The sequence below is a fragment of the Mesorhizobium sp. WSM1343 genome, assembly GCF_055901535.1.
Window position 1 is genome coordinate 1,457,462 of the sequence record NZ_CM148370.1, and the last position, 55,367, is coordinate 1,512,828.

Below are 55,367 nucleotides of genomic sequence, written 5' to 3' on the forward strand. Positions count from 1 at the left end.
CATACATGTCCGGCCAGCCGATATCCTTGCGAATATCCGCCGGCAGCGAGTTCATGAACCGCTGGGTGCGGATCTCGTTGCGCATCGTGCGGATCTTGCCGACATAGTGCTGCATGCCGCGCAGAATGGTGTAACCGTTCATGGCCAGTCTCCTCTCTCTGTATGGAGGTACTATCGCATACCCCTCCTGACAGCAGTCTGTCAGGAGGATGTCAGGCGCGAGACGATAGTTGCGACCAGTGCGCGCGCCGCAGGCAAGGCATCGCTTTTCGCCGCATAGAACGGTGCCGAAGGCAGGTTCGCGACTTCCGATTGTTCATAGCGAGGACGTGCACTGGGCGCCGCTGTTCAGTTTCCGGCGACGGACTGTCGGAATACGAGGCCTTCAGCGGGGTGACCGCAGTTCTGATATGGAGGGAGAAAATTCTTTCCCCAACAGCAGGGAGACGACGATGAGCTTGCAACTGACAGGTATCCACCATCTGACCGCCATCACCGCCAATGCGCCTGGCAATCTTCATTTTTATACGAAGGTGCTGGGTCTGCGGCTGGTCAAGAAGACCGTAAACCAGGACGACACCTCGGCCTACCACCTCTTCTATGCCGACGGCGAAGCGACACCGGGCACCGACCTTACCTTCTTCGACTGGCCGGTCGGCCGCGAGCGGCGCGGCACGCACAGCATCGTGCGGACCAGCCTCAGGGTCGGCAGCCAGGAGAGCCTTGCCTGGTGGAAGCAACACTTGACCGACGAAGGCCTGGCAACAGGAGAGATCGGCGACATCGGCGGTTATGCGTCACTGGACTTCGAAGATCCCGAGGGCCAGCGTCTGCGCCTGGTCAGCGATGGCGGCAAGGGCGGCAGCCATCCCTGGGCGCAAAGCCCGGTACCGGCCGAGCACCAGATCCGCGGGCTCGGGCCGATCGTCATCAGCGTTCCCGACATCACCAACACCGAGGCGGTGGTGACCACGGTGATGAACATGCGCAAGGCGCGCGACTATGCCTCGCCGGAGGGCCAGGTTCACGTCTTCGAAATGGGCGAGGGCGGGCCGGCGGCGGAGCTGCATGTCCTGGTGCAGCCGGGACTGGCGCCGGCACGGCAAGGTGCCGGTGCGGTTCACCATGTTGCCTTCAGGGCGCCGGACCAGGAAACGCTGCATCAATGGACGGCGCGGCTGGCCGAGTTCCGGCTGCCGTCGAGCGGCGAGGTCGAGCGCTATTATTTCCGTTCGCTCTACTTCCGCGAGCCGAACGGCATCCTGTTCGAGATCGCAACCGATGGGCCGGGGTTCACCGCCGACGAGCCGCTGGATACGCTGGGGGAAAGCCTCGCCCTGCCGCCATTCCTCGAACCGAAGCGCGCTTCGATCGAGGCCGGCCTCAAGCCGCTGAAGTAGATCGTTTGCCGGTCAAAGGGCGCCGCGTTCCGGTTCGGGATCTCGGCGTCCGTTCTTTCTCAGGCAATGAACGACGTGCTTTGACAGCCGGGCGCGTTGCTGGTCAAAGGCGGCATGACGAAATTCCTCGCCCTTGTCATCGTCGGTTTCATGGTCATTCAACTGATCAAGCCGCTTGGCTGGCCAGGCCTCAAGCGACGCGGTGATTTCTGGAAGCTGGCACTGCTCGCCATGGCCGCGATTTCACTGGCGGCCGTGCTCGGGCATTTGACGTAGGACGGCACTTGTCGTCGCTGCTCAATGGCCAAGCACCGGGCCGACCAGATGCTCGGCCCAGGCCCGGTAGCCTGCTTCCGAGGCGTGAAAGCCGTCCGAGGCAAAGCCGGCTTCCGGATTGGTGATCGGCAGGCGCGACGCCGGCACCGCGCCGCGCTCCAGGCAAAGGCGTTCGCCCATCCGGTTCATGTCGGTGGCGCGGATCTCAAGGATCTTTCCGAGCAGCGGTGGCATGGCTGGCGCCCGCGTGAACTCCAGCACCGGCGACCACACCACGCGCGCTTGCGGCCATTTGGCGCGCAGGCCGTAGAGCAGGCCACCGAACTCCTTCTTGAAGCGCGGCACGGAGTGAAAATTCTTGGTGTCGTTGGTGCCGATGGCCAGCACGATATGCGTCCACGGATCGGCCGACTGATTGGGCAGCACATGGTCGCGGATCTGGCCGGACGTTGCCGAATTGAAGCCGGCCGCCCGCCAGCGCACGGCGCGGGCCGGTGCTTTGTGAAATCAGTACGGCGAGTTGCGCGGCAAGCCCGTCTTCCGAATTGCCGATGCCGACCGAAGCGGCGGAGGAATCGCCCAGCACCAGAAGCGAGATTGCCGGTGCTGCGCCTGATATTTCGTGCATGACCGGCCCTTGCGCCGGCAGCATGCGCGTGGTGCGGCGTCGCACGCCGAGGCCCTGCCAGATATAGACCGGGAAGGCGAGCCAGGTGAGTAGGGCCGGGAAGCGCATGGCAGTACCGTTAAACGATCAGCGGCAGCCTTAGCGCATGTTTTGGCCGACGGGAACGATCTTCAATCGCAGCAACTTGCCTGCCCCGCCTGCTTGCCCTGATATTCATCGTGCAGCCGCACCCAATCCATCAGGCCGTGATAGGGCCCGTTCTCGTTGCGGCCCTTCGGCGTCATGTCGAGATAGTCGTAGGCGCCGATCTGCGCCTCGCCGCCGCGGGCGCGCGACATGAAGGTGAGGAAGATGTCACCGGCCTCGTCCCGGTAGAAGACGCTGGTGCCGGGAAGCTCCTTCGATGTCCGTGGACGGGTCTCGAAATTGTAGGTGGTGCAGCCGTCGGCGATCTGCTTGTCGGTGAAGGAGACCTGCATGTCGAAGTTGAAATCCGAGGCATAGGACGACACCCAGTCGAACTTCCAGCCCATGCGCTGCTTGTAAGGCAGAAGTTCCGCCAGGGGAGCGCGCGAAACCACGACCAGCGACACGTCGTGATGCCGCAGATGCTGATTGGCGCCGTCGATATGGTCGGCAAGGAATGAGCAGCCCTCGCAATGATGGGTGCAGCCCGGCCCGAACATGAAGTGATAGACGATCAGCTGGCTGTTAGTGCCAAACAGGTCGGTCAGTCTGTTTGGCCCTTGTTCGGTCTCGAAGACATAGTCTTTCCTGATCTTCAGCCAGGGCAGTTCACGCCGTTCCGCGGCGATCCGCTCGCGGAGCCGCGTCAGTTCCTTCTCGCGCGCCAGATGTGCCTTGTGCGCCTGGAACCAGTCTTCGCGCGAAACGATCTTGTTGCGATGCATGAACCTCTCCCTGAATGTCATCCCAAGGACGTTGGGGATGGGCGCAACCCGACATCGCCGGAGAGGAAATAAGGACGGAGAGGCTCCGCCCCAAGCCCTGCAAGTCACAAACAAAAAACCCGGGCGCATCGGCCCGGGTTCGAAGGAGGAAGAAAGGACTGTGATCAGGCGGCCTGTTCCAGGCTCGCCTTCCATTTTCCGAGCGCTGCCAGATGGTTCATGTGGGCGCGATGGGTGAAGGCGGCCTGGCCGGCGGCAACGTTCGAGGCTTTGCCGCTCCAGGCTTTCTGTGGCGCGGCCTGCAGCGCGCGACCATAGGAGAAGGTCAGCTTCCACGGGTGCGGCCCGATGGCGTTGATGGCGTTGAGATTGGCGGTCGCCTCTTCGTCTTCCTGGCCGCCGGAGAGGAAGGCAATGCCCGGCACCGCTGCCGGCACGGTTTCGCGGAACAGTTTTATGGTCTTTTCCGCGACTTCTTCGGGGCTGCTCACCTTGCCCGATTTCCTGCCGGCCAGCACCATGTTCGGTTTCAGGATGGTGCCTTCCAGCATGACGCGCGCCGCATGGAGCTCGTCATAGAGCTTGATCAGCGTTGCCTTCGAAATGTCGTAACAAGTGTCGATGTCGTGGGCGCCGTCCATCAGCACCTCCGGTTCGACGATCGGCACGATGCCGGCTTCCTGGCAGAGGGCGGCATAGCGGGCGAGCGCATGAGCGTTGGAGCCGATCGAGGTCGCCGAAGGGACGCCCTTGGCGATATCGATGTCGATCACCGCGCGCCATTTGGCGAAGCGGGCGCCGAGCTTGTAGTAGTCGGCAAGCCGTTCGCGCAGGCCATCGAGGCCTTCGGTGACGGTGTCGCCGGGAAACCTGGCCAGCGGCTTGGCGCCGGCATCGACCTTGATGCCGGGGATGGCGCCGGCCGCCTTGATGATGTCGACCAGCGGCGTGCCGTCGGCGGCCTTCTGGCGGATCGTCTCGTCATAGAGGATGACGCCGGAGATGTAGCGGGTCATCGCCTCCCTGGTGCGGAACATCATCTCGCGGTAATCGCGGCGGCTGTCGGCGGTCGATTCGACGCCGATGACGTCGAAGCGCTTCTTGATGGTGCCGGAACTTTCGTCGGCGGCCAGCAGGCCCTTGCCATCGGCGACGATCGCAGCGGCAATGTCTTCGAGACGTTCGCTCATTGTTGCTTCTCCTGAAACGGTTATTCCGCGCTTAACGGAAGTCTACCGCCAAAGGAATGGCATCGGAAAGCTCGAATCGATTGAAGCCTCGGGCGGCCTTGTTCGCTCTCCGAGTGTTGATCGCCTCGGAGCCTCAGCGCTTCAACACATCGACGCCGGGCAGCGGCTTGCCTTCCATCCACTCCAGGAAGGCGCCGCCGGCGGTCGAGACATAGGTGAAGTCGTCGGCGACGCCGGCGTGGTTGAGCGCCGCCACCGTATCGCCACCGCCTGCGACCGAGACCAGCTTGCCTTCCTTGGTGCGCGACGCCGCATGCTTGGCCGCCGCCACCGTCGCATGGTCGAAGGGCGCGATCTCGAAGGCGCCGAGCGGGCCGTTCCAGACCAGTGTCGCGGCGCGGTCGATCCATTCGCCGATGGTCGTCACGGTTTTGGCGCCGACATCGAGGATCATCCCGTCGGCCGGCACATCGGAGATGGCGACGGTCTCGCAGGCCGCGCCCGCCTTGAACTCCCTGGCGACGACGCCGTCGACCGGCAGGATGATGGCGCAGCCGGCCTCGGCCGCCTCGATCATGATCTGCTTGGCGGTTGAGGCGAGATCATGCTCGCACAGCGATTTCCCGACATCGGTGCCGCGCGCGGCGAGGAAGGTGTTGGCCATGCCGCCGCCGATGACCAGCGCGTCGACCTTCTTCACCAGGTTCATCAACAGATCGATCTTGGTCGAGACCTTGGCGCCGCCGACAATGGCGACGACCGGACGGACCGGTTTTCCCAGACCTCTCTCCAGCGCCTCAAGCTCGGCTTGCATGGTGCGGCCGGCAAAAGCAGGCAACAGATGCGCCAGTCCCTCGGTCGAAGAATGCGCGCGGTGCGCGGCCGAGAAGGCGTCGTTGACGAAGATATCGCCATTGGCGGCGAGTTTTTCGGTGAAGGCCGGGTCATTCTTTTCTTCGGCCTTGTAGAAGCGAGTGTTTTCGAGCAGCAGCACGTCGCCCTTGTTCATGGCGGCGACAGCGCTTCCGGCCGTGTCGCCGACGCAATCCGAGGCGAAACCGACGGGGCGGCCGAGCACTTCTGCCGTGGCTTTGGCGATCGGCTCCAGCGAGAATTCGGGCGAAGGCCCATCCTTGGGTCGGCCGAAATGGGCGAGCAGGATGACCTTGGCGCCCTTGGCCGATAGCTCGGCGATGGTCGGTGCGATGCGTTCGATGCGGGTGGCGTCGGTGACTTTGCCCTCAGTGACAGGCACGTTGAGGTCGACGCGCACCAGCACGCGCTTGCCGCTGATGTTGCCGATATCGTCGAGTGTCTTGAAGGCGGCCATGCGGGTTCCTTTCGCGAAAAACCGGGGGACCATACCCCGCATCGGCGACGATGCAAGGCTTAGGGCGCGCTCGAACCGAAATTTTGAAGTGGGCACGATCTTGCACTGGCGGGCGGATGAATGGCAGCGCTCAATAGCGGGTTTGTCAGCTTTCGGTTGCTGCCTTTTCCGGCGCTGGCTCCGGGGCCGGTTTCTCGTCCGCCCGCGCCTCGTCCGCCTGCGCCTCGGTCGGCTTGCGCCAATTGCGGATGAAGGCGGAAAGACGGTCGCCGATTTCTCCGGCGCTGAGGAAGACCGGCACCCGCGCCACCGGCGCGGTCGGCTCGAACGACAGGCCGAGGCCTATGATCTTCCCCTTGTCGTCGACGTCGCGGACGATCAGTTCTATCGGGCCGAGCAGCACGCGGTCGGCATATTCGGCATGGCCGCCGAGCCGCGCCGTGACCAGTGCGCCAACGGTGAGCTTTTGCTCCGCTTCGGTTAGACCTGGCGTATAGGCTGCTTCCAGTTCGGCGGCGGGGCGCGCTGGATCGACGGCGAAGGCGCCGAAGAAATCGGCATCTTCGGGATCGACCACGGCACGGCTGGCGAACAGCTTGTCGAGCAGGCGCGGATAGCGATCCGGGACGAAAATGTAGACCTGGTCGCCGGCGGCGAGCCGGCCCATGTCCTGGAAGCGCATCGAACGGCCGTCACGCAGCACCAGCGAGGGTCGCGCCCAGCGTGGGATGCGCTCGCCGCGCGCCACCGGGCTGCCGGGTGCGACGCGATAGGCGAGAAGCTCGTGATGGGCCGAACCCGGCAATTCCAGCTCGACCTTGTCCAGCGGTCCGAGCCGCGCCGGCACGATCAAACCGAGGCGGCGCGCCAGCGGTCCGACCGTCCAGCCCTGGATGACCAGCGACACCAGCACGATGATGAAGGCGGTGTTGAAGATGACACGGCCATTTTCCAGCCCGCCGAGCAGCGGGGTGATGGCAAGCAGGATCGACACCGCGCCGCGCAGGCCGACCCACGAGACAAAGGCGACTTCGGGGCGCGGCATGCGGAACGGGATCAGGCAGAGCCAGACGGCGACCGGCCGCGCCACGAACATCAGGAACAGGCCGAGCAGCACCGCCGGCACCATGATCGCCGGGAATTGCGAGGGCGTCGCGAACAGGCCGAGGATGAGGAACATGATGATCTGTGCCAGCCATGACATGCCGTCCTGGAAGCGCTTGAGGATGGTGACGGCGCGGATATCGGAATTGCCCGAGATGAGGCCGGCGATATAGACCGCCAGGAAGCCCGAGCCGCCAATGGCGCCGGCGGCGGCAAAGACCATCAACGACAAGGTCAGCACGAAGATCGGCAGCAGGCCATGGTCGAGATTGAGCCGGTCGACGAGACGCACGATGGCGAGGCCGCCGAGCACGCCGACGACAGCGCCAAGGCCCATGTTGAGGAGGAAGCCGAGGAAAAGGCTGGTGACCAGGACGTTGGTCTCGGGATTGGCATGAGCGGCGATGATCTCGACCAGCGTGATGGTCAGGAAGATGGCGATGGGGTCATTGGTGCCGGATTCCACCTCGAGCGTCGAGCGCACGCGTTCACGCAGATTGATCTCGCCGGCACGCAGCAGGAAGAACACGGCGGCCGCATCGGTGGAGGCGACTGCGGCGCCGAGCAGGAAGGATTCCAGCCAGGTGAGGTCGAGCAGATAGTGGGCGGCGGCGCCGAACAGGCCGGTGGTCAGAATTACGCCGAAGGTCGCCAGCGACAACGCCGGGCCGGCTGCCTGCCGCAAGGCGTTGAGCGGCGTGCCGAAGCCGGAATCGAACAGGATGACGGCCAGCGCCAGTGAGCCGGCAAAATAGGCGATGCGGGCATTGTCGAACTGGATGCCGAGACCGTCGGTGCCGGTGGCGAGGCCAATGCAGAGGAACAGGAGCAGAAGAGGGGCGCCGAAGCGGAAGGCGATCAGGCTCGAAAACGCGGCGGCGACGACAAGCGCTGTGCCGACCAGCGTAACGAGATAGATCGCATGCTCCATCCTGAAATCAGCCCCTCAAATTCGTCTGTCTCCTGCTTTGCGAGAGAGTGGGGCGAAGACGTGACCAGTGCAAGGCGGCAGGGTGGCTTTTTGGCCTATGCCGCTGATTTTCGGATGTTTTGGCGCCCGGGACACAATTTGGGAAGGCGCAAGCTGCGCTCATGAAAAACGCCCGGGCAAAGCCGGGCGTTCCAAGTCTCGAAAAGAGAGCTTTGTGATCAGGCGATGGTCTTGCCGAAGGCGACCGATGTGTCGCCCATGCGGTTGGAGAAACCCCATTCATTGTCGTACCAGGACAGCACCGATACGAAGTTGCCGTCCATCACCTTGGTCTGGTCGAGCGCCATGATCGAGGAGCGCGGATCGTGGTTGAAGTCGATCGACACGTTCGGGTGATGGGTGACGCCGAGAATGCCCTTGAGCTTGCCGTTGGAGGCGGCGATCACCGCTTCGTTGATCTCCTGCACCGTGGTCGACCGCTTGGCGATGAACTTGAAATCGACGACCGAGACGTTCGGGGTCGGCACGCGGATCGAGATGCCGTCGAGCCTGCCCTTGAGGTCGGGCAGCACCAGGCCGATCGCCTTGGCGGCACCGGTCGAGGTCGGGATCTGCGACAGCGCGGCGGCGCGGGCGCGGTAGAGATCCTTGTGCATGGTGTCCAGCGTCGGCTGGTCGCCGGTGTAGGAGTGGATCGTCGTCATCATGCCTTTTTCGATGCCGACCGTTTCGTGCAGCACGGCTGCCAGCGGCGCCAGGCAGTTGGTGGTGCACGAGGCATTCGAGATTACGATATGATCCTTGGTCAACTGGTCGTGGTTGATGCCGTAGACCACGGTGAGGTCGGCGCCTTCGGCAGGGGCCGAAACGACGACGCGCTTGGCGCCGGCGGTCAGGTGTGCCGCTGCCTTGTCGCGGGCGGTGAAGATGCCGGTGCATTCGAGCGCGATGTCGATGCCGAGTTCCTTCCACGGCAACTGCGTCGGGTCCTTGATCGCGGTGACCTTGAACGTCTCCTTGCCGACGGTGATCTGGTCGCCGGATACCGAGACTTCATGCGGGAAGCGGCCGTGCACGCTGTCATAGCGCAAGAGGTGCGCATTGGTCTCGACTGGGCCGAGGTCGTTGACGGCGACGACGTCGATGTCCTTGCGGCCGGATTCATGGATAGCGCGCAGGATGTTGCGGCCGATGCGGCCAAATCCGTTGATGGCAACTCTGACGGTCATAATTCTCTCCCTGGGAGTTGGAGGGCGGACGAGGGGTCTGCAGTTTCATAGCGGCGGAAGCAGAAAGAATCCAGCCGCACTGGCGTGGATTTAAATCGATTAAGTCGAGCCAGCCCGGCGAAGCCGTTTTCGCGGTTTCGCCGAACTGGCCCGGAATCTTACTTGGCGTGCAGGCGGGCTTCCGCCGCCTTGGCCGCGGCCTCGGCGGTAATGCCGAAATGCGGATAGAGTTGCTCGATCGTGCCCGACGCGCCGAAGCCGGTCATGCCGACGAAGATGCCATCGGAGCCGATCAGATGATCCCATCCCTGGCGGATGCCGGCTTCGATCGCCATCTTGATCGGCGCATTGCCGATCGTCTTCTTGCGGTAGTCGTCGCTCTGCTGGTCGAACAGTTCGAAGCAGGGAACCGAGACCACGCGGGTCGGATGGCCGTGCTTTTCCAACAGCTCGCGCGCGCCAAGTGCGATCTCGACCTCGGAGCCGGTGGCGAAGATCGTTATCGCCGCCTCGCCGCTGGCGGCGGCCAGCTCATAGGCGCCCTGGCTGCTGAGGTTCTTGGCCGTGAATTCGGTGCGCACCGTCGGCAGGTTCTGGCGGGTCAGCGCCAAGGTCGACGGCGTCTTTTCCGACTCCAGGGCGATCTGCCAGCATTCCGCGGTTTCGACCGCGTCGGCCGGGCGGAAGACATTGTGGTTGGGGATCGCGCGCAATGCCGCCAGATGCTCGACCGGCTGGTGGGTCGGGCCGTCTTCGCCCAGACCGATGGAATCATGGGTCATGACGAAGATCGAGCGGATGCCCATCAGCGAAGCAAGACGCATTGACGGGCGGGCATAGTCGGAGAAGCACAGGAAGGTACCGCCATAGGCGATGAGGCCGCCATGCAGCGTCAAGCCATTGATGGCGGCCGCCATGCCATGTTCGCGAATGCCGTAGTGGACATAACGCTGGCCGTAATCGTCGGGCGTGATGTTCTTGGTCTGGCTGGTCTTGGTGTTGTTGGAGCCGGTCAGGTCGGCGGAGCCGCTTATGGTTTCCGGCACGGCGCCGTTGATGACCTCCAGCGCCATTTCCGAGGATTTGCGGGTGGCGACCTTCGGCTTGTCGGCCGACAGCTTCTTCTTGTAGTCGGCGATGACGGCGTCGAAATTCGACGGCAGCTTGCCGGCGAGGCGGCGTTCGAACTCGGCCTTCAACTTGGGCTCAGCCTTGGCCAGACGTCCCTCCCAGTCGGTGCGCGGCTTGGCGCCGGTTTTACCGGCGGCGCGCCATGCGTCAAGGATGTCGGCCGGAATCTCGAAGGGCGGCGAGTCCCAGTTGAAGAATTTGCGCGCACCGGCGATCTCGTCGGCGCCGAGCGGCGAACCGTGCGCCTTGTTGGTGCCGGCCTTGGTTGGAGCGCCGAAGCCGATGGTCGTCTTGCAGGCGATCATCGTCGGCTTGTCGGAGTGACGAGCGGCTTCGATGGCATAGGCGATGGCTTCCGGATCGGTGCCGTCGATGTGGCTGGCGTTCCAGCCCGAGGCCTGGAAGCGGGCGACCTGGTCGGTGTTGTCGGCAAGCGAGACCGGGCCGTCGATCGAGATGTTGTTGTTGTCCCAGAAGACGATCAGCTTGTTGAGCTTGAGATGGCCGGCAAGCGCGATGGCTTCCTGGGAAACACCTTCCATCAGGCAGCCGTCACCGGCCAGTACGTAGGTGTAATGGTCGACGAGGTCGTTGCCGAAGGCTGCGTTCATGATGCGCTCGCCGAGCGCGAAGCCGACCGAATTGGCGAGACCCTGGCCGAGCGGGCCGGTGGTCGTCTCTATGCCGGTGGCATGGCCGTATTCGGGATGGCCGGCGGTCTTCGAGCCCAACTGGCGGAAATGCTTGATCTGGTCGATCGTCATGTCCTCGTAGCCGGTCAGGTGCAGCAGCGAATAGAGCAGCATCGAACCGTGGCCGGCCGACAGGATGAAGCGATCCCGGTCGGGCCAATGGGGGGCCTTCGGATCATATTTCAGGAACTTCGTGAACAGCACCGTGGCGATGTCGGCGCAGCCCATGGGCAGGCCGGGATGGCCGGAGTTTGCCTTCTCGACGGCGTCCATGGAGAGAAAGCGGATCGCATTGGCCATCCGGTCATGTTGTTCACGCGACGTCATGGTTCCTCCAGAAGTGGGGGTTTGGGGGCTTGGGAGAGCCCTTGAAAAGGGTGCGCGACACATAGCAGGCGCGGGCTTTTAGTCAACAAATCGGGTGCACATTTGCCGGTCTTGTGATGCCGGCGGCGGACCTACATTAGCGTTAGCGGGGGACAGTCGCGAGAGCTTTGTTGACGTTGCCTTCACCCGGTGCCTAATGTTTCAGGGATAACGCGTTCTGAACGTGAACGATTCGGTGATGGGCAGGGCACAGGACGAAGGCCATGACCGGGGAAGCCACACTCAAGGAAGTCATCGCGAGGCTGGGCAAGGCCATCGAGGGGCTGGAAAACGCCGTCGCGGCCAAGCTCGAGCATGAACGCGACTACTCCGAAGCCGAGGCCGAGGTGCAGCGGATGAACGCCGATCGCTCGCGGCTGGCGCAGGAACTCGACAATTCCGAAGCGCGCGCCGAACGGCTGGAAGATGCCAACAAGGAAGTCTCGCGACGTTTGGTGACCGCCATGGAAACCATCCGCGCCGTGTTGGACAGATAGGAGCTGGCCCGATGGCACAGGTCACGGTTTCAATCGACGGCAAGCAGTATCGCATGGCCTGCGACGAGGGCCAGGAAGAGCATCTGATAGACCTTGCCGAACGTTTCGACCGCTATGTTTTACACCTGAAGGACTCGTTCGGCGAGATTGGCGATCAGCGGCTGACCGTGATGGCCGGCATCATGGTGATGGATGAACTCTCGGAGTTGCAGAAACGCGTCAAGGGCATGGAAAGCGAAGTGCTGACCTTGCGCAAGACCCGCGACGAGGCTCTGACCAAGGCCGACAAGAGCGATAGCGTGCTGACCAACGCGCTCAGCGCGCTGGCGCAGCGCATGGAAGACCTGACTGTGACAATGGCGGTCAACAAGAGCTGAGGCAGGATCTCTCCTGTCCAGCCCAACAGGCTCTCATCCGCGTGCCGAGCATTCGGCAGCATAAAAATGCTCGCGTGCCGCCGACAAGAGTTTCATATTGTCTTGCAGTCACAATTTTTGCGCTAAGATGCAACGATGCCCGGGCGGGGCAGCTCGATGGCGGCATGGGTTGCCGCTTGTCGTTCCTCGCTGCCGACGGGTTCCGTTTACAGGGGAGATGTACCATGAGCCTTCGTATCAACGACATTGCGCCGGATTTTACCGCCGAGACTACGCAAGGGACGATCAAATTCCATGACTGGATCGGGGACGGATGGGCGATCCTGTTCAGTCATCCCAAGAATTTCACGCCGGTCTGCACGACCGAGCTTGGCACGATGGCGGGGCTCGAAGGCGAATTCAAGAAGCGCAACGTCAAGATCATCGGCATTTCGGTCGATCCGGTCGAAAGCCACGGCAAGTGGCAGGACGACATCAAGACGGCGACCGGCCATTCGGTGAACTACCCGCTGATCGGCGACAAGGACCTCAAGGTCGCCAAGCTCTACGACATGCTGCCGGGCGGTGCCGGCGAGACGTCGGAAGGCCGCACGCCGGCCGACAATGCCACGGTGCGCTCGGTCTATGTCATCGGACCGGACAAGAAGATCAAGCTGGTGCTGACCTACCCGATGACCACGGGCCGCAACTTCGATGAGATCCTGCGTGCGGTCGATTCCATGCAGCTGACCGCCAAGCATCAGGTGGCGACGCCGGCAAACTGGAAGCAGGGCGAGGACGTCATCATCACCGCTGCCGTCTCCAACGAGGACGCGATCAACCGCTTCGGCGCTTATGAGACCATCCTGCCGTATCTGCGGAAGACCAAGCAGCCCTCTGCCTGACCGCTCCTCGGAACAGTTTTTGGCTTTCCTGTCGCCGCGAGCGAAATGATGCTTGACTGGCTCACCCGAGCGGACAACCATGCTCCTCTCGGGTGTCGTTAGAGAAAATCATTCCTGACGACCGAGAGTTGGGGAAGCCAGAATTGGACGTAGCTTTGGCCAGGCCGCAGGTCAGCGGCTTCTACGACAAGCCGACCGGGGCCATCCAGTATGTCGTCGCCGACCAGGCGACGAAACGCTGCGCCATCATCGATCCGATCCTCGATTTCGACGAGAAATCCGGTGCTACGGCAACGACGAATGCCGATATCCTGCTCGACTTCGTCAGCGAGCAGGGGCTGAGGGTCGAATGGATCCTCGACACCCATCCGCACGCCGATCATTTCTCGGCGGCGCACTATCTGAGGGAGAAGACCGGAGCGCCGACAGCGATCGGCGACAGGGTCGTCGACGTCCAGAATTTGTGGAAGGCGATCTACAACTGGCCGGATTTTCCCGCCGACGGTTCGCAGTGGGACAGGCTGTTTGGTGAAGGCGAAACCTTCACGGTCGGCACGCTTCCGGTCAAGGTGCTGTTCTCGCCCGGCCATACGCTGGCGTCGATCACCTATGTGATCGGCGATGCCGCCTTCGTCCACGACACGCTGTTCATGCCCGACAGCGGCACAGCGAGGACGGACTTTCCCGGCGGCAGTGCCGCGCGGCTCTGGCGCTCGATCCAGGACATACTGGCGTTGCCGGACGAGACGCGGCTGTTCGTCGGTCATGACTATCAGGCCGGCGGCCGCGAACCCTTGTGGGAAAGCACGGTCGCCATACAGAAGGCGACCAACACCCATCTTGCCGCCGTCCGCAGCGAGGCCGAGTTCGTCGCCCTGCGCGAAGCGCGCGACAGGACGCTGCCGATGCCGAGGCTGATCCTGCATGCGCTGCAGGTCAACATGAATGGCGGGAGGCTGCCCGAACCCGAGGCGAATGGCCGGCGGTATCTAAAGTTTCCGCTGGATGGGCTTTGAGAGATCGCTGCCGGCGAAGCTGCAATCTCCCCCCTTGCGGGGGAGATCGGATGTCGTCTTCGCTTTCGCCAACCACATAAGAAAAAAGCGGCGCCAGTTTCCTGGCGCCGCCTTTAGATCTTGTGGCCTTTAGCCGGCTTTAGGCTGCGGGCTGCGCCTCAATGGTGCGCAGCGCCTGGGTCTGGCGCTTGGCGGCGGCCTTGACCGCATCCTGCACCTTCTCGAAGGCGCGCACCTCGATCTGGCGCACGCGCTCGCGGCTGATGTCGAATTCGGACGAAAGCTCTTCCAGCGTCAGCGGCTCCTCGGCGAGGCGACGGGCCTCGAAGATGCGCCGCTCGCGCTCGTTGAGCACGGCAAGAGCGCCCGACAGCATGCCGCGCCGGTTTTCCAGCTCATCCTGCTCGATCAGCATCTCTTCCTGGCTTTCGTGGTCGTCGACCAGCCAGTCCTGCCACTCGCCGGACTCCCCTTCGCTCGCCCGGATCGGGGCATTGAGCGAGGCATCGCCCGACAGGCGGCGGTTCATCGACACCACTTCGGCTTCGGAAACGTTCAGCCTGGTGGCGATCTCGGCGATCTGGTCGGGCTTCAAGTCGCCGTCGTCCAGCGCCTGGATCTTGCCCTTCACCTTGCGCAGGTTGAAGAACAGGCGCTTCTGGTTGGCGGTCGTGCCCATCTTGACCAGGCTCCACGAGCGCAGGATGTACTCCTGGATCGAGGCCTTGATCCACCACATGGCATAGGTCGCGAGGCGGAAGCCGCGCTCGGGTTCGAATTTCTTGACGGCCTGCATCAGGCCGACATTGCCTTCCGAGATCACCTCGCCGATCGGCAGGCCATAGCCGCGATAGCCCATGGCGATCTTGGCGACGAGCCTGAGATGGCTGGTGACGAGCTTGTGCGCAGCGGAGGTGTCTTCATGCTCGGCATAACGCTTGGCGAGCATGTACTCTTCCTGCGGCTGCAGCATGGGAAAGCGGCGGATTTCTTCCAGGTAGCGGCTGAGGCCGCCTTCGCCGGAAACGATACTGGGTAGTGACTGGGCCATGATAGCGCCCCCTCTCTATTGGAGTGATGCCCCCGAAACGCGGCGGGCATGTGACGCGAGCACCAAAAGGCTCGCCCGCGACATCGGATCTTATACAGGAACAAAACCAGAAAAGACAGGCATTTGTTCAACACGAAACAGTGTGTCACGGTGAAGTGAACAATGTCAGTCAGGTTTTTTGATGGCTTGTCGGTGACGGGTTCAGAGTTTGCGGAAGCCGCCGACGAGTTCCTCCATGTCCCTCGGTAACGGCGCCTCGAACCTCATCGTTAGATGGGTAGTGGGGTGGCGAAATGCAAGGAGCCAGGCATGCAAAGCTTGCCGGGGAAATGCCTTGACCTGGCTTTTCAGCGGTTCCGGCAGCCGGTTGGCCTTGGTGCGGAAGGCCTGGCCATAATCGGGGTCGCCGATCACCGGATGACCGATATGCGCCATGTGGACACGGATCTGGTGGGTGCGGCCGGTCTCCAGCCGGCATTCGACCATGCTGGCGGTGGCGAACTCCTGTTGGCTCTCGCCGAAGCGCTCCTGCACGGCAAAGTGGGTGACCGCATGGCGGGCGTCGTCGCGTCCTTCCGGCACCACGGCACGGCGCACGCGGTCGGCGGCGCGGCCGAGAGGCGCGTCGACCCTTCCGGTCGGCCTCTGCGGTATGCCCCAGACCAGCGCCAGATAGGCACGTTCGAGATCGCCGGTGAGGCCGTGATCGGCGAAAGCCTCGGAGAGTGACTTGTGGGCGCGGTCAGTCTTGGCGACCACCATGACGCCGCTGGTCTCCTTGTCGAGGCGGTGGACGATGCCTGGCCGCCGCACGCCGCCAATTCCGGAAAGGCTGTCGCCGCAATGATGGATCAGCGCGTTGACCAGCGTACCGATCCAGTTGCCCGCTCCGGGGTGCACGACAAGCCCGGCCGGCTTGTTGATGACAATCAGCTCGTCGTCCTCATAAAGCACATCGAGTGCGATGTTCTCGCCCTGCGGCTCCGCCGGCTCCGGCTCCGGCATGGTAACCGACACGCTTTCGCCCGGCGCCATCTTGCGCTTGGTCTCATCGACAGGCTTGCCGTCGACCGAGACCGCGCCCTGCCTGATCAGCATCTGCACGCGGCTGCGTGACATGTCCGGACCAAGCCTTGCCGCCAGCCACTGGTCGAGGCGCTGACCGGCCGCGTCCGCATCCGCCACCAGCACGGTTGGTACCGCCTCTATCAATTCAGGGGCCTCTTCGTTATGAGCGCTCATTGAAAAACCGTTCCGGAACTGTTTGCCATGGCCAGCCCGATCGCCGAAGAAGACCAGGATAAGCCGCTCGACCCCGAGGTCGAAAAGGTGCGCAGGAAACTCGTCCGCTTCGTCGGGATCAATCTCGGCCTGCTGTTCCTCGCCCTTATGGTGGTGATCGGCGCCCTTGTCTACAAAGCGCGCAATGCACCGCCGGCGAACCCGCCGCTGGCCGGGGATATCCAGACACCCGCCGGCGAACCGGTCAGCGGCGACATCGTGCTGCCGGTCGGGGCCAAGGTGGTCAGCCAGTCGCTGTCCGGCAACCGTGTCTCGATCGACGCCGAGCTTGCCGACGGCAGCCGGACGATCTTCGTCTACGACATCACTGAGCGACGCCTGATCGGCCGCTTTGCGATCCGCAACAAATGACCGAGCCGCAACGATGAACGGCAGCAGGCCCATGAGCAAGCCTCGGGGATGAGCGGGTTCGCCGAACATCGTCGCGTCGCCACGGTCGCCCTGGTCGTCGCCAATTATGACGAGGCGATCGCCTGGTATGTCGAGAGGCTGGGTTTCCTGCTCGTCGAAAATGTCGATCTCGGCGGCGGCAAGCGCTGGGTCACAGTGGCGCCGGCCAACGGGCAGGGCGCCAGGCTGCTGCTGGCCGAGGCTTCCGACGAGGCACAAAGCAAAAGTATCGGCAATCAGACCGGCGGCCGTGTCTTCCTGTTCCTGGAAACCGACGACTTTGCCCGCGACCACGCGGCGATGCTGGAGAAGGGCGTCGAATTCCGCGAAGCACCGCGCTTCGAGCCCTACGGCACGGTGGCGGTTTTCGCCGATCTGCACGGCAATCTCTGGGATCTGATCGAACCGAAACGATAGGCTGACGGCCGGCTTTTCCTCGACCGGGGAAAGCGGCCTAACCCCAGTTGCTTTTTCCCAGCGCTCAGCCTATATCGCCGGTTCTTGAACGCGCCCATCGTCTAGCGGTCAGGACACCGCCCTCTCACGGCGGGAACAGGGGTTCGATTCCCCTTGGGCGTACCAAGCTTTTCGACAACTTTGCAGGATGCCGTCGATTTCGTTTCTGAAGTCGCGGAGCCTCGATACTGTGGCGTCCGGGAAACCCGCTCTGCACAGGTAGCCGCAGCCTTAAAAACTCCCAGTGGCACCAACCAACCCGGCCTTTATTTCATTCGTCTGGCAAATGTTAACGGACGCGAAACCGAGAACCTTAACGTCCCCGCAACTCACTGCGAATATTAGTTTTCGCTTTAGTAGCTGTAGGAGGTTGAAATGCAGAAAATAGCTTGTCGTTTCGCTTGGGACGAGTCTGGCGCGACCGCGATCGAGTATGGCTTGATCGCGGCTCTCATCGCGCTCGCGATCATCACCGGCGCCGGGGCGGTTGGCAATTCGCTCAACGGGATATTCACGACCGTCGGCACTACGGTCAACAGCAGCGGCTCGTAAATCGGTACATCAATTCGGTCGGCTATCGGCCGCATTCGCCGATCTCAGCCTCCAAAAGCGCAGCGCGTACGTGCTTCCGGTGCCGGGCATCGGAAGTGCGGACGGCGCACTTTCCATCGGTCGGCTTTATCCGTTGCGTCACCGCGTTCGTCGCTTCTGGCGCCGCGGAGCTGTTTGCATTAGCATCACATCATGGATCCTGGGGTACGGCTCCAGCGGCGCGCAGAACGCCGCGCAGAACGCCGCGCTGTCCGTAGGGCCAGTTGATCCATGGGGGAGGAAGGCCAATGCAGAAGCTGCAATCGCAGGGCGTCCATCACATCACGCTGGTCGGCGCCGGGCGCCAGACCTCTATCGATTTCTGGGAAGGCGTGCTCGGCATGCCGTTCATCTTCGAACAGCCCAATCTCGACAAGCCGAGGGAAAGCCACCTCTATTTCGATCCCGGCGACGGCCGGCTGATCACTATCTTCACCGACGAGAGCCGGACGCCGGAGAAGCGGCGCACGCCGACCGATCCGGGCTGTGTTCACCACATCGCCTTTTCGGTGTCGCGCGTCACCTTCCTGCAGGCGGTCTCCCGGCTTGACGAGCGCGGCATCAAGCACAGCGGCGTCAAGGATCGCGGTTTCATGGATTCGATCTATTTCGAGGATCCGCTCGGCTTGCTGATCGAGTTGGCGTCCTACCGCTTCGAACCGCCGGCGGGCTTCACCCATGCGGATGTGCTGATGGAAGCGCACAGGTTGCGGGTCGGGCGCGGCGACTACAACATCGCCGAAGTGCATCTCGCCGATGCGATCCAGACGCTCGTAGAGCGTTCCCGTGCCACCCTGTCGGACGATCGGGCGCCGAAGAACCCATACTGAACAGACCAGACCAGAGGGAGGAACAAGATGGCCAAGACAGCGACGAACACTGCCGGGAAATCCGCGGCCAAAGCTGCCGCCAAGCCGGCGGCGAAAGCTGCGGCAAAGCCAAAAGCCAAGGCGGCCGCCAAGCCTGCGGTGAAGGCGACGGCAAATGCCGCGCCCAGGGCCAAGGCCAAGCCGGCCAAGAAGCCGGCGCTGAAGCTCAGCATGCTGAAGCCCAGCGTCAACAACATGACCGTGCGGGTGTTTGCGCGCGCGGCGGGTTTCGACCACGCCGAGACCGATGCCTGGGGCCACACCCGTTCGCCGGAGTTCATGGCGCGAAATCCCGCCCATTTGACACCGATGATCGAGGACAAGGGCCTGCCCAGAGGCGTGCTGTGGGAAAGCTGCGCCATCATGCAGTATCTCGCCAACAAGCACGGGTTGGAGAAATTCTATCCGAAGGCGCCGGCCAAGCGGGCGATGGTCGACAGTGCGATGTTCTACCTGATCGGCACGCTCTACCCCTATGTGGCGCGCGCCACCTATCCGGCGCTCGGCTTCCCGCACTATGCCGGCGAGGTCGGCCACAGCGACGCCCATCCCGACAAGAAGTCCGAAGCCCAGAAGGCGGCGATGACCGCGATCGCCGAGCCGCTCGAAGTGTTTCACAGCTTCTTCAGGGACGGCAAGCCGTTCATCGGCGGCAAGCATCCGTCGATTGCCGATATCCGGCTGGCGGCGACGCTCGAATTTCTGGCCGTCATCGACTATGCCTTGCCCACATGGGCGAAGGACTATGTGGCGGCGATCGAGAAGAAGCTCGGCAAGGCCTATAGCGAGCCGGCCGGCGACGTGCGCGGTTATATCGCCCATGTGAAGTCCCAGGCCAAGGCCTGAGCTTAAGGGTTCGTTAACCAAAGCCCTGTCTACTGCAGGCAATTCGCTTTCGGCCCGCGACCACGGATGTACTGGCGCAGAACGTCGCAGCGATAGGAAAGGTCGGCGCAATGCCGGCCTTTTGCTTTTCGCAGCTTTGTTCGACGCAATTCCCAAGGGAAAAGCGTTATGCGCTTTTCCGGGAAAACCGTTTCACACTTAACCGGCATTGCTTTATCGCCAGGCGCGATCGAGCAGCGATCAGACCGCGCAAGCCCAGTCAGGTGTCGCTTTTTCGGCGTCAAGTTTGCCGAGAGATATTGCCATTGCCGACGTTGGCCCTACCATCCATTGAGCGTCCCAGATGGACCGTGGTCAGGCGTGAGGGCTGGCGATGAAAAGCGTTGCGAGACGGATTGCGGTTGCGGGCGTGATGCTGGCGGGCGCTGTTCATGCGTCAAGTGCAGCTGAACTCAACACGATGGACGATGTCGGGGCCGCGATCCAGGCTTGCTGGACACCGCCGGCGGGAGCGGGAACCGCCAGCGTCACCTTGAGCTTCAGCTTCAAGCGGGACGGCACGCTGATCGGCCCACCGAGGCCGACAGCCATCAAGGTAGAAGGCGATGCCAAGGCGAAGAAGTCCTTTGTCGACGCCGCAACGACCGCCTTGCAGAATTGTCTGCCCCTGACCTTCTCAGCGAAACTGGCGCAAGGCATCGCAGGCAACGTGTTCACGTTGCAATTCGCCTCTCCCAAGTAGGCACCCGCCGCCGGCTCAATGGTGACTGCGCCTTGCCGCGGCATGCCGGGCAAGATCGGGCGTTTCGAAGACGTAGTCGTTCCAGGCCGATTCCGGAACCTGACCGGCCAGATAGCATTCCAGCAACAGGCTTTGTTCGGGATTGAGAGGCCTTGGCGCGCGCTGATCCAGCCCCAGCGAGTGAAACAGGTTTCTTGTCAGGTCCGAGACGGTGAAGTGGATCGACATCTGCGTTCTCCCTTTGGTCCTTCAACGCGGAAGACCGGGCAAAGGTTTCGAACGCCTGGCGATAATGGCGGTCCGTTTCGTTGCAGGTCCGCGGCGAGGGTCGGGCTTGCGCTTTCCTTCGAGGTTCGTCTCAATCTTGAAATAAAAATGTAATATCGAATTTACACGAGATGGCATAATACAATAGACAAAAGCTTACTCGGGCTGAAGTTCTTGAGATAATTAGAGTTTACTCATATAGCCGAAGCTTGTGTAAGTTATGGACTGTAATTCCGGGTTCTCCGCAAAAAGGACCGAGTTGTCCCGATGATCCGTTTCTGGCCTTCCATGATGGTCGCATTGATTTCGCTGGCGGCGGTTTTGTTCGGGACGCTTTCGTCCTACGCGGACAGCTGCGGCGCGATCAGAAGCCAGTTGCTTTCGGGTGGCCGCAGCAACGGGGCGAACCCGGAGCTTGCTCAACTGCGCCGGCAACTTGCAGCCATCCAGACTATCGAGAGACAGCGCCAGTGCACGGCGAAAAGTTCGCTTGGTGGTCTCTTCAACGCTTGCGCCGATCTCGCCAGGAGCCGCTCGGATGTGCAGCGCCGGATCGCTGCCGCCGGGAATTCAGGCCGCGACACGGCGGGTCTGCAAGCGCGCCTCGTGGCGCTCGGCTGCGCGCCTTCGGCAAAGCAACGGTCTGCGCGCGCCGCGCCCGGCACCCAATCGGCGAGCACCACGTTCGGCGGCAATGCGATGCTGTTTTGCGTGCGTCTGTCGGACGGGTATTTCTTCCCGGCGCCAAAGTCGCAATTCGCCGCCAGCGGTGATCTGAAGGAGACGGCCGATCAATGCCGTTACATCTGCGATGACCCCAGCGTCGACCTCTACACGTTGAGCGATGCCAGCCTCGAAACCGACCAGATGGTCGCGCTCGACACGCGCAAGCCTTATACCGAACTGCCGGCAGCCTTCAGATATCGCGATGATGCGAATTTCAAGGCATGCGACGTCAAGCGATACTACCAGCGGGTCACCGAACTGCGAGCCAGGACTGTGACGCCCGCCAACATGCGCAATGCCATTATTCCGCTGCCGACGGCGAAGCCGGATCTCGGCACGGTTGCGGCCGTCCCTGGAATCGATGCCGAAGCGCCAGGTGCCGCCCAGCACCTTTCGATCGAGGCCGGCAAGCGGTCGGTGCGCGTGGTCGGCCCGGCGTTTTTCCCGGCCGAATGATCGCCGGCTTCCCCAATTGGCGATCGCCGGCTGCGGCGTGCCTGCTGCGATGCGGTTGCCTGATCCGGCTGGAACAGAGAGGCGCTCACGGCGTTGTGATCGACATCAGCCGGGAGAAACGCCGTGGCTACGTTCCGGGAAATGCGGGTGCTGGAGATCGTCGAAGATGACTCGCTGACCACCGAACAGAAAATCGCCGAACTGCGCGAGATCGAATCCGAGGCGCGTGGGCTGCAGCGGGCTGCCTCGGAGGGTCCGATGGACGACGATGACGGCTGGCAGGAAGATCTGCGTCAGGTTCGTCTCGCACTCGACAAGCTCGGTGCGAAGGAGCCGAAAAAGGGCGCTGCTTCACTGTGAGGCCGGGTCACCGAAGCTATCCGCGGATCGCGTCCCATCCGAAAACCGGGTCCCCGCTTTTAGGGACCCGCTCCGATCTAATCGCAGACCATGCGAGCTCTCTTGCCAGGCTCGCTGACGTTCCTGCAGGTCAGCGGTTTCGCTGGCGCCGATAGGGAAGCGGACGCAGGCAACCTCGTCTGGTGCCGTCTCGGTGCGGCATGGCTGACCTTGCGCTCGGAAAAACGCCGGTCCGGCTGCGGCGCCACAGGAAAAGCGCCGTTCTCGACCTCGGATTGCCCATAGTCGACATTCGGTGGCGGCCGATCCCAGAATCGCCGGACATCAAGCGGTCTCGGGATGACGACCGTGCCGTCATAACTGCGCGAGCAACCGCCGCCGAAAAGCAGCGCCAGCCCCATGAAAAAAGGCACAATCCGTCCAAGCATCAGCAATACCCCTGCCGTTGCTTATATAGCGGGTTCGACCCCGCCGACAACCGGGCGGAATGAAGCAGACCGCGCCGCGCAATCCTGTCCAACCGACCGTTAAGGTTAGCGGATCCTTAATGCTTCTGGGGCAGATTCCGCCGACGAACCGCGGAGGAGGGTTCGGCCTTGGTTTTCGGGGTGGGGACGGCATGGCGGAAGCGGACGAAACAATCGGCGCGCGCGGCAAGCGCGGGCCTCGCAGATCCACAGTGCATGGCGACGATGCCTCATCGTCCGCCTCTTGCATGGATTCGAACGATGCGCTTCGCCAACTCGTCGAAGCCGGTTCGGATTGGGTCTGGGAAACGGACGCCGAACTGCGCTTCTCCTGGCTTTCGCAAAATTACCAGGCCGCCACCGGCATCGATCCGGCAAACGTGCTTGGCCGGTTCCGCTTCGACTTCCTCAACCAGGTCCTGAACGGCGATCGCAGTGGCGCGGCGCATCTGGAGGATCTGCAGGCGCACCGGCCTTTTCGCGACTTCGTCTATGAGCTCAAGGCTGGCAGCGCCGACTGTCGCTGGGTTTTGACGTCAGGCTTTCCAAAGTTCGACGACGAAGGAAGATTTGCCGGCTATCGCGGCATCGGCCGCAACGTCACGGCTCTGGCCGGCGCCTTCAAAAATCTGGGGCGGGAACCATCGGGTGATGGCGAGCCCGACCAGCATCTGGCCGACCTCGAGCGGACGATGGACGCCATGCATATGGGCGTCGTGCTTCTCGATGCCAGGCTCGACACGCTGATCGTCAACAAGGCCTATCGCGACCTCTCGAAGATTCCGGACGGTGCTGTTGCCGTCGGCGCTCCGTTCAGCCTGTTGATGGAGCTCAACCGCCGCAGCGGCATCTATGGCGACATCGACGAACAGCAATGGCAGCGCTACCTCGCTACTCGCCTCGACGAGATTCGCGCCGGATCCGTCGCGCCGCGCGAATTTGCCCATGCCAACGGCAGGACGATGATGTTTTCGGTGACGGCGTTGTCCGGGGGCAGGCGGCTGCTGACCTACTATGAGGTCACCGAGATCAAGCAGCGCGATGCGGAGATCAAAAACGCCAATGCCAGGAATGCCGAGACCTTCGCCGGTCTCCGCACAATGGTCGACCAGATGCCGATCGGTGTCCTCGTGCTCGACGCCGATATGCGCGCCGAGATCATCAACCGTGCTTTCTATGATTTCTGGCAGATCGACGCCCGGCGCGCCGAGATCGGCTGCAGCTTCCGCGATCTGATGGACGCCAGCCGCGACATCGATCCGTTTGGTGCCGACGATGCGTCATGGCAGCGGCATGTCGCCGAGCGCGAGGCGGAAATCAGGGCCGGGATCGCCGGATCGCGGCAGTTCCCGCGCAATGACGGCCGCACGCTGATATCGTCGATGGCGCCGCTGGCCGGCGGGAAGCGGCTGATCTCCTATGTCGACGTCACCGACATGAAGGACCGGGAGGCCGAACTTGCCGAGGCGCTGGAGAAAGCGCGGCTGGCGGAAGCGGTGATCAACGCCGTCAAGGATCCGATCTTCGTCAAGGACGACCATCTGCGTTTCGTCTTCGTCAACGAGGCGTTCGCCGCTCTGTTTGGCCAGACGCCGCAAGCCATGCTCGGCAAGCCCGGCGGCGATTTCCTCCCAACGAACGCGGTCGCGCTTTTCGAGCAGAGCGAACGTGACGTCCTTGCCACCGGGCGGCCGTACGAAGTGGAAGAGAATTTCGAGGTCGACGGCGCCAGCCGATCGCGCATCGTCAGGAAGAGCCGCGTCGGCATGGCCAGCGGCCGCAACTACGTTGCCGGCTTCCTGTTCGACATTTCCGACATGAAGCGCCGCGAGACGGAGGCGCAGGACGCGCGCAAGCATCTCGCCAACGTGCTGGAATCCTTGCCGGCCGCCGTGATCATCTACGATCGCGACGACAGGTTCGTTTTCGCCAACCGCAAGATCCAGGATACGCTGCCGGCCTTGAAGCCGGCGTGGCAGCCCGGCTGTACATTCCGCGAAGCACTCGTGCTGGGTCATGCGAACGGCTATTTCCGCTGCAGCGGCGATCCGCAAATCGACCAGCTCTACGACAGCGATCATGACCGCTGGCTGGACGCGATCCTCGCCCGCTACCGCTTGCCCAGTTCCTCCTACGAGCGTCACAATCCCGATGGCCGCTGGTATCAGGTCTACGACATGCGGACCGACGACGGCACCTTCATCGGCGTTCGCGTCGACATCTCCGAGATCAAGAGCCGCGAGGCGGCATTGCGCGATTCCATGCGCCAGATCGACCTGTTCCGGCATGTGATGGACGAGTTGCCGGTGGCCGCCTTCATCAAGGCGCAGGACCTGAGCATCGAATTCGTCAACAAGGCCTGGTGCGCGATCACCGGCTTGGCCAAGGAGGATGTCATCGGCCGCACCGACCGGCAGTTGTTCGGCGCGCAGGACGCGGATGGCTACAGCCATGACGACACGCAAGTCGCCGTGACGGGCGTCGTCAAGGAGGTCGAGGAACCCGTCACCCATCGCGACGGCACGGTTCGGCAGTTGATGACCCGCAAGAGCCGCCTGGTGGCGCTGGACGGGTCGGTGCATCTGGTCGGTTCGAGCACTGACATCACCGACGTCAAGGCACGCGAGCGTGCGCTGGAAGAAAGCATGCGCGAGAACGAGGTGTTCCGCAGCCTGATCGACAATGTACCGGTATCGATCTACGCCAAGCGCTCCGATCTCAGGCAGTTCTATGTCAACAAGGGTTGGTGCGATCTGACGGGCTTCAGCAAGGAAGAGGCCATCGGCAAGACCGACATCGAGATTTTCGGGCCGGATGGCGAGGCCTTCGTCAATGGCGACCTCGCCGTGCTGCGCACCGGCGAAACTCAGGAGGTCGAAGAGACGGTGACGCTGGCCGACGGCAGCGTCAGGCATCAATTCGCCCGCAAGGGCGCGATGATCGCCTCCGACGGTTCGCTCTACCTGATCGGCTCGACCACCGACATCACCGAGCTGAAGATGCGGGAGGCCGAACTGCGCGAGGCGCGGCAGCGCGCCGTGCTCGCCGACCGCGCCAAGTCGGAATTCCTCGCCAATATGAGCCATGAGATACGTACGCCGATGAACGGCGTGCTCGGCATGGCCGAACTGCTGGCCAAATCGGACCTCGACCCGAAGCAGAAGACGTTTACCGACATCATCGTGAAGTCGGGCAATGCGCTGCTCACCATCATCAACGACATACTGGACTTCTCCAAGATCGATGCCGGTCAGCTGGTGCTCGATCCGGCGCCCTTCAATCTGGCCGAGGCGATCGAGGACGTGGCGACGCTGGTGTCGACGCGCGCCAAGGAGAAGGACCTCGAGCTGATCGTACGTGTCGAGCCTCGGCTCGAGAGCCTATTCATCGGCGATGTCGGCCGCATCAGGCAGATCGTCACCAACCTGCTCGGCAATGCGGTGAAATTCACCGATGAGGGCCATGTGCTGGTCGACGTCACCGGCGAGAGGGTTCCAACCGGAACGAAGCTCACCATCTCGGTCACCGATACGGGCATCGGTATCCCCGAGGAAAAACTGAAACTGGTGTTCGAGAAATTCAGCCAGGTCGACACTTCATCGACGCGGCGGCACGAGGGGACCGGCCTCGGCCTCGCCATCACCTCGCGGCTCGTCGAGCTGATGGGCGGCGACATCGGGGTCGAAAGCGCCGAAGGCAAGGGTTCGACGTTCTGGTTCTCGGTGACGCTGCCGAGGGCCGGACAGCAGAACGGACAACGCATCATGCCGATCGACGTGACCGGCGCGCGCGTGCTGATCGTCGACGACAATGCCGTCAACAGGGCGATCCTGACCGAGCAGATGACATCATGGACGTTCGATTCCTGCGCGGCCGAAAGCGGCGCCGAAGGCCTCAAGGTGCTGATCGCCGCTGCCGCCTATGGCGTGCCGGTCGATTGCGTCGTGCTCGACTACCAGATGCCTGAAATGAGCGGCGCCGAAATGGCGCGGATCGTGCGCAACACCGCTGGCCTTGCCGGAACGCCGATCATCATGCTGACCTCGGTCGACCAGTCGCTCGCCAACACCAGCTATCGCGATCTCGGCATCGATGCCCAGCTGATCAAACCGGCGCGCTCTTCGGTGCTGCTGGAAACGCTGGTCGCCACCATCCAGCGGCATCGCCACAACACTGGCGGCAGCGACGCGCAGCCGCTCGCGGCCGACGTCGCTGCGAGCAATGTGACGCGGCCGCAGCCCTCGGCACCGTCCGAACAGCGGGCGCTGCTGCAGCCGCCTTCGATTCGCCCCCGGCCACCGGTGGCGGCTGGTGGCAACAGGCTGGACATACTGGTGGCCGAGGACAATGAGGTAAACCAGATGGTGTTCACCCAGATCCTCGGCGAGACCGGTTATGGTTTCGAGATCGTCGGCAATGGCCGCAAGGCGCTCGACACCTTCGGCCGGCTCAACCCGTGCATGATCCTGATGGATGTCTCCATGCCGGAGATGAACGGTCTCGAAGCGACCGCCGCCATTCGCCGGCTGGAGGAAGAAACCGGCACGCATGTGCCGATCGTCGGCGTCACCGCGCATGCGCTGAAGGGCGACCGCGAGCGCTGCCTGGAGGCAGGCATGGACGACTATCTGCCCAAGCCGATCAGTCCCCGGGCGCTGCTCGAGAAGGTCGAGCGCTGGGTCGGCGCCAGCCGGCAGGCTCAGCGCAACGCCGGGTAGGGCCGGTCCTGCCTGTCCGAGTGCCGGAAATACGGCGAAGATTCGCGCCCTGCCAGCGGCCAAAGACTATGGTGCGATCGCACCATATCAAAGGTTGTATCCAGTCGAGACAATGGCGGCGTTCGATTCCTCCCTTTCCAGTTACGGGCGGGAGCAGCGACCGCCGGCATGAGACAGCGTCAACCTACCCCAACGGACCTGTTTTCGGCGATGGCCCGGCCATGACACCGTCTGGCTGAGAGCAACGCGCTCCCGTCCGGCTTTTTTTCGTAAAGGCCGGCTAACCCCAAATCGCCGGCCAATCTCGGCCCCCAAGCGGAGCAAGTCTCTGATTCCGGGGACAAAGCCGGGCTGCGTGGTCAGTGCCGGCCAGGCGGCGTTTTGCTCCTCGCGATGACGCGTTACCGGGGTGACATCAAACTGTCATGCGACTGTTATAATCGAAGGCTATTGGCCTCAGCGGGCGCCGACTGACGAGCGCCGAGAGACCATCTTCCGAACAGGAGCAGGCCACATGAAGAAATTCCTCTATACGGCGTCGGCCGCTGCGCTTGCGCTCGCCGCGTCGTCCGGCTTCGCCGCCGCGCGCGACCAGATCCAGGTCGCCGGATCATCGACCGTGTTACCTTATGCCAAGATCGTTGCCGAGCAGTTCGGCGAAACGTTCACCAACTTCAAGACCCCGGTCGTCGAATCCGGCGGCAGCGGCGCCGGCATCAAGGAATTCTGCAAGGGCGTCGGCGAAGACACGATCGACATCGCCAACTCGTCGCGTCCGATCAAGGCGGACGAACTCAAGTCCTGCGCCGCCGCCGGCGTGAAGGAAGTCCAGGAAGTCCGGATCGGCTATGACGGCATCGTCTTCGCCACCGACATCAAGGGCCCGGACTGGGCCCTGGTTCCCGCCGACATCTACAAGGCGCTCGCGGCCAAGCTGGTCGTCGACGGCAAGCTCGTCGACAATCCGAACACCAAGTGGAGCCAGGTCAATCCGAAGCTGCCCGACTGGGACATCGCCGCCTACATTCCGGGCGAAAAGCACGGCACGCGCGAAGTGTTCGAGACCAAGCTCCTCGATGCCGGCTGTGACAAGGCTGCTCTCAAGGCCGCCGGCATTGCCGACGACAAGGAAATCGGCAAAACCTGCATTGCCATCCGCAAGGACGGCAAGGCCGTCGACATCGATGGCGACTATACCGAGACGCTCGCCCGCATCGACTCCAACAAGACCGGCGTCGGCGTGTTCGGCCTCGCCTTCTATGAGAACAATGCCGACAAGCTGAAGGTCGCCACCGTGGAAGGTATCGTGCCTTCGACCGAGACGATTGCCAGCGGCAAGTATCCCGTCTCGCGCCCGCTGTTCTTCTACGTCAAGAAGGCGCATCTGGGCGTCGTTCCCGGCCTCAAGGAATATGTCGAGTTCTTCCTCGACGACCAGATGGTTGGCCCGGAAAGCCCGCTCGCCGAATACGGCCTCGTTGCTGCTCCGGATGCCGAGCGTCAGGCCCAGCGTGACGCTTTCGCCGCCGGAAAGTCGATGTAATCAAGCTGCCGAACCGGGGTGCGGGTCAAATCCGCGCCCCGGTTTCACCGCAGGCCGCAATGGCGGCTGCGTTAGAATTTCCCTTGGGGTGGGTCCATGTCGTCCTTGCTCGTACTGGCCATCGTCGTTGCCCTCGGCCTGGTTGCCTTTTTCATCGGCCGGCAGCGTGCCGCGGCCCAGGACAATGGCAAGGTCAAGCCGCATTCGCGTGCCCACTATCACGGCTGGTGGGCGTTCCTGCTCGCCGTCCTGCCTGCTCTTTTGCTGCTTGCCGTCTGGGCCGTCGGTTCTTCGGTCTATCTTGACCGGCACATCCACGCTGCCTTGCCCGAGCGTACCGTCGACAGCAAGGTTGCCAGCGAGGCACTGGATGTCAGCCTGGTAAAGAGCCTCGCCAGGGGCCTGCGCAAACTCGATGCTGGCACACTGGCCGCAATGCCTGCCAGCTTTGCCGAGTTGCAGCCGCTGCTCGCCGCCAAGGGCGTGGCACTGGCGAGCGACACACAGGATTACATGATCCCGATCGCTGTCGAGGCGAACAAGGTCCAGGACCGGCTCGGCCTGTTCGGTGCCATTGTCATTCTGGCTTCCTCGATCGCCGGCGCCTTCTATGCGCTCAGGCAGATCGAGCCGCGCGCCAGGGCGCGCAACAATGTCGAGCGGCTGATGCTGTGGGGGCTGCTTGCCGCCTCCACCATCGCCATCCTGACCACCGTCGGCATCGTGCTTTCGATGCTGTTCCAGACGATCACCTTCTTCGAGAGCGTCTCGCCGATGAGTTTCTTCTTCGGCACGGTCTGGGATCCGCGTTTTGCCGCTGCCGGTTCGGGCGGCAGCCAGGGCCAGTTCGGCCTGATCCCGCTTCTTGCCGGCACGCTCTATATCGCCGCCGTCGCGCTGCTGGTTGCGGTGCCGGTCGGGCTGATGTCGGCTGTCTACATGGCCGAATACGCAACGCCCAGGGTGCGCTCGGTGGTCAAGCCGGCGCTTGAACTGCTGGCCGGCATACCGACCATCGTCTACGGCATCTTCGCCGTCGTCACGCTTGGGCCGTTCCTGCGCGACCTGTCCGCGGCGCTGACCGGCGGCTCGCCGTTCATCCAGGGCCAGAGCATCTTCACCGCCGGCCTGGTCATGGGCGTCATGCTGATCCCGGTCGTCTCCTCTCTCTCAGACGACATCATAACCGCGGTGCCGCGCGCCATGCGCGACGGGTCGCTCGGCCTCGGCGCGACCCGCTCCGAGACGATCAAGCGGGTGATCCTGCCGGCGGCACTGCCCGGCATCGTCGGCGCCATCCTGCTGACTGCCTCGCGCGCCATCGGCGAAACGATGATTGTCGTGCTGGCGGCGGGCGTCGCCGCCAACCTCACCATCAACCCGTTCGAGGCGATGACGACCATCACCGTCAAGATCGTCAACCAGCTCACCGGCGACCTCGAGTTCAATTCGCCGCAGACGCTGGTCGCCTTCGCGCTCGGGCTGACGCTGTTCACGCTGACGCTGGTGATGAACATCGTCGCGCTCTACATCGTGCGCAAATATCGGGAGCAGTACGAATGACCGACATTCCCATGGATACGATGGTCAGGCCGGCGGCCCATCCGCGCCGCGACATCGGCCTGAAGGCCCGTTACGCCGCCGAACGCCGTTTCCGCATCTATGGCGTCGTGGCGATTTCCGTAGGCCTGGCGTTCCTGGCAATCATGCTGATCACCATCGTCTCGAAAGGCTACACCGCCTTCTGGCAGACGACGGTATCGCTGCCGATCACGTTCGACGAGAAGGTGATCGATCCTTCCGGCAAGCGCGCAACCGATCCGAGCGTTCTGATCAAGGCGAATTATCCCAAGCTCGCAGAAAACGCGCTGGTGGCCAAGCTCGGCATTTCTCCTGATGACAAGCCGATGATCCAGAAGCTCAAGGGCTTCCTTTCGGAAGGCGCCCGCGTCCAGTTGCGCGACATCGTTGCCGCCGATCCCTCGGTGATCGGCACGACACGCGACGTCAACATCCTCGCCGCCGCCAATCTCGACTCGGCTTTCAAGGGCCAGATCGACCTCAGTGTCGAGGAAGCGCGACGCAAGGTCTCGGACCAGCAGATCGCCTGGATGAACAAGCTCAAGGCCGAGGGCGCGATGGCCGAGCACTTCAACAGCGGCCTGTTCACCTACGGCGCCTCCAGCCGCCCGGAAACCTCGGGCATGGGCGTGGCGATCATCGGCTCGTTTTATATGATGGTGATCGTGCTGCTGCTCGCGCTGCCGATCGGCGTCGCCGCCTCCATCTATCTGGAGGAATTCGCCAAGAAGAACCGTTTCACCGACCTTATCGAGGTCAACATCAACAATCTGGCCGCAGTGCCGTCAATCGTCTTCGGCTTGCTCGGCCTCGCGGTGTTTATCAATTTCCTGGGCATGCCGCGCTCCGCCGCTTTCGTCGGTGGCCTGGTGCTGACGCTGATGACGCTGCCGACGATCATCATCGCGACGCGCGCCGCGCTTGCCGCGGTGCCGCCGTCGATCCGCTCGGCAGCTCTCGGCCTTGGCGCCTCCAAGATGCAGATGGTGTTCCAGCACATCCTGCCGCTTGCCGCACCCGGCATCCTCACCGGCACTATCATCGGTCTTGCGCGCGCGCTCGGCGAAACCGCGCCTCTGCTGTTGATCGGCATGGTCGCCTTCGTCGCCGATCCACCGACGACGCCTTTCGATCCGGCCACCGCGCTGCCGGTGCAGATCTATATGTGGGCGAACGAGGCCGAACGCGCCTTCGTCGAGCGTATGTCCGGCGCCATCATCATCCTGCTCGTCTTCCTCATGGCCATGAACATCACCGCGATCGTGCTTCGGCGTCGGTTCGAGCGGCGCTGGTAGAAAAAAGGCATTTTGGTATGAACATCATGACCGAACAGTCCCTTGAAAACGCAGTGGGCGACAAGATGAAGTCGAACGAAGTGATCAAAATGCGCGGCGACAAGGTCGGCGTGTTCTACGGCGAGAAGCAGGCGCTGTTCGACGTCGATCTCGACGTCCGCCTGAACCAGGTGACGGCGCTGATCGGCCCCTCCGGCTGCGGCAAGTCCACCTTCCTGCGCTGCCTCAACCGCATGAACGACACCATCGATTCAGCACGGGTAACCGGCAAGATCACGCTCGACGAAGAGGACATCTACGACAAGAACATCGATGTCGTCGAACTCAGGGCGCGCGTCGGCATGGTGTTCCAGAAACCCAATCCGTTCCCAAAGTCGATCTACGAGAACGTCGCCTATGGTCCGCGCATCCACGGATTGGCCAAGCGCAAGGCCGACATGGATCAGATCGTCGAGTCCAGCCTGAAGAAGGCGGCGATCTGGAACGAGGTCAAGGACCGTTTGCAGGAACCTGGCACGGGTCTTTCCGGTGGCCAGCAGCAGCGCCTGTGCATTGCACGCGCCATCGCCGTGTCACCCGAGGTGATCCTGATGGACGAACCGTGTTCGGCGCTCGACCCGATCGCTACCGCTCGTGTCGAGGAACTGATCGACGAACTGCGTCAGAACTATACGATCGTCATCGTCACCCATTCGATGCAGCAGGCAGCGCGCGTGTCGCAGCGCACCGCGATGTTCCATCTTGGCTATCTGGTCGAGGAGGGCGCCACCGACAAGATGTTCACCACCCCCGACGACAAACGCACCCAGGACTACATCACCGGCCGGTTCGGCTGATCTCTGGCATATGAGGGACGAAGATCATGGGTGAACATACCGTCGCATCTTTCGATGAGGATCTGGAGCAGATCAGCCAGCTGATCCGCGACATGGGCGATCTCGCCCGCTCGATGGTCGGTGGCTCGACCAGGGCTTTGCTCAATTCGGACAATGCGCTGGCGCAGCGGGTGGTTTCCGACGACGCCATCATGGATGCACGCCAGCGCGAGCTGGACGATCGCGCCATCACGCTGATCGCCAAGCGCCAGCCGATGGCCAACGATCTGCGTGCGGTGGTCGGTTCGATCCGCATGGCCGGCGACCTCGAGCGCATCGGCGACCTTGCCAAGAACATCGCCAAGCGCGTCGGCACTGTCGGGCTGAGCGTCACGCCGCACGACCTTTCGCATTCGATCGACGCAATGGCGCAGCTGGTGCTGATCCAGGTGCAGGGGGTCGTCGACGAGTATGCCGCCGCTGACGCGGCAGCGCTTGCCACGCTCAGAAACAATGATGAACGCATCGACGTCAAATACACATCGGTGTTCCGCGAACTGCTGACCTACATGATGGAAGATCCGCGCAACATCACGGCGTGCACGCACCTGTTGTTTTGCGCCAAGAACCTCGAGCGGATCGGCGACCACGTGACCAACATCGCCGAAAATGCCTATTATGTTTTGACCGGCACGCAGTTGCCAGCCAACCGTCCGAAGCAGGACGAGACGGCAATGTCCGCGCCAGCGGCATGACAGGGGTGACCAGCCGATGATCGCGCCACGCATCATGGTGGTGGAGGATGAGGAGCCGCTAGGCGTGCTGCTCCGCTACAATCTCGAATCCGAAGGTTACCAGGTCGAAGTGGTGACGCGCGGCGACGAGGCCGAAATCCGGCTGCAGGAGAACGTTCCAGACCTTCTGGTGCTCGACTGGATGGTGCCTGCGGTTTCCGGTATCGAACTCTGCCGCCGGCTAAGGATGCGTCCCGAGACCGAGCGGCTGCCGATCATCATGCTGACCGCGCGAGGCGAGGAAAGCGACCGCGTGCGCGGCCTCTCGACCGGTGCCGACGACTATCTGGTCAAGCCTTTCTCGACGCCGGAGTTCATGGCCAGGGTCAAGGCGCTGCTGCGCCGGGCCAAGCCGGAAGTGCTGTCCAGCGTGCTCAAGGTCGGCGATATCGTGCTCGATCGCGAGTCGCACCGTGTCTATCGCAAGAAGAGCGAGATCCGGCTCGGGCCGACGGAATTCCGCCTGCTTGAATTCATGATGCGCCATCCAGGCCGCGTGTTCTCGCGCAGCCAACTGCTCGACAATGTCTGGGGCGAGACGATCTACATCGACGAACGCACGGTCGATGTGCATGTCGGCCGGCTGCGCAAGGCGGTCAACAACGGCCGTATGCCCGATGTCATCCGCACCATCCGTGGGGCGGGTTACGCCATTCGCGAGGACTGAACTCCCTCGTTTGAACTCACGCCACGTTCTTGCCGCCGAGACCGGATCTCGCCTGCACGCCCGGCGCAAAAATCTCCTGATCGACGAAGATCAGCGCCCGCATGGCGCAGCCTTCGCGGATCAGCGGCAGTTCGTTCGGCTCGGTGTCGAAGGAAATCGACTTGGAATGCTGGCCGCCGGCGGTCTGGGCAATCGCTTGCCGCAATGCCGGCTCGATCAGGTCGAAGGCGGCGGCGCTGACGCCGACCATGGCGACCGGCGCCGGATCGATCAGCGCAAACAGGCTGCCGAGGCCGTAGCCGAGCGCTTCGCCGGCCTTGCGATAGGCTTCCCGTTCGGGCCCGTCCCTCTCGCGGGCGGCGGCAGCCAGGGCGCGCATGTCGACGTCGCTGACATCGGCGACGGGTTCTGCATCCTCGCCCATCTGCCGCGCGTTGCGCCAGATGGCATAATTGCCGGCATAGGCTTCGACGCAGCCGCGCCGTCCGCAGCGACACAGCGCCCCGTTCGGCCGATGAATCATGTGGCCGAATTCGCCGCCCGAGGAATGGGTGCCGGTGAACAATTCGCCCTTCAGCACCAGCCCCATGCCGATGCCGTGCGACAAAAGGATAGCGATGAAATCGTCGCGGTAACGATCGGGATCGCGCCAGCGCAGCGCCACCGCCATCATGTTGCAGTCGTTCTCCATAATGGCGGGGACGCCGAACTCCTCTTCGAATATGTCGGCGAAGGCGATGTCGGTGTGCGGCGTGATCGGCGACCACAGCATGGCGCGGGCACGGGTGTCGGTGATGCCCTGGACGGCCAGCGCGATACGAGCGATGCTGCGCACGTCCAGGTCGGGATCTTCCAGGCGGCGCCGCACGATTGCCGTGCACTCACCGATCAGCGAGTCGCGCGACATCGTCAGCGTGTCGAGCCGGCGCTGTTCCTCGGATATTACCTGGCCGGCATAGTCGATGACGGCGACCGAGAGGAAGTTCAGCGACAGCACCACGGTCATTACCGCGGCCGCTTCCGGATTGAGGCTGAGGCCGACCTGCGGACGGCCGCGTTTGAGCGAGCCGGCCTCGCTCGGCTTGCTTTCGGTCAGGATGCCTTCGACGATCAGGTCGGATGAGATCGCCGAGATCGTCGAATGGCTGAGGCTTGTGGTTGCGGCGATCTCGGTGCGCGACGGCTGTCCGGCGCGGCGCACCGCGGCGATCACCATCGCGCGGTTGCGGCGGCGCAAATCGTCGTGGCGGATTCCGACCGACATGCTCTTTCATATCCTCCCGGTCGCCGCGGTTCTTCCTGCCCTGGAACGCTGTCGGTGACGCGGTCAAATACTGGCAGAAGCCGCGCGCCGTGTCATTTATTTATTCCGAGGCCCGAAAAAAATTCGAAACGACATCAAAATCCATCAGAATCGATGTTGACAGCGTTCGGGCGTTGGCCCAGTATTTTTTCGAGGCTCGAAAAAATAGGGCCTTTGTGCCGGCCTTCGGGCCAGTTTGGTCGCGCCATACGCGGCGCAGGGAGGATAATATGAAAAGATTCACAGCCGCCATCCTGGCGGGTGCCGCCATGTCGCTGACGCTCGCGTCTGTCGCGCAGGCGAAGGACAAAGTCGTCGGCGTTTCGTGGTCCAACTTCCAGGAGGAACGCTGGAAGACCGACGAGGCCGCCATGAAGACGGCGATCGAGGCCGCCGGCGACAAGTACATCTCCGCCGATGCGCAGTCCAATCCCGGCAAGCAGCTTACGGACGTCGAAAGCCTGATCTCGCAGGGCGCCAATTCCCTGATCATCCTGGCGCAGGATGCTTCGGCCATCGGCCCGGCCGTGCAGAAAGCCCTGGACGAAGGCATTCCGGTCGTCGGCTATGACCGGTTGATCGAGAACAAGGATGTTTTCTATCTGACCTTCGACAACAAGGAAGTCGGCCGCATGCAGGCCCGCGAAGTGTTCAAGGTCAAGCCGGAAGGCAACTACGTCTTCATCAAGGGCTCCGGTGCCGATCCCAATGCCGACTTCCTGTTCTCGGGCTCGATGGAAGTGCTCAAGGAAGCCATCGACAGCGGCAAGATCAAGAATGTCGGCGAAGCCTACACGGATGGCTGGCTGCCCGCCAACGCCCAGAAGAACATGGAACAGTTCCTGACCGCCAACGACAACAAGGTCGACGCGGTGGTCGCGGCCAATGACGGCACTGCCGGTGGCGTCGTCGCGGCGCTGACGGCTCAAGGCTTGGCCGGCACCGTGCCGGTCTCGGGGCAGGACGGCGACCACGCCGCGCTGAACCGCATCGCCCTGGGCACGCAAACCGTGTCGGTGTGGAAGGACGCGCGCGAGCTCGGCAAGAATGCCGCCGAGATCGCCTCGCAACTGGCCGACGGCAAGAAGACGAGCGACATCGCCGGCGCCAAGGACTTCACGACGCCGGGCGGCAACACCGTCAAGTCGCTGTTCCTGACTCCGGTTGCCATCACCAAGGACAATCTCAACGTCGTCATCGACGCTGGCTGGATCAAGAAGGACGAAGTCTGCGCGGGTGTCGCTGCCGGCACCGTCGCGGCCTGTAACTGATCCGGACCACTTCGAAATATCTGAACGCCGCGGCCCAAAAGCCGCGGCGTTTTCTCAAAGAATTGTGTTTCCGCATCATGCGGATAGCTTCTAGGCTGGGCTCCGGCATGCGCGTCAGACGGCCAGCCGGTGGGAGGAAATCATGACCGACACGACGTCCAACCCGCAGGCCGATACGGCGCGCGCGTCGGAACTCGGCGCCGTCGCCCGGTTCCTGAAGGCGACCGAGATCGACACCCGGATGCTCGGCATGATCGGCGCGCTGCTGGTCATCTGGATTGGGCTGCATGTCATTTCAAGCCTGCGCCTCGGCGTCAATCCGCTCGATTTCGACAGCCGCACCTTTCTCACGCCGCGCAATCTGTGGAACCTGTCGGTGCAGACATCCGCGGTCGCCATCATGGCCTGCGGCATGGTGCTGGTCATCGTCATGCGCAACATCGACCTGTCGGTCGGTTCCGCCGAGGGCCTGATCGGCATGGTGATGGGATTTGCCCAGGTGCATTTCCTGGTGCGTTTTGTCGGGCTCGAACTCGGCAATCCGTGGATCTGGGTCCTGGCGCTGGTCATCGGCCTGGCGCTCGGCCTGTTGATCGGCGCCTTTCAAGGCTTCGTCATCGCCTATCTCGAAGTGCCCGCCTTTATCGTGACGCTGGGCGGCCTGCTGGTCTGGCGCGGTGCTGCCTGGTGGGTCACATCAGGCCAGACCGTGGCGCCGCTTAACGCCACCTTTCAGCTGATGGGCGGCGGGCCGGCGGGATCGATCGGCGCAACCTGGAGCTGGGTTGTCGGGATCGTCGCCTGCCTCGCCGTGGTGTTTGGGCTGTTCAACGGGCGGGTGCAGCGCAAGCGTTTCCGTTTTCCGCTACGTCCGATCTGGGCCGAGGCGCTGCTCGGTGTCGTCACCTGCGGCGCCATCATGGGTGCGGTCTGGCTCGCCAACTCCTACCCCTGGCCGATCGGCATCGTGAACAGATATGCGGCCGCCAACAACATCACCGTTCCCGAAGGCGGCCTGTTCATCGCCCACGGTATCGCCATACCGGTGCTGATGGCGGTCGCCGTCGGGCTGGTCATGACCTTCATCACCAACCGCACCCGTTTCGGCCGCTATGTCTTCGCCATCGGCGGCAATCCCGAGGCGGCCAATCTCGCCGGCATCAACACGCGCTGGATCACCATGAAGGTGTTCATGATCATGGGCGTGCTGGCCACGATTGCCGCGGCGATCTCGTCGGCCCGGCAGAATTCGGCCACCAACGTGCTTGGAACGCTCGACGAGCTGCTCGTCATTGCAGCCGCCGTGATCGGTGGCACGTCGCTAGCCGGCGGGTCGGGAACGATCATCGGCGCCATGCTCGGCGCCCTGCTGATGCAATCGCTGCAGTCCGGCATGGTGCTGCTTGGTGTCGACTCGCCGCTGCAGAGCATCGTCGTCGGCGCCGTACTGGTGATCGCCGTGTGGCTCGACACCGTCTATCGCAAGCGCGTCTAGGAGGGCATGCCATGACTGACAAGACTGCTCCTGCAGCCACCGCGCTGATCGACATGAGGAACATCTCGATCGCGTTTGGCGGCATCCGCGCCGTCGACGACGCCTCGATCGATCTTTTCCCCGGCGAGGTCGTGGCGCTGCTCGGCCATAATGGCGCCGGCAAGTCGACATTGATCAAGATCCTGTCCGGCGCCTACAAGCGCGATTCGGGCCAGATCTTCGTCAACGGCGAGGAGGCATCGATCTCCAACCCGCGCGACGCCAAGAAATACGGCATCGAGACGATCTACCAGACGCTGGCGTTGGCCGACAATGTCGACGCCGCCGCCAATCTGTTCCTCGGCCGCGAGTTGATGACCGCCTGGGGAACGCTCGACGACGTTGCCATGGAGGCCGAGGCGCGCAAGGTGATGGGTCGGCTCAATCCCCGGTTCCAGCGTTTCAAGGAGCCGGTGATCAAGCTGTCGGGCGGCCAGCGGCAATCGGTGGCGATCGCGCGTGCGATCCTGTTCAACGCCCGCATCCTGATCATGGACGAGCCGACGGCCGCACTTGGTCCGCAGGAAACGGCGCAGGTCGGCGAACTGGTCAAGCAGCTGAAGTCCGACGGCATCGGCATCTTCCTGATCAGCCACGACATCCACGATGTGTTCGAGCTTGCCGACCGGGTCTGCGTCATGAAGAACGGCCAGGTGGTCGGCACCGCCCGCACCACTGATGTCACCCAGGACGAGGTGCTGGGCATGATCATTCTGGGCAAATGCCCGCCAGGCGCCATTCCCGGACCGGGCGCGCTGAAGATCGCGGCCCGAGATCAAGCCAGATCGCGGTTGCCGGACACGTGATATGCCAGCCGTAGGGATGGCTTGGCCTTGGCATTGTGTTGGCAGGGCGACTTGCGCATAAAGGTCCGACATTGCTCAGGGACCGCACGATCCGTTGAAGAAGCTTTTCCCGATCATCGCCTTTATCGCCGTCGCGCTGATCAGCATGGTGATGGCAGGTTTTGCCTACTTCGCCACGCAGGAAGCCGCGCGCATCAAGTTCGAGGCGACTGCCGACGATGCGCTCAACCGGATCGAGAGCCGCATCGACCTGCATCTGTCGCTGCTGCGCTCGACGCAGGCCCTGTTCGACGCCCGCAATGGCGGTATTTCTCGCAGTGAGTTCAAGGCGTTCTTCACTGCGCTCGATGTCGACAAGAATTTCGCCGGCTTGCGCGGCATCGGCTTCCTCAGGCTGGCAAAGACGGGCGACGAGGCGACGGTCGAACGCGACATGCTGCACGATTATGGCGTCAGTCATCCAATCTACCCGGATACCACGCAACCCTGGCGCACCCCTATCGTGCTGTTCGAACCGCTGGATTCATCCAATCAGGCCGGCATCGGCTACGACATGTTCAGCGAACCGGTGCGGCGTGCGGCGATCGAAAAGGCGATGTCCGACGACCAGCAGCACGCCAGCGGGCTGGTGCAGCTGGGCCAGGACACGGGCGCCGCGCAGACGTTCACCGGCTTCTTCGTTTTCGTGCGGCTCAATGTCGAAACCGCTCCCGACGTCATCAATGCTTCGAGATCCTCGACATCAGGTTTTCTCTATGCGGCCTTTCGGGCTCGCGATCTGTTCCAGACCGCGCTCAGCCGGTCGCCGCTTTTGCCGGTCAACACCGAAATCTATGATGGCGATGGTGCCGTGAACGGCGACAATCTGTTGTTCCGGTCGGAGACGCCGCCGGCTTCCACTTTCGGGAACAGGCTGCTGGTCACGCGAAAGATCATCGTCGCCGGACAGCCATGGACTGTCCTGTTCCGGCCGACAAGCGCCTTCTCGCAGCCGTCGTCGCGCGCCATTCCGGTGATGCTGGGGCTGTTCGGCCTGCTGTTGGCGGGCGCAATCGCGCTTGTGGCGCGCTATCAGGAGCGGGCCTATGAGGCAGCGTCGCGATTGCACGAAACGACGGAAAAGAGCCTGATCGAAAAAGACCTGATGCTGCAGGAGATGAAGCATCGCATCAAGAATTCGATCACCAGGGTGCTGGCGATCGCGCGTCAGACGGCATCGCGGGCGACCGACGTCAACGAGTTTTCAGCGTCCTTCTCGGCTAGGCTGCAGGCGATGGCGGCCTCCCAGGACATGCTGACGCGCTCACGCTGGCAGAAGGCGGATCTTGGCGATCTCCTGCGCATCGAGCTGGGTCAGGTGTTCGGCAAGGAGCTGCCCGATGAGCTGTTGTCGGGACCACAGGTGCTGCTCGACGAAACCACGACGCAAGCGCTCGGCCTGACCTTCCACGAACTGGCGACGAATGCGCTGAAATACGGCGAGGCCGGCAATTCCGTTGGGGCGCTGAAGGTGGACTGGTCGCTCGAAGGCCGAGGGCGCGACAGGATGCTGGCTCTCAACTGGCGCGAAAACGGGCAGAAGAAACTTGAAGCGCCCGCCGAGACCGGATTCGGCACCAAGCTGATCGACCTCAACGTGACGCGCGAATTGCGCGGTACGATCAAACGGGATTACCAAGCCAATGGGCTGAACGTGGAAATCAAAATTCCACTCGCCAATTGAGCGCGACCGTTGCCGACAAGGGGGAAGCATCCAGACATCAAAAACCCGGAAGCCGGCGGACCGGCCTCCGGATCGACGTTTCGATTATCGCCGAATTAGTTGCAGCGAGCCGTGTAGATCCGGCCGCGATGATCGCGATATTGGCAATAGCCGTTGCGCAGGTTGCGCACCAGCAGGCCGGAACCGGCACCCACGGCCGCGCCGATCAGCGCGCCCTTACCGCCGCCGACCAAGCCGCCGACACCGGCGCCGATCAAGCCGCCGCCAACCACGTCCTTCTCAGTCGAGGTGCAGCCGCTGACCGCGACCACCGCAACCAGGGCAATAATCATCTTCCGCATAGAGTCACTCCTCACTTTGTGTCCTCACTTTAGTAAGCTCCAGCCGCCATTTAGCATGAAATGACGGCCTTTGCTGCTGCAATCTATTGTTGGTGAAGATAGTCTTTTTCTGGGCGTATCGTGTTCGATGCCATTACCAGGCTGGAAATTGCCAAAGACGCGTCAAGCGTACCATCGGCGCGCACATTCCAGACGATCTGATCATAGTCGTCCTCAAGCGCCGGATCGACCGCAAGACATTTGGCGACGATGTGGTCAGCCTGCCCTTGCACGTCGCCCAAGACGAATGGGCGTTCGGCCACGCATTGCTCGGCCGTCGCGAAAACGCTTACGGGCACCTGGAGTTCACGGCAGTCGGCCATCGTGTTCGAGCAACCGATGACCAGCAACAATGCAGCGATATGTTCCATGGCGAGAAGTCCTCTCGCCATAGTAACGATCTACATTCGCCAAAGTTCCTGGCTGGCTTGATCGGCCGGGGAAATAAGATGGCGCTACAGCCGATTCGGCCACCGGCCGAAACGAGGTGGCCTAGTAGACCAGTTGGTGCAGGGCGACCGCCATGATCACCGCCACCAAGGCCAGCGCAACAAGGCGCAAAGCTCCGTTGGGAACAGGAGCCAGCGGTGGCGCGGAAGCCTCGGAGTCCTCAAACTCGCCCATGGAAATCCGGGCGGCCTGCTCCAGTCTGTTCATGTCGGCAACCGTCAAGGCATTCCTCCCACCATGCTGCAAATCCTGCTGCGGAAATGTTCGGTGATGCAACAAGTTCCAGCGGTATCCGGGAAAAACAGCATCTGCTTTTATGGTGAACGGCGGGTTAAGGAAGGTCGCTCAATCCGTCTCGAAATTGCCGTGCGGAACGACAAGGCGGTATTCAAGGCGGCCAGCCGCGATTTCGAGCGTCGCCGTTCCGTTCAGTGACGCCGGCACGACCCGTTCGAGTGCGACGCTGCCGAAGCGCTTCTCGCTACGCCTGACATCACTGGCGCCGATTGCCTCCGCCCATGTCAGGGACAGGGAGGTTCCCGTGTCGTCGGCGGTCAGGTTGGCTGTAACATTGACGTACCCGCCGGGCCGCGACAGGGCGCCGTAGCTCACCGAATTGACGGCGAGTTCATGCATCGCAAGGCCGATATGCAAGGCAGCGTTGGGATTGAGATAGGGGTTTGCCCCCTGAAACCTCAGGCTCCGAACCGGATCGCCGCCATAGCGGCCAACCTGGCCCGACACGAGTTCGCGAAGTGCTGCACCCCGCCAGTTGGAAGAGGTCACGAGATCCTGGGACGAGGCCAGCGATTGCAGCCGGCCGCGAAAGCGTGTCAGGAAATCGCCGATGCTGTCGGAGTAGCGGCCGGTCTGGGTGGCTATGCTCTGGATGATCGCCAGCAGGTTTTTGGAGCGATGGCTCACCTCTCGCAACAGCGTCGTCAGGGTCTGCTCGCGGCGCTTCTGCTCCGTCGTCTCGACCATCGTGGTGACGACGCCTTGCACGGTGCCACCATCGCCGTGATCGGCATCGATCCACACCTCGAACCAGCGGCTGCCATCCTCGACGGGAACGCTGATCTCGAGACGTTGGGGGTTGCCGGATGCAATGACGTCGCGCTTGGCCGCGCCGATGCGGTCGGCCTGCGCCTCCGGCAGGATGCCGATGCTGTCGGCGGTGTCCGAAACCCAGGGCGCACGCATGTTGCGCGCCCATACGGTTTTCATCTCGCGATCCTGGTAGAGAACGGAAATGCCGGCATTGTGCAACGCGTGAAGAAGAGCACGACCGAGCTGCATGCCGCTGTCGGCGGGATGGAGGGCGATGACTTCATCGCTTTGCACGGCGTCTTTCCTGTTTCCGGTCCTGGAACCCATCGGCCAATCTGTCCACCCAATTCAGGCTGAACGGCTCATCGTTGAATGGGTTCCAAACAGGTTTCCGGAAAACCCGCCGCTAAAAACGGTCCGCCGGACGGCGTCCTTTGAGGGACACCGCCCGGCGGTGGCTGGAAACCGTTTGAGGGGTGCGGCTTCCAGTGTTCGGCCGTCCGTCCTTACGAAGCCCGTTTGAACAGGCCCGCAAGAAGCGAAATGACCAGGAAGGCGAGGAAGATGAAAAACAATATCTGCGCTATGCCGGCGGAGGTACCGGCGATGCCGCCGAAACCAAGCGCGCCGGCGATGATGGCAACGACGAGAAATACGAGCGCCCAGTAAAGCATGATCCATCTCCTTCGAATGGTGCGATGAAAACGTGGGTGGTTGCGGTTTGTTCCCACCCTTTGCCGAAAAAGACCGTGCTTGCAAATCGTTCGAGCGGAAGCGCAGGAATTCAACGTCGCCGCCCGGGTGCATCAGGCGGCACGAAGTGACGAATTGATCATCTGGAGAGATTCGGGAGCGAGGCTATCGCCTTGGGTTCGTCAATTCCTCCACTCCCAATTCCCGACTATGCGGCGGCTTTCGCCTGCCGGTCAAAGAACAGTGCCTGGCTGATCAGCGCCTTGACCATGTCGGGATTGAACGGCTTGGTGACCAGGAAGGCCGGTTCCGGTCGTTCACCAGTCAACAGGCGCTCGGGGAAGGCGGTGATGAAGATGACCGGCACCGACGTCGATGACAGGATTTCGTTCACGGCCTCGATGCCGGAACTGCCGTCGGCAAGCTGGATGTCGGCCAGCACCATCTTCGGCCGCGTCTTGCCGAACATCATCACTGCCTCGGCATGGGTGCGCGCCGTTCCAACGACGCGGTGCCCGAGGCTCTCGACCATTTCTTCGATATCCATGGCGATCAGCGGTTCATCCTCGATGATCAGAACGTCGGTTGCCACCTGACGGGATATCTCGTTGCTCGCCTGGGCAAGCAACTCTGAAAACTCCTGGTCACCGACGTCAAGGATCTCAGCCGCTTCCTCCTCGCTGAAGCCTTCGACCGCCACGAGCAGGAAGGCCTGACGGGGCCGTGGTGCAATCGCATTCAGATTGGCGGCGGTGCGCTGTTCCCACGCCGATTGCGCCTGTTCCTGTGGAACGCGGATGGCGACCGATGTGAAAAGCTTGGCGAAAACCTTGTACAGCGCGATGCGGTCGCTCGATGCTTCGGGAAATATCTCGATATCGGCGATGATGGCCTCAAGCATCGCAGCGACCAGCGCATCACCACTCTCTTGCGACCCGGAAACAGCCCGCGAGAAGCGGCGCAGGAAGGGCAGATGTGGTGCGATGGTGGCGGATAAGCTCATGGTAAGACGTCTCCCTCAGAATGACGCGATTGCGTAGCAGGTCAAGCTGACTGCAAGCCCTGATAACGCGGATTTTTTGAAAAAGTTCCACCTCGACGGAACAAAAGCCGGGAAGTGGCGTTTGTGGTGGGGATGGGCAACCAGACGAGGGCGCCGCTTGCGTTGTGTTGAGTACGGTAAGAGCGGCTTGAGCGCTGGGAATACAAGGGCAAAATGAAGGATATGACGAAAGATATTCTGACTGGCGCCGAGAGCAGGCGCCGGAACGGTTCTGGTGACGCTCTTGGGCCGAACTCCGAAATCGGACGCAAACTCAAACAATATTACGACGCGCTGGTCTCCGACGATGTGCCGGATCGCTTTTCCCAGTTGCTTAGCCAACTGGAACAGGCTGAACCCGCACAGAAGAAGGACTGAGGCATGGCCGCGGTCTCACAAGGCTTCAAGACTGATCTGCTTGGGGCAATCCCAAGTCTGCGCGCGTTTGCTGTGTCGCTGACGCAAAATGCCGATAAAGCCGACGACCTCGTCCAGGAAACACTCGTCAAGGCTTGGGACAAGCATGAGAGCTTCCAGCCCGGCACCAATCTCAAGGCCTGGCTTTTCACCATCCTGCGCAACGAGTTCTATTCGCAAATGCGCAAGCGCGGGCGCGAAGTGCAGGACAGCGACGGTATCATGACGGCCAGGCTTGCCGTTCATCCGGCCCAGCACGGCCAACTCGACCTTAAGGACTTTCGCGGGGCGCTGGAGCAGTTGCCGGAGGACCAACGCGAAGCCATCATCCTCATCGGCGCATCTGGTTTCTCCTACGAGGAGGCCGCGGAGATCTGCGGCTGCGCGGTGGGGACGATCAAGAGCCGCGTCAGCCGAGCCCGTACCCGCTTGCAGGAGATCCTGAAAATATCAGGTGAGGACGAGTATGGTCCGGACGCGATTTCGGCCCAGGTAACGAGTTCGCCGGCGAGCTGACCGCGATCGCGTCTCAAGCGCGTCCGCAGGCCGCCGCGACCGCTTGCACCAGGTCTTCGCCTGAGTAGGGTTTGCCAACCAGCCTGACGCCCGGAAACGATGCCTTGATTTCATCGGCATCCGAATAGCCGGACGCAAACACGAAAGGTATGCCTGCCGCGCGCAGCCCGGAAGCGAAATCGATCGTCGAGGCGCCGCCCAGCATCAAGTCGACAATGGCTGCATCGAATCGCGTGGCGACTTCCCGGCCATCGACCTCGGTCAGGTCACGGGCGATCACCACCTCATCGGCGCCATGATCGCGGCAAAGTTGCTCGACATCCATGGCGATGAGAAATTCGTCCTCCAAAACGAGAATCCGCAATCCGTCAAGCAATGTGGGCACAGGCAAAGACTCCTTGAAACGCCGGAGTCATGATCGCTAATTGGCTTGCTGTCATTTAAAAAAGACATGTGGCCAGCGGGCGGAACCTCAATCCTTGCAACGCGTTGAAACGCGGCTCTCCAAGAGCGGCTTTCGAAGGGGGTCGAGCGGGCTTTCGAAGGGGGCGAAATGTCAGTCCAGAACAATAACGCTTTCTCCAGCCGCCAATATCCCTGCGAGAACTGCCCATTGCGGCCGTTGCCGGTTTTCCGCGACTTCGAAGAACAGGAGCTGGCCTTCATCAGCAAATTCAAGAAGGGTGAACTCGCGGTCGATAAGGGCGACACGGTGCTGGTGGAGGGAAGCCATAGCGCCCATCTCTACACCGTGCTCTCCGGCTGGGCGTTTCGCTACAAGCTGCTGCGGGACGGCCGTCGCCAGATCCTCAATTATCTCATGCCCGGGGATCTGATCGGCCTGCAAGGCAGTGTGATGGGCGAGATGCAGCATTCCGTCGAGGCACTCTCACCGATGCTGCTGTGTGTTTTCGAGCGCGAATATCTGCACGAGCTGTACCGCAATCATCCCGGGCTGGCCTACGACATCACCTGGATCGCATCGCGCGAGGAGCGGATGCTGGACGAGAATCTGCTCAGCCTCGGGCGCCGCAGTGCGATCGAGCGCGCCGCCTATCTCATCGCCTTCATCGGCAGCCGGGCCAAGGTCGTCGGACTGAATGGCAGCCAATCCGTCCAGATACCGATCACGCAGCAGCACATTGCCGATACGCTCGGCCTGTCGCTGGTTCACACCAACAAGACGATCCGCAAGCTGATGGATCGCAAGCTGATCGTCTGGCGCGACGGCGGCTGCGCGGTCTCCGACAATGAAGGGCTCAAGCGGCTCGCCGGCTGGGAAGGACTGGGCGAGGCGCGCCGGCCACTAATCTGAGGAAGCGTCTTTTTGCGAAGCCGGCGGATCGGGTGCGCGCCGATGCGTTTTCGGCTACTTTGTCCGCAGTGCCGGAACCATGAGGCGCGCAGCGCGTTTGAAACCGAGCAATCACAAGGAGTTAAGCCATGGCCACTGCCGCAGGAAAGACCGCAACCGACGCCCGTGCAAATGCGGACCTGGAAGCCGACATCAGGCAGTTGAAGGCCGACATCGACAAGCTCACCAAACAACTGGCCAAGACCGGCGAGCATGGCTATGGCACCGCGCGCCGTGCAGCGACAGAAGGGGTCGAGCAGTTGCGCGCGCAGGGCGAAGCAGCCTTTGACAGCTTGCGCAGCAATGCCAAGGACATCGAAGCGCAGATGATGGCAAGCGTGCGTGAAAAGCCGGTGACGTCACTGGCAATCGCCGCTGGCGTCGGCTTCCTTTTCGCGCTCATCGCGCGTCGCTAGTCGCGCTACAGATGGGAATGTTGGCAACCCTGATCTCGGGCCTCGCCTCGGGGGAAACCGTGGCCGCCGTTCATCGGGCGCGCACGGCGGCAATCGTCTATGTGATCGCCATGGCCGCTGCGCTTTGCGGTCTCGGCTTTCTGGTCGGGGCCGCCTATATCTGGACGGCGATGCGCTACGGGTCGCTTGCCGCCGCGCTGGGGTTTGGCGCCGGTTTCCTGGTGCTCGCCGGACTTATCCTGCTGATCTACCGGATATCCGCAGGTTCGCGCGCCCGGCGCCGGGCGCAGCGCCGCAATGCCGACATGAAGGCGATCGGCGTCACCGCCGCACTCGCCGTGCTGCCGAGCCTGCTCAAGGGAAAAGGCGGTCTCGGCGCCATTCTGGGGCCGGCCGTGGCGCTCGCGGCCTACGCCATCTACCGCGAGAATGTGAAATCCGACGATCCGGATGAGAGCGAGCGGACGTAGAGCTGTTGGGAGATCACTTCGACAGCTCTTCCAGGGGCATCGATATTTCGGCAAACACGCCTTCCGGCCGGAATTCATGGGTCACTTCGCTGGAAATGACCTTGGCCAGGCTGCGGCGAATGAGGATAGAGCCGAAGCCTTGCCGATCCGGCGGAGCGACTTGCGGCCCGCCGCTTTCGCGCCAGGTCAGCACAAGACGCCGGGCATCCTTCCTGCCTTGCGTCCTCCAGCCGAGGTCGACCCTGCCTGACGGCACCGACAGCGAGCCATATTTCAGCGCGTTGCTGGCGAGTTCATGCAGGATCAGGCCAAGCCCGACGGCCTGGTCGGGCGACAGCAGCAGGTCGTCGCCGGAGATCGTCATGCGCGGCTGCTCGGCCGTTTCGAAAGGTCTGACCTCGATCTGGACGAGTTCACTGATGCCGATGCCACGCCACTCGCGGTCCGACAACAGATTGTGGGCGATGCCCAAGGCCTGAAGCCTGGCGCCGAAGGCCTCGAGGAACTGGCTTGGCTGGCGGGCATGGCGCACGGTCTGGGTTGCCAGCGCCTGGACGGTCGCCAAAGTGTTCTTGACGCGATGGTTGAGTTCACGCAGCAGCAGCCGTTGCCGTTCGTCGCCGAGCTTGCGCTCGGAGATGTCGTAATTGACGCCGAAGATCAATGTCGGCTTGCCGTCGCCGTCACGCTCGATCACACGGCCGCGCGTGGCGAGCCAGCGCGGCGGGTGAAAGCCCTTCACCCGGTATTCGCCGAAATAGTCGTCGCTGCCGGTCAAGGCGTCGCGAAAGCGGGTTTCGGTCTGGTAGACGTCGCGCGGATCGATGGCGGTGAGGATGTCGCGTGCGCGCAGCCGGTTGGAGCGCGGCAGGTTGAACAGCTCCGACATCAATGTGTCGCATTCGATGACATCGGTGCGGATATCCCATGCCCAGCTGGCGAGCGAGGCCGCATCGAGTGCGATGGCGCGTCGTTTTTCCTCGCGCGCAAGTGCGGCCTCGGCGATCGCGCCGCTGCGGGTTGCATCCTTTAGGGTGAACAGGCTGGCGGCGAGGCCGGCGAGCGCCTTCAACTGGTCGAGCTCGGCTCGGGATGGAAAACCATGCGGCTCGCGGTCGAGCACGCACAGCGTGCCGATGCGGGCACCTGCCACGACCATCGGCGCGCCGGCATAGAAGCGGACATGGTGCTTTCCGGTGACCAGCGGGTTGGTCTTGAAACGGGGGTCCGCCGTTGCATCCACGACCACCATCGGCTCGTCGCCCGCGGCAATCGCATGGGCGCAGAAGGAGACGTTGGTCGCGGTTTCGGTCTCGTCCAGGCCGAAGCAGGATTTGAACCAATGCCGTTCAAGGTCGACGAGTGTGACCAGGGCCATCGGCACCTGCATCACCGCTGCGGCAAGGCTGCTGACGTGGTCGAAATCGGGGTCGGCCGCCGTATCCAGCATCTCCAATCCGTGCAGCACGGCCAGCCGGTCGACATCCATGACTGCTAGCGCAACTTCGGCCGGCAGATCGGGTGCTGTTTGCGTCTTGCCAATCACCCCAATTGCCTCGTCCCGGTCTTCGTCGCCGCATGCTTGCGCTGGTGCAAGGCCAGCACGCTTTTCCGGAACCATCCTAGCGAGGAACCGTTACCCGACCATGATTTGCCGGGCGCGCCAGTTGGTGCAGAATGAGACAGGGATCGAGCATGGCCAAGATCATTCCAGAAAACAAGGCGCGGCAGGGGCGATGGGGCTGGCATGGATTTCGGATCCTGATCGCCGCACTGCTTCTGGTGTTTGCTGCATGGGGCATTGCCGAGATCTATGGTGTGTTGATCAAGGCGCCTAACAGCGATGAACAGCATGTCCCCACACCGCCCAACACCACCGAGCAGGCTCCTGCCGGGTAAAGCCGGTCTGTCCGTTGCGTCGCACCTCATCAGGCGGCTCTCGACTGGGCCGCGCTCGCCGGAACCAATACATTCAGTGCGCCAGGCTGGATCTCGATTACCGTTTCACGGTCAAGCCTGACCAGTTCGCCGTCCATGACAGCGCGAAATTTGCTGCTGCCCGAATGGATTTTCAGCACCGTTCTGTTCGCCTGGTGGATTTCGACATGTTCGTTGTCGCGCCATTTGCCGCGCGCCATGTTGAAGAAGAACTTGACCAGTTCGGCGCGCTGCTTCGCCACCGTGACATAGACACCGAGCACGCCGCCCGCAGGATTGTCGGCATAAGGCAGATGGCCTTCGCCGAATAAGTTGTTGGTGATGCCGATGCCGGTGATGCGTGCCGCCATTTCGGCGTCGCCGATGCTGAGCGTCACATTCATCGCAGGTGGATTGTTGATCGTTGCCCAAGCCGCCTTGGCCGAGGCGCGGATCTTTCCCAACCGCGAACCGAACTCCATCTTCTGGCGCAGTTGCACCATCTTCGCGTGCATGCCGATCGAGAACTGGTGCACGAAAGGTTGGCCATTGGCCGTCGCCACATCGACAGCAATGATTTCGCCGTCGGCGAAGGATTTCAGCGCCCCGTCGAGCGACTGCGGAATGCCCAACCCGCGTGCGAACAGGTTCATGGTGCCGGCTGGCAATATGGCAAGCGCCTTCTTCGTGCCCATCAGTCGGGCGGCCGCGGCGGAAATGGTCCCGTCGCCGCCACCCGCCAGCACGATGTCGACCGAGCGACGCGAAGCGGCGTTGTCCAGCGTCTCCACCACATCCTTGCCGGCGACAATTTCGATGCTGAGCGAGTGGCCTGCCGTTTCCAGCGTCTGATGCATCCTGTCGGAGAAAGCGGCGAGGTCGGTGGTGCGCAAAGTGCCGCCGTCCCGGTTCAGCACCGCTGCAAATCTCATGCCCCGCTCCACCAGGTCAGCCAAAAGGCGGCCGGGATATACCCAGCCAACGGCTGAAACGCGGCGTCGACAGAAAGGTTCCTCTTGCCACGGGGTGACTACCCCAGCGGCTCAATAATTTCCGTGGTTTCGTTCCCGGACCGCAGCGCTTTGTCGGAACAACTGACCCGGTCACGACGTTGTGAACCTGCAGATGCCGCGTTCCCCAAGGAGACGCGGCGCATGAGATCAGGCACGAGGAGAGACTACCATGATCCGCAATCTTTTAGCCACGACGGCGCTCGCAACCTTTGTCGCGACCGGCGCCTATGCGCAGAACGCAACAAATACGGCGCCTGCCACGCCCGCCGTCCAGGAGCCCGCCGCCGCTCCTGTGGCACGCGCAGAGGGCAGCATCGTCACCAACATCATCGGTGAGTCCGTCTACAACGGCACCGGCGACGATGCCGAAAACATCGGCAAGGTCAGCGACGTCGTGTTCGACAAGGATGGGCAGGCGAAATCCGTTGTCATCGACGTCGGCGGTTTTCTGGGTGTCGGCGCCAAAAGCGTTGCTTTCGATTACGGCAAGCTGCAGTGGGCCGAAAAGAATGGCGACCGCTGGTTGGTGGCCCAGACGACCAAGGACGAACTGACGGCGCAGGCAGAATTCGATAAAAAGCCTTACAGCCCGACCCCAGCACCTGCGGCATCGACCGACGCAACAGCGCCGGCAGCACCCGCGACGACGGACACAGCGCAAAAGCCTGTCGACATGAACGCCGCTTCGGCAGAACCAGTCAAGCGCGCCGACGGCAATCTCGCCACCAACATCATCGGGGAAAACGTCTATAACGGCACCGGCGATGACGCCCAGAACATCGGCGACGTCAACGACATTGTGCTGACCAAGGATGGCAAGGCGCAGTACTTGGTCATCGGCGTCGGCGGTTTCCTAGGCCTTGGCGCCAAGAACGTCACCTATGACTTCTCGAAGGCGCAGTGGGCCGAGAAGAATGGCGACCGCTGGCTGGTCGCCCAGACCACCAAGGAAGAATTGCAGGCGCAGCCGGATTTCAACCGCAAGGCCTATGACCCTGCGCCGGCAACGACGGCTTCGAATGCGCCGGCAGCAGTCGCGCCCGCCGCAGCCCCTGCCGTCGCTCCGTCCGACAAGACGGCACAGGCTCCGGCGCCCACGACCCCCGATGCCTCGGCTCCGGACCAGACAAAGACCGCAGCCATCGACAAGTCGACGCTGACCGAGATGCCGGTTGGTGAGATTCGCGCCGATGACCTCAAGGGCACGACTGTCTATGGCGCCAACGACGCCAAGGTCGGCGAGATCGGCGATGTCGTGCTTGCGCCCGACAAGAAGGCCGATGCGGTGATCGTCGATGTCGGTGGCTTTCTCGGCATTGGCGAGAAGGAAGTCGCGGTCGGCATGGATAATCTCAAATTCATGACCGACAAGGCGGGCAACAAATACCTGTACACGACCTTCACCAAGGAACAGCTCGAGGCACAAACCGCCTATGACAAGGGCAGCTATGCCGAGAAGCGCGATCAGCAGCGCATGATCGTCAGGTAGTTTCCACCCAGTCGGATACAGGCCCGCGCCGGCAACGATGCGGGCCTGTGTTCATGTGTGGCATGGAGGCAGGCCAGCGGCATGGCCGACGAGGCCGTTCTCGGTCAATTCGGCCAGTGCCAGCGATTGGTCGAGATGTTCGGCTCGCCAGGCGAGCAGCCGTTCGGCGAATTCCAGACGCACGGCGAGATGGCTGGGGTCGGCCGCGAGATTGTCCAATTCGTCCGGATCGTTTTCCAGATCGAACAGCAGCGGCGGCAGGTTGCCGCCGAAATGCACATATTTGAAACGCTCCGTGCGGATAACGGCGAGATTGCATTGGCGTGAGGCGATGCCGAAATGGCGTTCGGCCTCGCCCGCGACAACCGAGCGGAAATCGAACTCCCAATGCGCGGCATCGCGCCACGCCGCAGGGGTTTCCCCGCTCAGGAACGGCTTCAGCGACCTGCCGTCGAGATGCGGCGCGGGCTCTTCGCCGAGCAGGTCGAGAAACGTCGGCAAAATGTCGACCGCTTCCGTGAAGCTGTCTACCTTGCCGCCGGCCGCCTTGCCGTGGCGCGGATCGCGGATGATCAGCGGAATGTGGTAGCTGCCGTCGAAATAGCCGCCCTTGCCCAGCATGAAATGGTCGCCCATCATCTCGGCATGGTCCGAGGTCAGCACGATGATGGTGTCGTCCCACGCGCCGGCCGCCTTGACCGCTTGCCAGATGCGGCCGAGCTGGGCGTCGACCTCGGAAATCATGCCGTAATAGATCGCGCGGAGGACGCGAAAATCGTCTTCGCTCCAGTCGTGCACCTTGCCTCTGGCGTCGGGGCGAAATTTCATCTGTTTCTGCCGGCCGAGATCATAGGCTAGATAGGGATGGTTTTCCGCCTCCTCCTGCCAGCTTGCCGCGCGCCGGAAGGCCGGGCCGTCAGCCGGATCGTACATTGTGTTGTAGGGCTCCGGCACTATGAAGGGCGGGTGCGGGCTGATGAAGGAAAGATGCGCGAACCACGGCGCGGCGTGCTCCTGTTCGCCAAGCCAACGCGCGAATTCGCCGGTCAGGAAGGCCGCCGGGGTTTGCTGCCCGGAGTAGACGGGCGGTGTGTTGCCGACAGTGGTCCCGACTGCGCCGTCGGCCACCGGGCGATGGATGTCGGGGGATCCGGCGCTGGCGTCGACACCTTGCAGCTCCAGCCAGGATAGCCATTGCTTCTGATGCTCGGGCAGCAACTGGCGCACCGTAAAGCCCGGCAGCACGCCTTCATAGCTTTGCAGCCGCGGATCGCCCGGCGCCAGCAGGCGCGGATCGAGCGACACATCGGTGTAGCCGAACAGCGTCGGATCATAGCCCAGGGCGCGAGCCGAAAGCGCAATGTTGCCGTGGCGAGCGTCGAGCGGCGTGCCATTGCGGCAGACGCGGTTGTTCATCTGGTAGAGGCCGGTGTAGAGGCAGGCGCGGGCGGGCGAGCAGGGCGCCGCGCCGCCATAATGCCGCTTGAACAGCACGCCCTCCGCGGCCAAAGCGTCGGCATTCGGCGTTCGCACGACCGGATGACCGGCGGCGGACAGACAATCGCCGCGCCACTGGTCGCATGTGATCAGGAGAATGTTAGGCCGCCTGGCTTTTCCAGTCACTCACGATACCTTTGTCCCAGGATGTCGAACGCCGTTTATGGAACCGAATTCTGGCCATGGCGCAAGTCTGACCTGCGAGCCAATTGGTGAACGAACCTTGTTCCATCGTTCACTTTTATGACACAGTCCATTCTGTGTTTGCCGCCTTTGCGGAAACTGCCCTGGTCCTCATATTGGCGTGGACAGCGGCGAGGGCCGCACATGACCAAGGGAAGGAGCAAGACAATGCTCGACCAGATCAAGGGCCTGCATCACGTCACGTCGATGGCCAGGGATGCCCGCCAGAACAACGATTTTTTCACCAGGAAACTCGGTCAGCGCCGGGTCAAGAAGACCGTCAATTTCGACGCGCCTGATGTTTACCATCTTTATTACGGTGACGAGGCCGGTACGCCGGGTTCGGTGATGACCTATTTCCCCTTCCCCGACATCGGCAAGGGCCGGCATGGGGTCGGGGAAGTCGGAACCACCGTCTACTCGGTGCCGGAAGGCACGCTTGGCTATTGGGAAAAACGCTTTGCCGATGAGGGCGTCACCGGCCTCTCGCGCGAAGAAACCTTCGGTGAGAAGCGCCTGGCTTTTGCCGGACCGGATGGTGACGGCTTCGCGCTGGTCGAGTGCAAGAGCGACAGCAGAGCACCCTGGTCAAAAGGCGGCGTTCCCACGGATGAGGCGATCCGAGGCTTTCATTCCGTGTCGCTCAGGCTGAAGGATGGCGGCGCCACGGAAGAGCTGCTGAAGTTCATGGGCTATGAGGAAGTCGACAAGTCCGGCAATCTCAGGCGGCTGGCGGTGAAGAACGGCAATGGCGCCGATGTCATCGACATCGAATCGCTGCCGAGCACGGCCTTCGCCGATCTCGGTGCCGGCTCCGTCCATCACGTCGCCTTCGCGGTCGAGAACCGCGCCAGGCAGCTCGAAGTGCGCAAGGCGTTGATGGATACCGGCTATGGAGTGACGCCGGTGATCGACCGCGACTACTTCTGGGCGATCTATTTCCGCACACCGGGTGGCGTGCTGTTCGAAGTCGCCACCAACGAGCCGGGATTCGATCGCGACGAGGATACCGCTCATCTGGGCGAGGCGCTGAAGCTGCCGACGCAGCACCAGCACCTGCGGCCCTATCTCGAACAGCATCTGCAGAAGTTGGAAGGCTGAGACCATGAGCAAGGACGCTTACATCCACAAGGTGCTGCCCGGTTCGCCGGGCGGTCCATTGCTGTTCGTCTTCCATGGCACGGGAGGCGATGAGAATCAGCTTCTGTCGCTGGGGCGCGATCTCGCGCCCCAGGCAACCATCGTCTCGCCGCGCGGTGATGTGTCGGAACAAGGTGCCGCGCGCTTCTTTCGCCGCGCCGCCGAGGGCATCTACGATATGGACGACCTGGCGCGGGCGACGACCAAGATGGTGGGCTTCGTCAAGGCCCATGTTGAAGCAGCAAAGCCATCGGCCGTGCTTGGTCTCGGCTATTCCAACGGGGCCAATGTCCTGGCCTCGGTGGTGTTCGCGGTTCCAGCGCTGTTCGACGCGTCGGTGCTGATGCATCCGCTGATCCCGTTCGAACCTGAGGTCAAGGGCAGCCTCGCCGGCCGCCATATCCTGGTGACCGCCGGCAAGCGCGATCCGATCTGTCCACCGAACCTGACCACGCGGCTCGAGGCCTATTTGCGTGCCGACGGCGCCGATGTCACAGTGGAATGGCACGATGGCGGGCACGAGGTGCGGCCAAACGAGATCGAGGCGGCACGGCGGTTCTTTGCCGATACTGCCCAAGGAGCATAGCAATGCCTGACCAACTGCCTGAGATCGAACTTGAGGATCGCGGTTCCAAGGGCCGCTACGTCCTGCGTGGACCCGATGGCGCCGAGGCCGAGATGACTTTCACCAAGATCGGTGAGCACCAGATCATCATCGACCACACCGAAGTGCCGGACGTCTTTCGCGGCCAGGGTGCCGGGCTTCGGCTTGTCACCCGCGCCGTCGAGGATGCGCGTGCGGCGG

Annotated in this window: 56 protein-coding genes, 1 tRNA gene and 1 pseudogene (2 of these 58 running past the window's edge); 36 read left to right on the forward strand and 22 right to left on the reverse strand. The window is 62.6% G+C overall.

What is annotated here, in order from left to right:
- A protein-coding gene (locus AC0NIL_RS07045; protein ID WP_013529241.1) for a hypothetical protein crosses the window boundary here: on the reverse strand, window positions 1-142 show its 5' portion. It extends 26 nt beyond the left edge of the window; 142 of the gene's 168 nt are visible here — the first part of the coding sequence; the start codon lies at window positions 140-142; its stop codon lies beyond the left edge, outside the window.
- Between the two features lie 310 nt (window positions 143-452).
- On the opposite strand from AC0NIL_RS07045, the gene AC0NIL_RS07050 reads away from it, so the two are divergent.
- Both AC0NIL_RS07050 and AC0NIL_RS07055 read left to right on the forward strand, forming a co-directional pair.
- The gene (locus tag AC0NIL_RS07050; RefSeq protein ID WP_473572985.1) at window positions 453-1,400 is read left to right on the forward strand and encodes a ring-cleaving dioxygenase; all 948 of its coding nucleotides are present in this window, start codon (window positions 453-455) and stop codon (window positions 1,398-1,400) included.
- Window positions 1,401-1,514: 114 nt separating this feature from the next.
- Window positions 1,515-1,676, forward strand: a complete 162-nt coding sequence (locus tag AC0NIL_RS07055) for a hypothetical protein (protein ID WP_023810961.1) — start codon at window positions 1,515-1,517, stop codon at window positions 1,674-1,676.
- A 21-nt stretch (window positions 1,677-1,697) separates the two neighbouring features.
- On the opposite strand, the pseudogene AC0NIL_RS07060 reads toward AC0NIL_RS07055, so the two are convergent.
- The 7 genes and pseudogenes from AC0NIL_RS07060 to tkt all read right to left on the reverse strand — a co-directional run bounded on the left by AC0NIL_RS07060 (window position 1,698) and on the right by tkt (window position 11,149).
- Window positions 1,698-2,412, reverse strand: a pseudogene (locus AC0NIL_RS07060) (SGNH/GDSL hydrolase family protein).
- Between the two features lie 62 nt (window positions 2,413-2,474).
- Complete coding sequence (locus AC0NIL_RS07065) at window positions 2,475-3,215, reverse strand: DUF899 domain-containing protein (protein WP_027163168.1); 741 nt, start codon at window positions 3,213-3,215, stop codon at window positions 2,475-2,477.
- A 164-nt stretch (window positions 3,216-3,379) separates the two neighbouring features.
- Window positions 3,380-4,405, reverse strand: coding sequence for a class I fructose-bisphosphate aldolase (locus AC0NIL_RS07070; RefSeq protein WP_473572986.1), 1,026 nt, complete (start codon window positions 4,403-4,405; stop codon window positions 3,380-3,382).
- A 133-nt stretch (window positions 4,406-4,538) separates the two neighbouring features.
- Window positions 4,539-5,735 carry a phosphoglycerate kinase gene (locus AC0NIL_RS07075; protein WP_473572988.1) on the reverse strand — a complete coding sequence of 399 codons (1,197 nt, stop codon included), beginning with the start codon at window positions 5,733-5,735 and terminating at the stop codon, window positions 4,539-4,541.
- A gap of 145 nt (window positions 5,736-5,880) precedes the next feature.
- On the reverse strand, window positions 5,881-7,770 hold the full coding sequence (locus AC0NIL_RS07080; protein ID WP_013529248.1) for a potassium/proton antiporter: 1,890 nt from the start codon (window positions 7,768-7,770) through the stop codon (window positions 5,881-5,883).
- Between the two features lie 218 nt (window positions 7,771-7,988).
- Entirely contained in the window at window positions 7,989-8,999 is a 1,011-nt protein-coding gene (gene gap, locus AC0NIL_RS07085; RefSeq protein ID WP_473572989.1) for a type I glyceraldehyde-3-phosphate dehydrogenase, read from the reverse strand.
- Window positions 9,000-9,157: 158 nt separating this feature from the next.
- Window positions 9,158-11,149 carry a transketolase gene (gene tkt, locus AC0NIL_RS07090; RefSeq protein WP_127366194.1) on the reverse strand — a complete coding sequence of 664 codons (1,992 nt, stop codon included), beginning with the start codon at window positions 11,147-11,149 and terminating at the stop codon, window positions 9,158-9,160.
- 263 nt (window positions 11,150-11,412) lie between these two features.
- Here tkt and AC0NIL_RS07095 point away from each other — a divergent pair, with 263 nt between their 5' ends.
- From AC0NIL_RS07095 to AC0NIL_RS07110, 4 genes are all read left to right on the forward strand, one after another.
- Window positions 11,413-11,685 (forward strand): DUF4164 domain-containing protein, encoded by a 273-nt coding sequence (locus tag AC0NIL_RS07095; RefSeq protein ID WP_013529251.1) that lies wholly within the window; start codon window positions 11,413-11,415, stop codon window positions 11,683-11,685.
- Window positions 11,686-11,696: 11 nt separating this feature from the next.
- On the forward strand, window positions 11,697-12,062 hold the full coding sequence (locus AC0NIL_RS07100) for a cell division protein ZapA (protein WP_473572991.1): 366 nt from the start codon (window positions 11,697-11,699) through the stop codon (window positions 12,060-12,062).
- Window positions 12,063-12,286: 224 nt separating this feature from the next.
- Window positions 12,287-12,946, forward strand: a complete 660-nt coding sequence (locus AC0NIL_RS07105) for a peroxiredoxin (RefSeq protein WP_063173204.1) — start codon at window positions 12,287-12,289, stop codon at window positions 12,944-12,946.
- Between the two features lie 143 nt (window positions 12,947-13,089).
- Window positions 13,090-13,962: an MBL fold metallo-hydrolase gene (locus AC0NIL_RS07110; protein ID WP_473572992.1), complete on the forward strand. Its 873-nt coding sequence runs from the start codon at window positions 13,090-13,092 to the stop codon at window positions 13,960-13,962.
- Window positions 13,963-14,101: 139 nt separating this feature from the next.
- On the opposite strand, the gene rpoH is transcribed toward AC0NIL_RS07110, so the two are convergent.
- On the reverse strand, window positions 14,102-15,013 hold the full coding sequence (rpoH, locus tag AC0NIL_RS07115; protein WP_013529255.1) for an RNA polymerase sigma factor RpoH: 912 nt from the start codon (window positions 15,011-15,013) through the stop codon (window positions 14,102-14,104).
- A gap of 201 nt (window positions 15,014-15,214) precedes the next feature.
- Window positions 15,215-16,255 carry an RluA family pseudouridine synthase gene (locus tag AC0NIL_RS07120; RefSeq protein WP_473572993.1) on the reverse strand — a complete coding sequence of 347 codons (1,041 nt, stop codon included), beginning with the start codon at window positions 16,253-16,255 and terminating at the stop codon, window positions 15,215-15,217.
- A 27-nt stretch (window positions 16,256-16,282) separates the two neighbouring features.
- Here AC0NIL_RS07120 and AC0NIL_RS07125 point away from each other — a divergent pair, with 27 nt between their 5' ends.
- The 7 genes from AC0NIL_RS07125 (at window position 16,283) to AC0NIL_RS07155 (ending at window position 20,209) form a co-directional block, all read left to right on the forward strand.
- Entirely contained in the window at window positions 16,283-16,666 is a 384-nt protein-coding gene (locus tag AC0NIL_RS07125; RefSeq protein WP_013529257.1) for a fimbrial protein, read from the forward strand.
- A gap of 48 nt (window positions 16,667-16,714) precedes the next feature.
- The gene (locus AC0NIL_RS07130; RefSeq protein WP_023810974.1) at window positions 16,715-17,122 is read left to right on the forward strand and encodes a VOC family protein; all 408 of its coding nucleotides are present in this window, start codon (window positions 16,715-16,717) and stop codon (window positions 17,120-17,122) included.
- 90 nt (window positions 17,123-17,212) lie between these two features.
- Window positions 17,213-17,287 (forward strand) — tRNA-Glu (locus AC0NIL_RS07135).
- Between the two features lie 249 nt (window positions 17,288-17,536).
- The gene (locus tag AC0NIL_RS07140) at window positions 17,537-17,713 is read left to right on the forward strand and encodes a Flp family type IVb pilin (RefSeq protein WP_013529259.1); all 177 of its coding nucleotides are present in this window, start codon (window positions 17,537-17,539) and stop codon (window positions 17,711-17,713) included.
- 287 nt (window positions 17,714-18,000) lie between these two features.
- Window positions 18,001-18,582 carry a VOC family protein gene (locus AC0NIL_RS07145; RefSeq protein ID WP_013529260.1) on the forward strand — a complete coding sequence of 194 codons (582 nt, stop codon included), beginning with the start codon at window positions 18,001-18,003 and terminating at the stop codon, window positions 18,580-18,582.
- A 27-nt stretch (window positions 18,583-18,609) separates the two neighbouring features.
- Entirely contained in the window at window positions 18,610-19,467 is an 858-nt protein-coding gene (locus AC0NIL_RS07150; protein WP_473572994.1) for a glutathione S-transferase family protein, read from the forward strand.
- A gap of 373 nt (window positions 19,468-19,840) precedes the next feature.
- On the forward strand, window positions 19,841-20,209 hold the full coding sequence (locus AC0NIL_RS07155; RefSeq protein WP_013529262.1) for a hypothetical protein: 369 nt from the start codon (window positions 19,841-19,843) through the stop codon (window positions 20,207-20,209).
- A gap of 15 nt (window positions 20,210-20,224) precedes the next feature.
- Here the strand turns inward: AC0NIL_RS07155 and AC0NIL_RS07160 are convergent, their stop codons facing one another.
- Window positions 20,225-20,437, reverse strand: a complete 213-nt coding sequence (locus AC0NIL_RS07160; protein ID WP_013529263.1) for a hypothetical protein — start codon at window positions 20,435-20,437, stop codon at window positions 20,225-20,227.
- A 306-nt stretch (window positions 20,438-20,743) separates the two neighbouring features.
- Between AC0NIL_RS07160 and AC0NIL_RS07165 the strand changes: the two genes are divergently transcribed.
- The 9 genes from AC0NIL_RS07165 (at window position 20,744) to phoB (ending at window position 33,898) form a co-directional block, all read left to right on the forward strand.
- On the forward strand, window positions 20,744-21,658 hold the full coding sequence (locus tag AC0NIL_RS07165) for a DUF2865 domain-containing protein (protein WP_024503001.1): 915 nt from the start codon (window positions 20,744-20,746) through the stop codon (window positions 21,656-21,658).
- A 123-nt stretch (window positions 21,659-21,781) separates the two neighbouring features.
- On the forward strand, window positions 21,782-22,018 hold the full coding sequence (locus tag AC0NIL_RS07170; protein ID WP_013529265.1) for a hypothetical protein: 237 nt from the start codon (window positions 21,782-21,784) through the stop codon (window positions 22,016-22,018).
- A 619-nt stretch (window positions 22,019-22,637) separates the two neighbouring features.
- Window positions 22,638-27,203 (forward strand): PAS domain-containing protein, encoded by a 4,566-nt coding sequence (locus AC0NIL_RS07175; protein ID WP_167355190.1) that lies wholly within the window; start codon window positions 22,638-22,640, stop codon window positions 27,201-27,203.
- A gap of 514 nt (window positions 27,204-27,717) precedes the next feature.
- Window positions 27,718-28,746, forward strand: coding sequence for a PstS family phosphate ABC transporter substrate-binding protein (locus tag AC0NIL_RS07180; RefSeq protein ID WP_027163159.1), 1,029 nt, complete (start codon window positions 27,718-27,720; stop codon window positions 28,744-28,746).
- A 96-nt stretch (window positions 28,747-28,842) separates the two neighbouring features.
- Window positions 28,843-30,309 (forward strand): phosphate ABC transporter permease subunit PstC, encoded by a 1,467-nt coding sequence (gene pstC, locus AC0NIL_RS07185; RefSeq protein WP_063173198.1) that lies wholly within the window; start codon window positions 28,843-28,845, stop codon window positions 30,307-30,309.
- Window positions 30,306-31,622, forward strand: a complete 1,317-nt coding sequence (gene pstA / locus AC0NIL_RS07190; protein ID WP_063173197.1) for a phosphate ABC transporter permease PstA — start codon at window positions 30,306-30,308, stop codon at window positions 31,620-31,622. Before pstC ends, pstA begins: the two co-directional genes overlap by 4 nt.
- A gap of 17 nt (window positions 31,623-31,639) precedes the next feature.
- Entirely contained in the window at window positions 31,640-32,458 is an 819-nt protein-coding gene (pstB, locus tag AC0NIL_RS07195; RefSeq protein WP_013529271.1) for a phosphate ABC transporter ATP-binding protein PstB, read from the forward strand.
- A 26-nt stretch (window positions 32,459-32,484) separates the two neighbouring features.
- Window positions 32,485-33,192, forward strand: coding sequence for a phosphate signaling complex protein PhoU (phoU, locus tag AC0NIL_RS07200; RefSeq protein WP_013529272.1), 708 nt, complete (start codon window positions 32,485-32,487; stop codon window positions 33,190-33,192).
- 16 nt (window positions 33,193-33,208) lie between these two features.
- On the forward strand, window positions 33,209-33,898 hold the full coding sequence (gene phoB / locus AC0NIL_RS07205; RefSeq protein ID WP_010911896.1) for a phosphate regulon transcriptional regulator PhoB: 690 nt from the start codon (window positions 33,209-33,211) through the stop codon (window positions 33,896-33,898).
- A 16-nt stretch (window positions 33,899-33,914) separates the two neighbouring features.
- Here phoB and AC0NIL_RS07210 read toward each other — a convergent pair whose 3' ends face one another.
- Window positions 33,915-35,162 (reverse strand): ROK family protein, encoded by a 1,248-nt coding sequence (locus AC0NIL_RS07210; protein ID WP_275954326.1) that lies wholly within the window; start codon window positions 35,160-35,162, stop codon window positions 33,915-33,917.
- Between the two features lie 269 nt (window positions 35,163-35,431).
- Here AC0NIL_RS07210 and xylF point away from each other — a divergent pair, with 269 nt between their 5' ends.
- The 4 genes from xylF (at window position 35,432) to AC0NIL_RS07230 (ending at window position 40,535) form a co-directional block, all read left to right on the forward strand.
- Window positions 35,432-36,472 carry a D-xylose ABC transporter substrate-binding protein gene (xylF, locus tag AC0NIL_RS07215; protein WP_013529274.1) on the forward strand — a complete coding sequence of 347 codons (1,041 nt, stop codon included), beginning with the start codon at window positions 35,432-35,434 and terminating at the stop codon, window positions 36,470-36,472.
- Between the two features lie 142 nt (window positions 36,473-36,614).
- Complete coding sequence (locus tag AC0NIL_RS07220; protein ID WP_013529275.1) at window positions 36,615-37,967, forward strand: sugar ABC transporter permease; 1,353 nt, start codon at window positions 36,615-36,617, stop codon at window positions 37,965-37,967.
- 11 nt (window positions 37,968-37,978) lie between these two features.
- Window positions 37,979-38,812 (forward strand): ATP-binding cassette domain-containing protein, encoded by an 834-nt coding sequence (locus tag AC0NIL_RS07225; protein WP_275954324.1) that lies wholly within the window; start codon window positions 37,979-37,981, stop codon window positions 38,810-38,812.
- Between the two features lie 94 nt (window positions 38,813-38,906).
- Window positions 38,907-40,535, forward strand: a complete 1,629-nt coding sequence (locus tag AC0NIL_RS07230; protein WP_275954323.1) for a CHASE domain-containing protein — start codon at window positions 38,907-38,909, stop codon at window positions 40,533-40,535.
- A gap of 95 nt (window positions 40,536-40,630) precedes the next feature.
- Here the strand turns inward: AC0NIL_RS07230 and AC0NIL_RS07235 are convergent, their stop codons facing one another.
- From AC0NIL_RS07235 to AC0NIL_RS07260, 6 genes are all read right to left on the reverse strand, one after another.
- A complete protein-coding gene (locus AC0NIL_RS07235; protein ID WP_013529278.1) occupies window positions 40,631-40,876 on the reverse strand; it encodes a YMGG-like glycine zipper-containing protein in 246 nt (81 codons plus the stop codon).
- Window positions 40,877-40,959: 83 nt separating this feature from the next.
- On the reverse strand, window positions 40,960-41,286 hold the full coding sequence (locus tag AC0NIL_RS07240) for a hypothetical protein (RefSeq protein WP_013529279.1): 327 nt from the start codon (window positions 41,284-41,286) through the stop codon (window positions 40,960-40,962).
- Window positions 41,287-41,407: 121 nt separating this feature from the next.
- Window positions 41,408-41,587 carry a hypothetical protein gene (locus AC0NIL_RS07245; RefSeq protein WP_013529280.1) on the reverse strand — a complete coding sequence of 60 codons (180 nt, stop codon included), beginning with the start codon at window positions 41,585-41,587 and terminating at the stop codon, window positions 41,408-41,410.
- A gap of 123 nt (window positions 41,588-41,710) precedes the next feature.
- Window positions 41,711-42,742: a sensor histidine kinase gene (locus tag AC0NIL_RS07250; protein ID WP_063169141.1), complete on the reverse strand. Its 1,032-nt coding sequence runs from the start codon at window positions 42,740-42,742 to the stop codon at window positions 41,711-41,713.
- Between the two features lie 179 nt (window positions 42,743-42,921).
- Complete coding sequence (locus AC0NIL_RS07255; RefSeq protein ID WP_013529282.1) at window positions 42,922-43,089, reverse strand: DUF1328 domain-containing protein; 168 nt, start codon at window positions 43,087-43,089, stop codon at window positions 42,922-42,924.
- A gap of 227 nt (window positions 43,090-43,316) precedes the next feature.
- A complete protein-coding gene (locus AC0NIL_RS07260) occupies window positions 43,317-44,111 on the reverse strand; it encodes a response regulator (RefSeq protein ID WP_013529283.1) in 795 nt (264 codons plus the stop codon).
- A 213-nt stretch (window positions 44,112-44,324) separates the two neighbouring features.
- Here AC0NIL_RS07260 and AC0NIL_RS07265 point away from each other — a divergent pair, with 213 nt between their 5' ends.
- Window positions 44,325-44,528, forward strand: coding sequence for a NepR family anti-sigma factor (locus tag AC0NIL_RS07265; protein ID WP_032809255.1), 204 nt, complete (start codon window positions 44,325-44,327; stop codon window positions 44,526-44,528).
- A 3-nt stretch (window positions 44,529-44,531) separates the two neighbouring features.
- Entirely contained in the window at window positions 44,532-45,083 is a 552-nt protein-coding gene (locus tag AC0NIL_RS07270; RefSeq protein WP_013529285.1) for an RNA polymerase sigma factor, read from the forward strand.
- Window positions 45,084-45,096: 13 nt separating this feature from the next.
- On the opposite strand, the gene AC0NIL_RS07275 is transcribed toward AC0NIL_RS07270, so the two are convergent.
- Window positions 45,097-45,408 (reverse strand): response regulator, encoded by a 312-nt coding sequence (locus tag AC0NIL_RS07275; RefSeq protein WP_050580453.1) that lies wholly within the window; start codon window positions 45,406-45,408, stop codon window positions 45,097-45,099.
- Window positions 45,409-45,636: 228 nt separating this feature from the next.
- On the opposite strand from AC0NIL_RS07275, the gene AC0NIL_RS07280 reads away from it, so the two are divergent.
- From AC0NIL_RS07280 to AC0NIL_RS07290, 3 genes are all read left to right on the forward strand, one after another.
- Complete coding sequence (locus AC0NIL_RS07280) at window positions 45,637-46,398, forward strand: Crp/Fnr family transcriptional regulator (protein WP_027163153.1); 762 nt, start codon at window positions 45,637-45,639, stop codon at window positions 46,396-46,398.
- Between the two features lie 128 nt (window positions 46,399-46,526).
- Entirely contained in the window at window positions 46,527-46,853 is a 327-nt protein-coding gene (locus tag AC0NIL_RS07285; RefSeq protein ID WP_013529287.1) for an ElaB/YgaM/YqjD family protein, read from the forward strand.
- An 11-nt stretch (window positions 46,854-46,864) separates the two neighbouring features.
- The gene (locus AC0NIL_RS07290; protein ID WP_013529288.1) at window positions 46,865-47,323 is read left to right on the forward strand and encodes a hypothetical protein; all 459 of its coding nucleotides are present in this window, start codon (window positions 46,865-46,867) and stop codon (window positions 47,321-47,323) included.
- A gap of 13 nt (window positions 47,324-47,336) precedes the next feature.
- Here AC0NIL_RS07290 and AC0NIL_RS07295 read toward each other — a convergent pair whose 3' ends face one another.
- Window positions 47,337-48,812, reverse strand: a complete 1,476-nt coding sequence (locus tag AC0NIL_RS07295) for a sensor histidine kinase (protein WP_275954424.1) — start codon at window positions 48,810-48,812, stop codon at window positions 47,337-47,339.
- 206 nt (window positions 48,813-49,018) lie between these two features.
- On the opposite strand from AC0NIL_RS07295, the gene AC0NIL_RS07300 reads away from it, so the two are divergent.
- The gene (locus AC0NIL_RS07300; protein ID WP_013529290.1) at window positions 49,019-49,222 is read left to right on the forward strand and encodes a hypothetical protein; all 204 of its coding nucleotides are present in this window, start codon (window positions 49,019-49,021) and stop codon (window positions 49,220-49,222) included.
- 29 nt (window positions 49,223-49,251) lie between these two features.
- Here AC0NIL_RS07300 and AC0NIL_RS07305 read toward each other — a convergent pair whose 3' ends face one another.
- Entirely contained in the window at window positions 49,252-50,172 is a 921-nt protein-coding gene (locus AC0NIL_RS07305) for a diacylglycerol/lipid kinase family protein (protein WP_063173814.1), read from the reverse strand.
- Between the two features lie 250 nt (window positions 50,173-50,422).
- On the opposite strand from AC0NIL_RS07305, the gene AC0NIL_RS07310 reads away from it, so the two are divergent.
- Window positions 50,423-51,742 carry a PRC-barrel domain-containing protein gene (locus AC0NIL_RS07310; protein WP_063169140.1) on the forward strand — a complete coding sequence of 440 codons (1,320 nt, stop codon included), beginning with the start codon at window positions 50,423-50,425 and terminating at the stop codon, window positions 51,740-51,742.
- A 51-nt stretch (window positions 51,743-51,793) separates the two neighbouring features.
- Here the strand turns inward: AC0NIL_RS07310 and AC0NIL_RS07315 are convergent, their stop codons facing one another.
- Window positions 51,794-53,365, reverse strand: coding sequence for an alkaline phosphatase family protein (locus AC0NIL_RS07315; RefSeq protein ID WP_473572998.1), 1,572 nt, complete (start codon window positions 53,363-53,365; stop codon window positions 51,794-51,796).
- A 225-nt stretch (window positions 53,366-53,590) separates the two neighbouring features.
- Here AC0NIL_RS07315 and AC0NIL_RS07320 point away from each other — a divergent pair, with 225 nt between their 5' ends.
- The 3 genes in view from AC0NIL_RS07320 to AC0NIL_RS07330 are tightly spaced (at most 4 nt apart) and all read left to right on the forward strand, a layout consistent with a single transcriptional unit that may run on beyond the window.
- Window positions 53,591-54,523: a VOC family protein gene (locus AC0NIL_RS07320; RefSeq protein WP_063173190.1), complete on the forward strand. Its 933-nt coding sequence runs from the start codon at window positions 53,591-53,593 to the stop codon at window positions 54,521-54,523.
- A 4-nt stretch (window positions 54,524-54,527) separates the two neighbouring features.
- Window positions 54,528-55,148, forward strand: coding sequence for an alpha/beta hydrolase (locus AC0NIL_RS07325; protein WP_064993244.1), 621 nt, complete (start codon window positions 54,528-54,530; stop codon window positions 55,146-55,148).
- Between the two features lie 2 nt (window positions 55,149-55,150).
- A protein-coding gene (locus AC0NIL_RS07330; RefSeq protein WP_013529296.1) for a GNAT family N-acetyltransferase crosses the window boundary here: on the forward strand, window positions 55,151-55,367 show its 5' portion. 83 nt of this gene lie beyond the right edge of the window; the window shows 217 of its 300 coding nt (coding positions 1-217); the start codon lies at window positions 55,151-55,153; the stop codon falls past the right edge of the window.

Excerpts from the sequence above, each read along its gene's own strand:
- AC0NIL_RS07050 (WP_473572985.1), top strand. The coding sequence starts at position 453 with ATGAGCTTGCAACTGACAGGTATCCACCATCTGACCGCCATCACCGCC.
- AC0NIL_RS07055 (WP_023810961.1), top strand. The coding sequence starts at position 1,515 with ATGACGAAATTCCTCGCCCTTGTCATCGTCGGTTTCATGGTCATTCAA.
- AC0NIL_RS07065 (WP_027163168.1), bottom strand. The coding sequence starts at position 3,215 with ATGCATCGCAACAAGATCGTTTCGCGCGAAGACTGGTTCCAGGCGCAC.
- AC0NIL_RS07070 (WP_473572986.1), bottom strand. The coding sequence starts at position 4,405 with ATGAGCGAACGTCTCGAAGACATTGCCGCTGCGATCGTCGCCGATGGC.
- AC0NIL_RS07075 (WP_473572988.1), bottom strand. The coding sequence starts at position 5,735 with ATGGCCGCCTTCAAGACACTCGACGATATCGGCAACATCAGCGGCAAG.
- AC0NIL_RS07080 (WP_013529248.1), bottom strand. The coding sequence starts at position 7,770 with ATGGAGCATGCGATCTATCTCGTTACGCTGGTCGGCACAGCGCTTGTC.
- gap (WP_473572989.1), bottom strand. The coding sequence starts at position 8,999 with ATGACCGTCAGAGTTGCCATCAACGGATTTGGCCGCATCGGCCGCAAC.
- tkt (WP_127366194.1), bottom strand. The coding sequence starts at position 11,149 with ATGACGTCGCGTGAACAACATGACCGGATGGCCAATGCGATCCGCTTT.
- AC0NIL_RS07095 (WP_013529251.1), top strand. The coding sequence starts at position 11,413 with ATGACCGGGGAAGCCACACTCAAGGAAGTCATCGCGAGGCTGGGCAAG.
- AC0NIL_RS07100 (WP_473572991.1), top strand. The coding sequence starts at position 11,697 with ATGGCACAGGTCACGGTTTCAATCGACGGCAAGCAGTATCGCATGGCC.
- AC0NIL_RS07105 (WP_063173204.1), top strand. The coding sequence starts at position 12,287 with ATGAGCCTTCGTATCAACGACATTGCGCCGGATTTTACCGCCGAGACT.
- rpoH (WP_013529255.1), bottom strand. The coding sequence starts at position 15,013 with ATGGCCCAGTCACTACCCAGTATCGTTTCCGGCGAAGGCGGCCTCAGC.
- AC0NIL_RS07120 (WP_473572993.1), bottom strand. The coding sequence starts at position 16,255 with ATGAGCGCTCATAACGAAGAGGCCCCTGAATTGATAGAGGCGGTACCA.
- AC0NIL_RS07125 (WP_013529257.1), top strand. The coding sequence starts at position 16,283 with ATGGCCAGCCCGATCGCCGAAGAAGACCAGGATAAGCCGCTCGACCCC.
- AC0NIL_RS07130 (WP_023810974.1), top strand. The coding sequence starts at position 16,715 with ATGAGCGGGTTCGCCGAACATCGTCGCGTCGCCACGGTCGCCCTGGTC.
- AC0NIL_RS07140 (WP_013529259.1), top strand. The coding sequence starts at position 17,537 with ATGCAGAAAATAGCTTGTCGTTTCGCTTGGGACGAGTCTGGCGCGACC.
- AC0NIL_RS07145 (WP_013529260.1), top strand. The coding sequence starts at position 18,001 with ATGCAGAAGCTGCAATCGCAGGGCGTCCATCACATCACGCTGGTCGGC.
- AC0NIL_RS07150 (WP_473572994.1), top strand. The coding sequence starts at position 18,610 with ATGGCCAAGACAGCGACGAACACTGCCGGGAAATCCGCGGCCAAAGCT.
- AC0NIL_RS07155 (WP_013529262.1), top strand. The coding sequence starts at position 19,841 with ATGAAAAGCGTTGCGAGACGGATTGCGGTTGCGGGCGTGATGCTGGCG.
- AC0NIL_RS07160 (WP_013529263.1), bottom strand. The coding sequence starts at position 20,437 with ATGTCGATCCACTTCACCGTCTCGGACCTGACAAGAAACCTGTTTCAC.
- AC0NIL_RS07165 (WP_024503001.1), top strand. The coding sequence starts at position 20,744 with ATGATCCGTTTCTGGCCTTCCATGATGGTCGCATTGATTTCGCTGGCG.
- AC0NIL_RS07175 (WP_167355190.1), top strand. The coding sequence starts at position 22,638 with ATGGCGGAAGCGGACGAAACAATCGGCGCGCGCGGCAAGCGCGGGCCT.
- AC0NIL_RS07180 (WP_027163159.1), top strand. The coding sequence starts at position 27,718 with ATGAAGAAATTCCTCTATACGGCGTCGGCCGCTGCGCTTGCGCTCGCC.
- pstC (WP_063173198.1), top strand. The coding sequence starts at position 28,843 with ATGTCGTCCTTGCTCGTACTGGCCATCGTCGTTGCCCTCGGCCTGGTT.
- pstA (WP_063173197.1), top strand. The coding sequence starts at position 30,306 with ATGACCGACATTCCCATGGATACGATGGTCAGGCCGGCGGCCCATCCG.
- pstB (WP_013529271.1), top strand. The coding sequence starts at position 31,640 with ATGAACATCATGACCGAACAGTCCCTTGAAAACGCAGTGGGCGACAAG.
- phoU (WP_013529272.1), top strand. The coding sequence starts at position 32,485 with ATGGGTGAACATACCGTCGCATCTTTCGATGAGGATCTGGAGCAGATC.
- phoB (WP_010911896.1), top strand. The coding sequence starts at position 33,209 with ATGATCGCGCCACGCATCATGGTGGTGGAGGATGAGGAGCCGCTAGGC.
- AC0NIL_RS07210 (WP_275954326.1), bottom strand. The coding sequence starts at position 35,162 with ATGTCGGTCGGAATCCGCCACGACGATTTGCGCCGCCGCAACCGCGCG.
- xylF (WP_013529274.1), top strand. The coding sequence starts at position 35,432 with ATGAAAAGATTCACAGCCGCCATCCTGGCGGGTGCCGCCATGTCGCTG.
- AC0NIL_RS07220 (WP_013529275.1), top strand. The coding sequence starts at position 36,615 with ATGACCGACACGACGTCCAACCCGCAGGCCGATACGGCGCGCGCGTCG.
- AC0NIL_RS07225 (WP_275954324.1), top strand. The coding sequence starts at position 37,979 with ATGACTGACAAGACTGCTCCTGCAGCCACCGCGCTGATCGACATGAGG.
- AC0NIL_RS07235 (WP_013529278.1), bottom strand. The coding sequence starts at position 40,876 with ATGCGGAAGATGATTATTGCCCTGGTTGCGGTGGTCGCGGTCAGCGGC.
- AC0NIL_RS07240 (WP_013529279.1), bottom strand. The coding sequence starts at position 41,286 with ATGGAACATATCGCTGCATTGTTGCTGGTCATCGGTTGCTCGAACACG.
- AC0NIL_RS07250 (WP_063169141.1), bottom strand. The coding sequence starts at position 42,742 with ATGGGTTCCAGGACCGGAAACAGGAAAGACGCCGTGCAAAGCGATGAA.
- AC0NIL_RS07255 (WP_013529282.1), bottom strand. The coding sequence starts at position 43,089 with ATGCTTTACTGGGCGCTCGTATTTCTCGTCGTTGCCATCATCGCCGGC.
- AC0NIL_RS07260 (WP_013529283.1), bottom strand. The coding sequence starts at position 44,111 with ATGAGCTTATCCGCCACCATCGCACCACATCTGCCCTTCCTGCGCCGC.
- AC0NIL_RS07265 (WP_032809255.1), top strand. The coding sequence starts at position 44,325 with ATGAAGGATATGACGAAAGATATTCTGACTGGCGCCGAGAGCAGGCGC.
- AC0NIL_RS07270 (WP_013529285.1), top strand. The coding sequence starts at position 44,532 with ATGGCCGCGGTCTCACAAGGCTTCAAGACTGATCTGCTTGGGGCAATC.
- AC0NIL_RS07275 (WP_050580453.1), bottom strand. The coding sequence starts at position 45,408 with ATGGATGTCGAGCAACTTTGCCGCGATCATGGCGCCGATGAGGTGGTG.
- AC0NIL_RS07280 (WP_027163153.1), top strand. The coding sequence starts at position 45,637 with ATGTCAGTCCAGAACAATAACGCTTTCTCCAGCCGCCAATATCCCTGC.
- AC0NIL_RS07285 (WP_013529287.1), top strand. The coding sequence starts at position 46,527 with ATGGCCACTGCCGCAGGAAAGACCGCAACCGACGCCCGTGCAAATGCG.
- AC0NIL_RS07290 (WP_013529288.1), top strand. The coding sequence starts at position 46,865 with ATGGGAATGTTGGCAACCCTGATCTCGGGCCTCGCCTCGGGGGAAACC.
- AC0NIL_RS07295 (WP_275954424.1), bottom strand. The coding sequence starts at position 48,812 with ATGGATGTCGACCGGCTGGCCGTGCTGCACGGATTGGAGATGCTGGAT.
- AC0NIL_RS07300 (WP_013529290.1), top strand. The coding sequence starts at position 49,019 with ATGGCCAAGATCATTCCAGAAAACAAGGCGCGGCAGGGGCGATGGGGC.
- AC0NIL_RS07305 (WP_063173814.1), bottom strand. The coding sequence starts at position 50,172 with ATGAGATTTGCAGCGGTGCTGAACCGGGACGGCGGCACTTTGCGCACC.
- AC0NIL_RS07310 (WP_063169140.1), top strand. The coding sequence starts at position 50,423 with ATGATCCGCAATCTTTTAGCCACGACGGCGCTCGCAACCTTTGTCGCG.
- AC0NIL_RS07320 (WP_063173190.1), top strand. The coding sequence starts at position 53,591 with ATGCTCGACCAGATCAAGGGCCTGCATCACGTCACGTCGATGGCCAGG.
- AC0NIL_RS07325 (WP_064993244.1), top strand. The coding sequence starts at position 54,528 with ATGAGCAAGGACGCTTACATCCACAAGGTGCTGCCCGGTTCGCCGGGC.